At 74.6% G+C, this 53,691-nt stretch carries 36 protein-coding genes and 2 pseudogenes; 10 read left to right on the top strand and 28 right to left on the bottom strand.

Annotated elements, in window-relative coordinates; translation table 11 throughout:
* From ACH4PU_RS14030 to ACH4PU_RS13985, 10 genes and pseudogenes are all read right to left on the bottom strand, one after another.
* Window positions 1–1,026, bottom strand: a pseudogene (locus ACH4PU_RS14030) (ABC transporter ATP-binding protein); the annotation flags it as partial.
* Window positions 1,019–2,698: an ABC transporter ATP-binding protein gene (locus ACH4PU_RS14025; protein ID WP_398271030.1), complete on the bottom strand. Its 1,680-nt coding sequence runs from the start codon at window positions 2,696–2,698 to the stop codon at window positions 1,019–1,021. The gene ACH4PU_RS14025 and the pseudogene ACH4PU_RS14030, both read right to left, overlap by 8 nt.
* Window positions 2,699–2,994: 296 nt before the next feature.
* A complete protein-coding gene (locus ACH4PU_RS14020) occupies window positions 2,995–3,111 on the bottom strand; it encodes a SapB/AmfS family lanthipeptide (protein WP_185942012.1) in 117 nt (38 codons plus the stop codon).
* A gap of 65 nt (window positions 3,112–3,176) precedes the next feature.
* Complete coding sequence (gene lanKC, locus ACH4PU_RS14015; RefSeq protein WP_398271026.1) at window positions 3,177–5,798, bottom strand: class III lanthionine synthetase LanKC; 2,622 nt, start codon at window positions 5,796–5,798, stop codon at window positions 3,177–3,179.
* A 153-nt stretch (window positions 5,799–5,951) separates the two neighbouring features.
* Window positions 5,952–7,301: an aldehyde dehydrogenase family protein gene (locus ACH4PU_RS14010; RefSeq protein WP_398271023.1), complete on the bottom strand. Its 1,350-nt coding sequence runs from the start codon at window positions 7,299–7,301 to the stop codon at window positions 5,952–5,954.
* Between the two features lie 161 nt (window positions 7,302–7,462).
* Window positions 7,463–8,281 carry a DUF3050 domain-containing protein gene (locus ACH4PU_RS14005; protein WP_398271021.1) on the bottom strand — a complete coding sequence of 273 codons (819 nt, stop codon included), beginning with the start codon at window positions 8,279–8,281 and terminating at the stop codon, window positions 7,463–7,465.
* 40 nt (window positions 8,282–8,321) lie between these two features.
* The gene (locus tag ACH4PU_RS14000) at window positions 8,322–8,882 is read right to left on the bottom strand and encodes a cupin domain-containing protein (RefSeq protein WP_398271018.1); all 561 of its coding nucleotides are present in this window, start codon (window positions 8,880–8,882) and stop codon (window positions 8,322–8,324) included.
* A gap of 2 nt (window positions 8,883–8,884) precedes the next feature.
* Complete coding sequence (locus ACH4PU_RS13995; RefSeq protein ID WP_398271015.1) at window positions 8,885–9,142, bottom strand: ferredoxin family protein; 258 nt, start codon at window positions 9,140–9,142, stop codon at window positions 8,885–8,887.
* Complete coding sequence (locus ACH4PU_RS13990; RefSeq protein ID WP_398271012.1) at window positions 9,139–9,447, bottom strand: Rieske (2Fe-2S) protein; 309 nt, start codon at window positions 9,445–9,447, stop codon at window positions 9,139–9,141. Before ACH4PU_RS13990 ends, ACH4PU_RS13995 begins: the two co-directional genes overlap by 4 nt.
* A gap of 11 nt (window positions 9,448–9,458) precedes the next feature.
* Complete coding sequence (locus ACH4PU_RS13985; protein ID WP_398271009.1) at window positions 9,459–11,360, bottom strand: hypothetical protein; 1,902 nt, start codon at window positions 11,358–11,360, stop codon at window positions 9,459–9,461.
* A gap of 636 nt (window positions 11,361–11,996) precedes the next feature.
* On the opposite strand from ACH4PU_RS13985, the gene ACH4PU_RS13980 reads away from it, so the two are divergent.
* Window positions 11,997–13,256, top strand: coding sequence for an ATP-grasp domain-containing protein (locus ACH4PU_RS13980; protein WP_398271006.1), 1,260 nt, complete (start codon window positions 11,997–11,999; stop codon window positions 13,254–13,256).
* Window positions 13,257–13,490: 234 nt separating this feature from the next.
* On the opposite strand, the gene ACH4PU_RS13975 is transcribed toward ACH4PU_RS13980, so the two are convergent.
* Entirely contained in the window at window positions 13,491–14,447 is a 957-nt protein-coding gene (locus ACH4PU_RS13975; RefSeq protein WP_398271003.1) for a D-2-hydroxyacid dehydrogenase family protein, read from the bottom strand.
* A 104-nt stretch (window positions 14,448–14,551) separates the two neighbouring features.
* Complete coding sequence (locus ACH4PU_RS13970; RefSeq protein WP_398271000.1) at window positions 14,552–16,129, bottom strand: M48 family metalloprotease; 1,578 nt, start codon at window positions 16,127–16,129, stop codon at window positions 14,552–14,554.
* Between the two features lie 361 nt (window positions 16,130–16,490).
* Here ACH4PU_RS13970 and ACH4PU_RS13965 point away from each other — a divergent pair, with 361 nt between their 5' ends.
* The 3 genes from ACH4PU_RS13965 to ACH4PU_RS13955 all read left to right on the top strand — a co-directional run bounded on the left by ACH4PU_RS13965 (window position 16,491) and on the right by ACH4PU_RS13955 (window position 20,260).
* Window positions 16,491–17,141: a DUF4360 domain-containing protein gene (locus ACH4PU_RS13965; RefSeq protein WP_398270997.1), complete on the top strand. Its 651-nt coding sequence runs from the start codon at window positions 16,491–16,493 to the stop codon at window positions 17,139–17,141.
* Window positions 17,142–17,406: 265 nt separating this feature from the next.
* Complete coding sequence (locus tag ACH4PU_RS13960; protein ID WP_398270994.1) at window positions 17,407–18,015, top strand: ATP-binding protein; 609 nt, start codon at window positions 17,407–17,409, stop codon at window positions 18,013–18,015.
* Between the two features lie 175 nt (window positions 18,016–18,190).
* Window positions 18,191–20,260 carry a SpoIIE family protein phosphatase gene (locus ACH4PU_RS13955; protein ID WP_398270992.1) on the top strand — a complete coding sequence of 690 codons (2,070 nt, stop codon included), beginning with the start codon at window positions 18,191–18,193 and terminating at the stop codon, window positions 20,258–20,260.
* Between the two features lie 22 nt (window positions 20,261–20,282).
* On the opposite strand, the gene ACH4PU_RS13950 is transcribed toward ACH4PU_RS13955, so the two are convergent.
* From ACH4PU_RS13950 to ACH4PU_RS13915, 8 genes are all read right to left on the bottom strand, one after another.
* A complete protein-coding gene (locus tag ACH4PU_RS13950) occupies window positions 20,283–20,738 on the bottom strand; it encodes a helix-turn-helix domain-containing protein (protein ID WP_398270989.1) in 456 nt (151 codons plus the stop codon).
* A 288-nt stretch (window positions 20,739–21,026) separates the two neighbouring features.
* Window positions 21,027–22,571, bottom strand: a complete 1,545-nt coding sequence (locus ACH4PU_RS13945; RefSeq protein ID WP_398270986.1) for a 4-hydroxyphenylacetate 3-hydroxylase family protein — start codon at window positions 22,569–22,571, stop codon at window positions 21,027–21,029.
* A gap of 166 nt (window positions 22,572–22,737) precedes the next feature.
* On the bottom strand, window positions 22,738–23,508 hold the full coding sequence (locus ACH4PU_RS13940; protein ID WP_398270983.1) for an SDR family NAD(P)-dependent oxidoreductase: 771 nt from the start codon (window positions 23,506–23,508) through the stop codon (window positions 22,738–22,740).
* Window positions 23,478–24,770: a styrene monooxygenase/indole monooxygenase family protein gene (locus tag ACH4PU_RS13935; RefSeq protein ID WP_398270980.1), complete on the bottom strand. Its 1,293-nt coding sequence runs from the start codon at window positions 24,768–24,770 to the stop codon at window positions 23,478–23,480. The genes ACH4PU_RS13940 and ACH4PU_RS13935 overlap by 31 nt, the downstream gene beginning before the upstream one ends.
* A complete protein-coding gene (locus ACH4PU_RS13930; protein WP_398270977.1) occupies window positions 24,767–25,891 on the bottom strand; it encodes an AMP-binding protein in 1,125 nt (374 codons plus the stop codon). Before ACH4PU_RS13930 ends, ACH4PU_RS13935 begins: the two co-directional genes overlap by 4 nt.
* Complete coding sequence (locus ACH4PU_RS13925; RefSeq protein WP_398270975.1) at window positions 25,891–28,371, bottom strand: beta-ketoacyl synthase N-terminal-like domain-containing protein; 2,481 nt, start codon at window positions 28,369–28,371, stop codon at window positions 25,891–25,893. Before ACH4PU_RS13925 ends, ACH4PU_RS13930 begins: the two co-directional genes overlap by 1 nt.
* Window positions 28,368–28,739: an acyl carrier protein gene (locus tag ACH4PU_RS13920; RefSeq protein ID WP_398270972.1), complete on the bottom strand. Its 372-nt coding sequence runs from the start codon at window positions 28,737–28,739 to the stop codon at window positions 28,368–28,370. The genes ACH4PU_RS13925 and ACH4PU_RS13920 overlap by 4 nt, the downstream gene beginning before the upstream one ends.
* Window positions 28,729–30,414 carry an aromatic amino acid lyase gene (locus ACH4PU_RS13915; RefSeq protein ID WP_398270969.1) on the bottom strand — a complete coding sequence of 562 codons (1,686 nt, stop codon included), beginning with the start codon at window positions 30,412–30,414 and terminating at the stop codon, window positions 28,729–28,731. Before ACH4PU_RS13915 ends, ACH4PU_RS13920 begins: the two co-directional genes overlap by 11 nt.
* 314 nt (window positions 30,415–30,728) lie before the next feature.
* Between ACH4PU_RS13915 and ACH4PU_RS13910 the strand changes: the two genes are divergently transcribed.
* Window positions 30,729–32,753, top strand: a complete 2,025-nt coding sequence (locus tag ACH4PU_RS13910; RefSeq protein ID WP_398270966.1) for a hypothetical protein — start codon at window positions 30,729–30,731, stop codon at window positions 32,751–32,753.
* 211 nt (window positions 32,754–32,964) lie between these two features.
* On the opposite strand, the gene ACH4PU_RS13905 is transcribed toward ACH4PU_RS13910, so the two are convergent.
* Complete coding sequence (locus ACH4PU_RS13905) at window positions 32,965–33,534, bottom strand: flavin reductase family protein (RefSeq protein WP_398270963.1); 570 nt, start codon at window positions 33,532–33,534, stop codon at window positions 32,965–32,967.
* Window positions 33,535–33,962: 428 nt separating this feature from the next.
* On the opposite strand from ACH4PU_RS13905, the gene ACH4PU_RS13900 reads away from it, so the two are divergent.
* Together ACH4PU_RS13900 and ACH4PU_RS13895 are read left to right on the top strand one after the other, a co-directional pair.
* The gene (locus ACH4PU_RS13900) at window positions 33,963–35,432 is read left to right on the top strand and encodes an MFS transporter (protein WP_398270961.1); all 1,470 of its coding nucleotides are present in this window, start codon (window positions 33,963–33,965) and stop codon (window positions 35,430–35,432) included.
* Between the two features lie 291 nt (window positions 35,433–35,723).
* A complete protein-coding gene (locus ACH4PU_RS13895; RefSeq protein WP_398270958.1) occupies window positions 35,724–35,948 on the top strand; it encodes a hypothetical protein in 225 nt (74 codons plus the stop codon).
* A gap of 108 nt (window positions 35,949–36,056) precedes the next feature.
* Here ACH4PU_RS13895 and ACH4PU_RS13890 read toward each other — a convergent pair whose 3' ends face one another.
* A complete protein-coding gene (locus tag ACH4PU_RS13890; RefSeq protein ID WP_398270955.1) occupies window positions 36,057–37,442 on the bottom strand; it encodes a nitrate/nitrite transporter in 1,386 nt (461 codons plus the stop codon).
* A gap of 266 nt (window positions 37,443–37,708) precedes the next feature.
* Here ACH4PU_RS13890 and ACH4PU_RS13885 point away from each other — a divergent pair, with 266 nt between their 5' ends.
* Window positions 37,709–39,001: an FAD-dependent oxidoreductase gene (locus ACH4PU_RS13885; RefSeq protein ID WP_398270952.1), complete on the top strand. Its 1,293-nt coding sequence runs from the start codon at window positions 37,709–37,711 to the stop codon at window positions 38,999–39,001.
* 36 nt (window positions 39,002–39,037) lie between these two features.
* Here ACH4PU_RS13885 and ACH4PU_RS13880 read toward each other — a convergent pair whose 3' ends face one another.
* The 3 genes from ACH4PU_RS13880 to ACH4PU_RS13870 all read right to left on the bottom strand — a co-directional run bounded on the left by ACH4PU_RS13880 (window position 39,038) and on the right by ACH4PU_RS13870 (window position 46,728).
* A complete protein-coding gene (locus ACH4PU_RS13880; protein ID WP_398270949.1) occupies window positions 39,038–41,593 on the bottom strand; it encodes a SpoIIE family protein phosphatase in 2,556 nt (851 codons plus the stop codon).
* Window positions 41,594–41,658: 65 nt separating this feature from the next.
* Window positions 41,659–45,960 carry a HAMP domain-containing protein gene (locus ACH4PU_RS13875; protein WP_398270946.1) on the bottom strand — a complete coding sequence of 1,434 codons (4,302 nt, stop codon included), beginning with the start codon at window positions 45,958–45,960 and terminating at the stop codon, window positions 41,659–41,661.
* Between the two features lie 231 nt (window positions 45,961–46,191).
* On the bottom strand, window positions 46,192–46,728 hold the full coding sequence (locus ACH4PU_RS13870) for a hemerythrin domain-containing protein (RefSeq protein ID WP_398270943.1): 537 nt from the start codon (window positions 46,726–46,728) through the stop codon (window positions 46,192–46,194).
* A 227-nt stretch (window positions 46,729–46,955) separates the two neighbouring features.
* Between ACH4PU_RS13870 and ACH4PU_RS13865 the strand changes: the two genes are divergently transcribed.
* On the top strand, window positions 46,956–48,587 hold the full coding sequence (locus ACH4PU_RS13865) for a cytochrome bc complex cytochrome b subunit (protein WP_398270940.1): 1,632 nt from the start codon (window positions 46,956–46,958) through the stop codon (window positions 48,585–48,587).
* A gap of 12 nt (window positions 48,588–48,599) precedes the next feature.
* Here the strand turns inward: ACH4PU_RS13865 and ACH4PU_RS13860 are convergent, their stop codons facing one another.
* Window positions 48,600–48,989, bottom strand: coding sequence for a cytochrome c oxidase subunit 4 (locus ACH4PU_RS13860; protein WP_398270937.1), 390 nt, complete (start codon window positions 48,987–48,989; stop codon window positions 48,600–48,602).
* Window positions 48,986–50,698, bottom strand: a complete 1,713-nt coding sequence (gene ctaD, locus ACH4PU_RS13855; protein WP_398270934.1) for a cytochrome c oxidase subunit I — start codon at window positions 50,696–50,698, stop codon at window positions 48,986–48,988. Before ctaD ends, ACH4PU_RS13860 begins: the two co-directional genes overlap by 4 nt.
* Before the next feature lie 256 nt (window positions 50,699–50,954).
* Between ctaD and ACH4PU_RS13850 the strand changes: the two genes are divergently transcribed.
* The gene (locus ACH4PU_RS13850) at window positions 50,955–52,742 is read left to right on the top strand and encodes a glycoside hydrolase family 15 protein (RefSeq protein ID WP_398270931.1); all 1,788 of its coding nucleotides are present in this window, start codon (window positions 50,955–50,957) and stop codon (window positions 52,740–52,742) included.
* Between the two features lie 23 nt (window positions 52,743–52,765).
* Here ACH4PU_RS13850 and ACH4PU_RS13845 read toward each other — a convergent pair.
* Window positions 52,766–52,965: pseudogene (locus ACH4PU_RS13845) on the bottom strand (thiamine pyrophosphate-requiring protein); the annotation flags it as partial.
* Window positions 52,966–53,691: the final 726 nt, after the last annotated feature.

The raw sequence follows: 53,691 nt of genomic DNA, 5'->3' as shown, positions 1-53,691 counted from the left end.
GGGTGCGTCCGGTGGCTCGTCCGTCGAGCGGTGGAGGAGGGGCCCGCCGGACGACCCTCCAGACGCTCCAGACGCTCTGGAACCACCGGCCCCCGTCGTCAACCGCCGTATGACGACCGCGAGTCGCGCCCCGCTCGCGCCCAGCCCGTGCACGAGTTCCTGGACCGCCGGGAGGAGGGACTGGGTCACGTAGGCCAGCGCGCCGACGAAGGCGCCGGGGGTGGTGCCGTGGTCCAGGAGCCAGGGGGCCAGGACCAGGAGCAGGATCACCGGGAGGCGGCCCGCGAGGGTCAGGGCGGCGACGCGGACGAGAGACCAGCGGGCCAGGGCGCGGGCCGCGTCGCGTTCGGCGTCGACGAGGGCGCCGGTCGCGGCGGCGACGCGCCGCTCCGCGCCGCCCGCCGTGATGTCCCGCAGCCCGCGCGCCACGTCGCCGAGGGAGCGCGCTAGCGCCTCGTCCGCCACCAGCACAGCCTCTTGGCGGCGGGCCAGGACCCGTAGCGTCACCAGGAACAGCAGCAGCCCCAGGAGCAGCGGCGGCACCACGGCCAGCAGCAGGGCGGGCGCCAGGGCGCACAGCCCGGCCAGCGCGCCGCCGGCCGTGAAGACGAACGAACGGGAGACCATCACCAGCCCGGCGAACGTGTCGCGGGCGATCTCCACCTGGTGGGTGAGGCGGGAGACCGCCGCGCCGTCGCCGTCCACGAGGGCCCGGCCGACCACGCGCCGGACGAGGCCGTCGCGCAGCGGCTCCACCAGGTCGGCGGTGGCCCGGTAGGTGCGCCCGGTGCCGTACGCCCCGGCGAGGACGGCGAGCGCCGCCAGGCCGAGCCAGCCGAGGCCTGTGGCCGCCCGGCCGGCGAGGAACCCCCGGTCCAGGGCCCGGGCCAGCGCGAAGCCCAGGGCGAAGGTGTGCCCCGCCTCCAGCACCGACCAGCAGGCCAGCCGGGCCAGGGCACCCCGCCGGGCGGCGAGGAACCGCAGCCCCTGCCGGGCGGTCGACGGCGTACGGCCCGGCTCAGGCACCGAACACCGCCCGGTACTCGGGCAGCCGCCACAGCTCCGCGTGCGGCCCGGCCGCCCGCACCCGGCCGTCGTCGAGCCAGACGACGCGGTCCGCGCGGGCGGCCGTCGACGCGCGGTGGGCGACGATCAGCCGGGTGCGGGCGGCGACGTCGTGCAGCAGCGCGCGGCCGACCTCGCGTTCGGTGGGGGAGTCCAGGCTGGAGGTGGCGTCGTCGAGCACGAGGACGCGTTCCGCGTGCGCGAACGCCCGGGCCAGGCCCAGGCGTTGGGCCTCGCCGCCGGACAGGGGGGCCGCCGCGCACGGCGTCGCGTACCCCTCCGGCAGCCGGCGGACGAAGCCGTCCGCGCAGGCCGCGCGGGCCGCGGCGGTGACCGCCTCGTGCCCCGGATCGGCCGCGCCGAACGCGATCGTGCCGCCGATCGTGCCCCCGAGGAGGGCCGGCCGCTCGAAGGCGTAGCCGACGGAGTGCCGCAGCGCGTCGTGGCTCAGTTCCGGCAGCGGGACGCCGTCCAGCGCGACCGTCCCGGCGTCCGGGTCGGCGAGCCGGCCGGCGAGCGCGGCCAGCACCGACTTGCCGGTGCCGGACCGGCCCACGACGGCCACCGAAGTGCCGCCCGGGACGGTGAGATCGACGTCGCACAGGACGATCCGGTCGCCGCGTACGGCGGTGACGCCGCGCAGTTCCAGGGTGCCGTCACCGGGCGGCGCCGCCCGGGGCCCGTACGCCGGGGCGGGGACGGCCAGCACCTCGGCCAGCCGGCGGGCGGCGGCCCGGGCGCGTACCAGCCCGCTCAACTGCCCGACGAGCATGCCCACTCCGGTGGCCAGCACCGCGTACCGGGAGGCGGCCAGTACGTCGCCCACGCTGATCCTCCCCTGGGACAGCCGCAGGCCGGCGACGGCGAGGACGGCGATCTGGAGCAGCGGCACGAGGGTGACGGCCCGGGCGGCGGCCCGGCCCTGGACGCGCCAGACCCGGTGCCCCTGCCGCGACAGTCCGCTCAACGGCCGCAGGACCCGGGCGCGTTCGCGGCCGGCCGTGCCCGCGGCGGCGATGGTCCTCGCCCCCGTCAGGGCCTCGGCCAGCCGCCCCGCGATGTCGCCCTGGAGCCGCTGGTAGCGGGCGGCGCAGTCGGTGGAGGCGCGGGCGAACGCGCGCAGCAGGAGGACGAGCAGGGGCGCGCCCGCCAGGAACGCGGCGGCGAGCCAGGGGTCGATGAGGGCCAGGGCGACGACGGCGCCCAGCGGTGCGGCCAGCGACGCCACGGCCGCGGCGAGCGCGCCGGGCGCGGCGCCCGCGTCGGCGGTGTTGCCGACGAGTCGGGTCACCAGGTCTCCGGGCGGGGCGTCGGCGGTGGCGCGTGGGCCGGTGGCCAGGATGTGGCGGAGGAGACGGTGGCGCAGCCAGGCGGTGGAGCGGGCGGCGGTGGTGCCCGTCAGGAGGTCGGCCAGGGCGTCGAGGGCGGCGGGTACGGCCAGGAGCGCGGCGCACAGCGCCACTTGGCGGGTGGCCGTGGCGTCGCGAGCCAGCAGGAGGTCCACGGCGTGGCCGAGGGTGGCGGGGAGGAGGAGGGCGGCTCCCGCCGAGGTGAGGGAGAGCAGGGTGAGGGTGGCGGCTCGGGTCGCGCCGTGCCGCGTGGTGGCCAGCAGGAGCCGGTCGCCGGGCGTCATGGGATCACCGTCTTCGCGGTCGGGGTGGGTGGGGGCCCCGGTCCCGCCCTTTCACCGTTTCTTGCGGGGGCGAGCCCCCGCACCCCCGAAGCACGCTGCGCGCGCTGTCCTCAAACTCCCCCAGAGGGGGCACCCCCAACGGGCTGACCCAGCCCGTCCGGCGTTTGAGGACAAAGGGTCTGGGGCGCAACCCCAAGAAACGGTGAAAGGGCGGGACCGGGGCACCCCCACCATGACGGCCGGACCCCGGCCGGCCCCCGCTGAGGAGGACCGGCCGGGGTCTCAGACCCGTCGCGTCACAGACAGACGAGAACGCTCGCCGCGCTGACGCAGGAGAGCAGGCTCACCGTGCTCTGCCCGCCGCCGCCGTGCAGCTCGTCGGACTCCATGTTCTGCAGGTCGAGAAGCGCCATGATCATGTCCTTTCTCGGGGACTGTCGGTGCTGTGCTACGGCCCCGCCGAGCGGCGGTGCCGGGTTCAGGGGCCCGTGACCGGGCGGTCGCCCGGGAGGGGCGGGAGGAACGGCAGGTGGGCCGGGCGGTCGCCGAGGGCGGCGGTCAGGGCCAGCAGGCAGCCGGCCGTTCCGGTGGCGAGGTCCATGGAGAGCCGCATCATCTGGTGGCCGGGGAAGGCGAGTTCGCCCCGGTAGCCCATGGCGTACCAGTTCAGGGCGTCCACCTGCGCGGCCACCAGCCCGGGGGTGGCGCCGGGGGCGGTGGTGCGGGCGAGGTGCAGGATCATGCCGGCACGGCCCTGGAACAGGCCCGGCTGGGCGTAGAAGCGGGCCCGGGCCGCGGCCAGGATGCCGTCTCGGGCGGCGGCCAGGGCCGGATCGGGTTCCCCGCCGGTCGCCGCGAGGAAGTCGTCGAGGACCATCCCGATGCCCGCGCTCCCGTCCCCGACGTACGGCATGGTCCGCCGGCCCTCGTCGACCTCCAGCGTTCCGTTGCCGGTGGTGACGCAGCGGGCGAGATCCGCGCGGAGTGCCCGGCCGGCCAGGTCCAGCAGGTCGGGCGCGCCCGTCCGGTCGTACAGCCGGAGGAAGAGGAGGGCGGGGCCGGTCGCGCCGCGCAGCAGTCCGGCGCGGCGGCCGCCCGCCGCCTCGCCGGAGGCGTCGGCGGTGAGGCGGTCGGCGAGGATCTGGGCGGCCCGCAGGGCGTGGTCGCGCAGGGCGGTGTTCCCGGTGGTGCCGGCGAGGTGGTCGAGGAGGAGTCCGAGTCCGGACAGGCCGCCGCTCAGATCGGCGGAGAGCTGGGGCCAGTTCTCGCGCAGGACCGCCTCGGTGAGGTCGAGGGCGCGCCCGGTGTGGCCGAGCCGGTCGAGGACGAGGGCGGCGCCGGCGACGCCGTCGTACAGGCCGAGCGGGGTGCCGGGCGGCAGCGGGTCGGTGTGGTCGAGGAGCCACTGTTCGCCCGCCTCGTAGCGGGGCGCGCCCGCTTCTGCGAGGGCGTACAGCACTCCGGCCGCGCCGTGGGCCAGGCCGAGTCCGCCGCCGTCGCCGAACTGGGCGATGTCGCCCGGGAAGAGGCGGTCGTCGCGCTCGGGCGTGGCGGAGGCGAGGAGCGCGCGGACCATGGAGTCGCGGCTCGCGGGCCAGTCGGCCGGGCGGGGCGGCCGGGCCGGGGAGCGTGGCGCCGGGGTGGCCGCCGTGTCCCGGGTGATCTCCGCGACCGCCTCGTCCAGGAACTCCCGCGGCACGCCCGGGAACTGGGCGGTGATCACCTCGGCGAGATGCACGGCGTGCTCGCGGTCGATGACGAAGAGCGTGGTGACCGGCAGGAACAGGGCCAGCCGCAGGCACGCCAGCGCGTATCGGTCGACGTCCCGGCCCCGGCGGTCCGGCGGTGCGAAGAAGCCGGGGTGGGCGACGACCTGCCGGCCGTGCTCGCTCGCCGGTGCGGCGGCCTCGAAGTCGATGAGGGTGACCGACCGTTCGTCGGGCGCCACCATGATGTTGAACATATGCAGGTCGTTGAAGACGACCCCGCGTGCGTGGAGGGCCTCGACGGCCTCCTCCACCGCCCGGTGGATCCGCAGCGCCCACGCGGTGTACGCGGCGACGGCGGCCGGGTCCGGCTCGGCGGAGAGCAGCGGATGGCGTTCGGCGAAGAAGGAGTTGAGCGGTCTGCCCTCGACGAAGTCCATCACCAGGAAGCTGTGCTCGCCGAGCGTGAACCAGTCGCGCAGCCCGGGCGCGGCGTCCAGGCCCGCGAGCCGCTCCAGCGCGTCGCGCTCGCGCTCCAGCCGGGCGACGGCGTCCGCCCCGTCGTTGGCGAGCCCGGCGTGCGGCCGGCCCTCCTTGAGGACGACCTTCCGCCCGTCGCGGGTGTCGGTGCCGCGGTAGACGCCGCCGCCGTTGGAGAAGTGCAGCGCCTTCTCGATGCGGTACGGCAGGTCGGCCACCGTGGTGGCGTTGCGGGCCGACAGGTGGGGTGCGAGGAACGCCGGGAGGGTGACCCAGGACGGCACCCGGAACGCCGGGTCCCGCGAGTCCGGGACGAGCCGGCCCGTGCCGTCCTCGATCGCCGGGACGAGCGTGCCGCGCTCGTCGACGCAGAAGCGGCGGGCGAACGCGCCGTACCGGACGTAGAGCGGGCCCGCGTTCCAGCGGAGGTCGGTGAGGATGTACGGCCCGGGCCGGCCGCCGAGGACCGCGTCCAGCTCCTCCAGCGTCGTGCGCAGCTGTTCCTCGTCCGCCGGGTAGACGGTGACGAACTTGCCGCTGTGGTCGCGGCCCGCGTACTTGGTGTTGCGCAGGTGCAGCAGGTGCGGCCCGGGGACGAACTTGAACGGGATGCCCCGGGGCACGCAGTAGTCCCAGACGTCGGCCGCCGTCTTGTCCGCCGTGCCGGCGGTCGCGGAGACGTGGATCTTCCAGCCCTGGAGCGGCTGCCCGGGGAGCGGCCCGCCGTCCGGGCCCGCCGGGAAGAGGTTCAGCCAGTCGCCGCTGCGGGCGGTGGCCCAGCCGTCCGGCACCGGCCGCCGGGCGGTCTCGAACAGGCCGTCCTCCGTGGCGGTTCCGGCGAGGGCGGGCAGACGGTCCGGGGTCTCGTAGAAGTGCCGGTCGGCCAGGCTGTAGACCTCGTACCGCTTGTCCATGCGATCCCCCTCGGCACCTCGGCTGCGATGCGTCGAGATTTCCACGCCGGGGGGAGCCGGACCAGTCACACGTGTCACCAACGGGCCGTGCGAAACGCATGGTGGAGGATGTCATTCCAGGGGGAGGATGTCATTCCAGGGTCGTTCCAGGATTTACTCCAAGGCCACGGTCACGGTCTTCGGCCGCTGGTACTCGGCCAGCGCCAGCACGCTCAGATCGGTGCCCTGACCGGACTGCCGCCGTCCGCCGTGCGGGAGTTCGGCCGTCTGCTCCAGGTGGCAGTTGACCCACACCTCGCCCGCGTCCAGCGCGCCCGCCAGCCGCAGCACGACGTGCACCGACGCGCCCCACACGCTCGCCGCGAGCGCGTGCGGCATGCCGTTGGCGGTGCGCACCAGCGCCTCCTCGTCCGGCACGGCCTGGACGGTGAGCACCGGGCCGAACACCTCCTCGCACACGGCCGGATCGTCGTCCGGCAGGCCGGCGAGGACCGTCGCCGGCCGCCAATAGCCGTCCCGCTCGCCCTCGGCGGGCGCGACGGGCCCCACGTGCCGGACGCCGGCCCGGCTCGCCGCCAGCAGTCCGTCGAACCGCTTGAGCTGCTCGGGGTTGTTCAGCGGCCCGAAGTCCGCCCCCGCCCGCCGGGCGGCCAGCGCCCCGGCCAGCCCGGCCACCGTCCGCTCGTAGCAGGAGCGCGGGGTGAGCACCCGGGCCGGGGCCGCGCAGGACTGGCCCGCGTTGTACACACAGGCGTCGGCCAGCCGCTCCCAGGTGTACGCGGGGGCGTCCGGCAGCACCAACGCCGGGCAGTTGCCGCCCAGTTCGAGGCTGACCCGGCGCACCCCGGCGCGGGCCGCCACGTCCAGCCCGCCCGCCCGGCTGCCGGTGAACGCGATGGCGTCCACGCCCTCGTGCCCCACGAGCAGCCGGCCGGTCTCCCGGCCGCCGGGCAGCGCGGTCAGCACGCCCGGCCCCAGCTCCTCGTGGGCGTGCCGGGCGGCCAGCAGGGCGCTGTCCGGCGTCGTCTCCGCCGGCTTGACGACGACCGTGTTGCCGGCCGCCAGCGCCGGGGCGAACCGCCAGACCGCCATCAGCAGCGGGTAGTTCCACGGCACCACCGCCGCGACCACACCCAGTGGCTCCCAGCGGACCCAGCTCTCCCGGCCCGGCAGCCGGTGGCCCCCGGCCGGGGCGAGGTCCGCGCGGGCCGCGCCGGCGTAGAAGCGGATGAGGTCGGCGCACTGCGCCACTTCGGCGGCTGCGTCGGCGAACGGCTTGCCCGTGCCCGCTCGTTCGGCCGCCGCGTATTCGCCGGCCGCGTCCTCCATTCGCGTCGCGAACCGGAGCAGTCGGCGGGCGCGTTCCCTGGCCGTCAGGCCGGACCAGCCGGGGAGGGCTCGGCGCGCGGCGGCCACGGCGGCTTCGGCGGACTCGGCCGTGCCGGGGCCGCCGGACGCGGCCGGGTGGGGGCGGGGGTGGCCGGTGCGGGGGTCGGTGAGCACTCGGGTCTCCTTGTCCGTGCGGGCCGGGGGCGGCGCGGGGTCCGTTGGAGTCGCCCCGGTCCCGCCCTTTCACCGTTTCTCGCGGGGGCCAGCCCCCGCACCCCGAAACCGCGCTCCGCGCGGTTGTCCTCAGACGCCGGACGGGCTGACGGGCGCTGTCCTCAAACGCCGGACGGGCCGGGGGGACACGCCGCCACGATCGCGTCGGTGATCGCCGTCCACAGGTCGGCCCGCGCGTGCAGGGCCGAACGCACCGCGTCCGCGCACCGCTTCCACTTCCCCGCGTCGTCCCCGCACACATCGACGAGCATGTGCATCGCCATCGGCGTGTGCTCGTCCGCGTCGACCTCGATGTGCCGCTCCAGGTAGTCCCGGAACCGGGCCAGCCGCCCGTCCGCGTCCTCGATGCGCACCACCTGCTCGAACATCTCCGGGATCAAATCCTCGCGCCCGAACGCGAACACCGCCGCCTGGCAGTGCACGGGCGCCGTCTCCAGCACCGTCCAGGTGCCCTCGACGAACCGGGCCGACGGCTCCGGCACCCGCGCCGTGCGCAGCGCCTCGGACACCGGCGTGCCGGACCGCAGCTCCCGGACGAACGCGTCGACGGGCCCGATGTCCGCGCCCACGTCGTCCATCGCGGCCCGGTAGAGCTCGAAGTGGCTGATGAAGCCGTCGCCGTACGCGTCGCTCTCCTCCACGAGCGTGATCTCGTTGATCAGCCGGCGGCTGGCCACCGGGCCGCGCGGCACCCAGGGCACCTCCACACAGGTCAGCTGCCGCTGCAGACTGGTGAGGAGGGACATGAAGTCCCAGACGGCGAACACGTGGTGCTCCATGAAGATCCGCGCCGCCTCCGGGGTGGTGACGCTGTGGTACATCGGGTGGGCGAGGACGCCCTTGCGGGCGGGTTCGATCTCCGCCCTGAGCGCGGTCAGTCCCGGGTGGGTGACCTGGGTGTGGTAACGGGAGGTGGCCATGGACGGCTCCTGGGGCCGGGAGAGGTGTCGGGTGGTCCGGTCAGCGCCGGGTCGGGTCCGGGACCGCGCAGTCGTGGCAGGGGCAGTGCGCGCACCCCACGTCGTGCAGGTAGGCGGGCAGCTGGGACTTCATGTCGCAGATGAGGCAATGCAGGTTGCCGATCTCGCTCAGCACCTCCTCGTAGACCACGACCTCCATCCGCCGCTCGGACTCCACCGGCATGTGCGGGGCGCCGATGGCCAGCAGCACATGGTCCGAGATCGCGCCGACGGCGTGCGACACGGCCCCCTCGACCAGGTAGATCTGGCCCGCCTCGGTGGGGTGGACGCGCCCGTTGTAGGTGATGGTGCCGAGACCGCCCAGGACCACCAGGACGTGATGGCCGGGGTGGGTGTGCGGCGGGAAGCCGGCCCCGGCCGGCAGCCGGATGACGTCCGCCCCGAGCGCGCCGTTGCTCACCAGCCCGAGACCGGTGGCGTCCGCGCCGTGCATGTGCACCGGCCGCTCGCCGTGCGGGATGTGCAGCGAGGTGGCCAGGTCGCCGATCTGCGCGTTGGCCCACCGGATGATGGACAGGTCGTCGGCATCGGAACGCGCCATCGTCACGCCTCCGCCCGTTCGGTGAAGTAGTCGGCGTTGACGGCCGTGAAGTGCGTCCACTCTTCCGGCAGTTCCTCTTCACGGAAGATCGCGTCCACCGGGCAGACGGTGGCGCACAGGTCGCAGTCGACGCAGCGGGCGGGGTCGATGTAGAACTGCGGCGCCTCCGCCTCCGCGCCCTCGATGCAGTCGACGGGACAGACGTCCACGCAGGCGCCGTCCTTGACGTCGATACACGGCTCGGTGATCACGTACGTCACGTGCTTCCCTCCTCCTCCGGATTCGCCGTGCCGTCCGCCGGCACGGGCCGGACGGCCAGGTCGGCGCAGTGCGGACCGCGCACCCGGTGGCCGGTGCGCAGGTCGAAGGTGGCCCCGTGCCAGGGGCACTCCAGGAACGTGCCGGTCACCAGCCCGGCCGCGAGCGGCGCGCCGCGGTGCGGGCAGCGCGCCGGGACCCGGACCGTCCGGTCGCCCAGGCGCACCACACACCCCTTGCCGTCCGGCAGCGCCTCGACCACCGCCGGGGCCGCCTCGTCGCGGCCCGCCGCCGTCTCGCCCCTCACCCGTTCCGCCCTCACAGGTCGAGGTCCTTGACCTTGTCGGTCCACTTGTCGTCGAAGGACAGGCCCCTGCGGTACGCCGCGTCGGCCAGCCCCTTCGCCCACCGCGCGTAGCGGTGGCCGAGCACCATGTCCCGCGGCCGGAACCGGTTCTCCCGGCTGTACGCCGACCGGTTCAGCCGGACGTCCGCCAGCCCGTTCCAGTCGCGGTCGCGGTACCGGACGGTGATGGGGAGCCGGCAGGCCAGCCGGATGCCCGCGGCCGCGTGCCCGCCGTGGAACGCGTCCTCCGCGACGGCGATGTCCGGCAGGTTGAACCCCTGGGGCGAGAACCGCATGACCGGCGCGTAGTTCTGCGCCTTCTTCACCGCGTTGTAGCGCATCCGCTGGGCGATGACGTTGTACATCAGCACCCGGCCGTTGGCGATGCCGAAGTCCTCCGGGCGGAAGCCGGTGCGGAAGCCCGTGTAGCAGAACAGGTCCGTGAACTCCATCGTCCACGGCTCGTCCAGCTTCCGGCCCACCGGCACCGTGAACACCGCCAGGTCCACCGGCAGGTCCTCGGCGTCCGCCGCCCAGTGCGCCACCGCCTGCAGCGCCCGCGTCGGCGAACTCCCCGCCTCCAGCGCCCGTTCCAGGAAGGCGTCCCACTCCTCGGCCGATCCCGCGCGGCCGGTGAACTCCGCGCCCGTCTCGGCGTACAGCCGCTCCGGCAGCCCGTCGGGGACGCGCGCGCTGCGCCGGTACACGGACAGCGGCAGCAGGAACTCGCGGCGCTCCCAGTTGCTGCCGTCGAAGTGCAGGCACCGCTCGTACCGCTCCTCGACGCGGGTGCGCAGCCCGCCCAGCCGGCGGGCCGCCGCCAGGACGTCGGGGGCGGTCGCGTCCGGCGGCTCCGCCTCGTCCAGCAGCCGGGCGTAGCCGCGGGACTTGCGCAGCAGGAACAGGGAGAGGGAGGCGAACGACAGCAGCGACTGGTTGAGCTCCTGGAGCACGAACCCGGCCTCCTGCCAGCACCGCAGCAGCGTCGCCAGCACCAGCCGCGTACCGCTCCACTCGGCCGGCGGCAGGGCGCGGCAGGCGGCGATCTCGGCGGCGACGGCACGGTTGTCGAGTTCCGTCTCGCCGGCGTGCAGCCGGACCCGCTCGACGGACGTGATCCGGCGCTCGAACCCGGCCAGCAGCTCCTCCCGTTCCGCCGCGGACAGGGCCTCCCAGTCCCGGCGGGCCCGGTCCGGCAGGTTGTCCAGGGCGGCGGGCGGGCCGAGCCACAGGGCGGCGTGCCCGCCCGCCGGCCCGGGACCGGCCTCCGGGTCTGCGGTGACCACCCGGAGACCGAGCGTCCGCCCGGCCGCCACGGCCGCCCTTACGTCGTCCACCACGACCAGCGGCGCGTCCAGCCGGACGGCCGCGGTGAGCGACCGCAGCCCGCCCGTCTCGTCCGCCGTGACGACCACCGTCTCCCCGGGGAGACCGGTCGCGGCACCGGCCCGCGCGAGGGCGTCGGGGAGGGCGGCGTGCAGCGGGGCGAGCCGGCCGGTCATCCGCTCCAGCGCCTCGTCCACGGCGGCGCCGCGCCCGAGGGCCAGACAGAACAGGTGCCACCAGACCAGCGAGGCCCGCGCGTATGGCACCTTGAAGTGGTACCAGAGCCGCTGGAAACGCGAGAATTCCCCGGCCGGAATTCCGTGCGCGGCGAGATCGAGCGGCCGCCCGGCCCCGGAACGGTCGTCGACGATTTTCTCCAGGACGGCGGCGTCCACGACGCGCGCCGCCACCAGGCCGGCCACCACGACGAGATCACCGTCATCGCCCAGCATGTCCAGGCGTTCGGCCAGATCCATTTCGATTTCCGCCAGCACGGACAGATCCGCGCCGGTGAAATCCGGGTGGGAGAGCAGGGGATCCGGTGCCATACGGGCGCCTCCAGAGCGGGAATCCACGGAGTGGACGGCATGGTGGGAGGGCGGTGCGGAGGAGAGGCACGGCAGTCGGCCGTTCCGCCGCGTCCGGAGATTTTCCGGAAAGCGCGGGAACGGCCGGCGCGAAGGCGGCGGCGAGAGGCACGCGCCTTCGGGAAGCATGACGTCCACGACGCTAGGGAGGGCCGTTCCGGTTGTCAATCGGCCGCGTCTGGCCGGAAGGCGTTCCCCGCCATGGGGCAGCTGGGACGGGCCGCCACCAGCGCCGCGCGGTGGTCGGAAAATCCCTTCTCCCGGCTCTTGCGGAACTCTTTCCGGAGTGACTCCGGGAATGCGCGCACATGCTCCACGAAGACTGGTTGCATGCTGAATATGCAAATGGCATGGGAGGGCTGCGGCGTTCGGCGGCCAGTCCGCCGGGCGCCTTTTCCCGACCCTGGCCGAAAGGACGTCGGCCGTTCCCCGGCGGCGGCCCGTACATCGTCCGCCGGTACGACACCCGTCCGGCTACCCTTCCCGAACCACGGCGAACCGCTACGCTTCGTCAGGAATCCCTGCAATCCGATCAGTCGGCCGATCAGTCGCCAGAGGAAGTGAGCCGGTCGTATGGCAGATGTGACGCTCCTCGTCATGGGAAACACCGGAATGCCGGCCTGGGGCCAGGACCAGATCCGGCGGCTGAGCGAACAGGCCCGGCGGCGCGGCGTCACCCTGGTGGGCGCCGACACCCCCGAGAACCTGCGGTCCGCCACCGCCCGGGACCTCGCCCACGTCGACGAGGTGGTCGCCCTCGACGTCCACCACCCCGAGGCCTGCCGGGCCTGGGCCGCCACCCGCCCGCCCGTCGACGCCGTCCTCACCGTCCGCGAACTGTCGGTGCTGCCGACCGCCGTCATCGCCCAGGAGCTCGGCCTCGCGGGCAACGACCCCGACGCGGTGCGGTGCGTCCGCACCAAGGACCTGTGCCGGCAACGGCTCCGCGAGGCGGGCTTCCCGCAGCCCCGCACCGCCGTCTGCGCCGGCGTCGCCGAAGCGGAGCGCTTCCTGGCGGAGACCGGCCCCGGCCCCTGGGTCGTCAAACCGCGCGACGGCCTCGCCAGCATCGGCGTCTCCCTCATCGACGGGCCGGAGCAACTGCCGGAGGCCGTACGGAAGTTCCGCCTCCCGTCGGCGGCCATGAGTCCGCTGCCGGCCTCCCCCTACTTCCTCGTCGAGACCTTCGTCGCCGGTGACGAGTACTCGGCCGAGGGCATCGTGCTCGGCGGCGAACCGCAGGTGCTCGCCCTGACCCGGAAGGCCGTCACCGACGGCTTCATCTCCACCAGCCAGCAGCAGCCCGCCGGCCTCGACCCGGCGACGGACCGCCTCGCCCGCGACACGGTGGCCCGCGGCCTCAAGGCCGTCGGCATCACCCGCGGCGTCTTCCACGTCGAACTCTGGGTGACCGCCACCGGCGTCGTCCTCGGCGAGTTCCACTGCCGCGGCGGCGGCGACTTCATCCACGCCCTCGTCGAGCACACCCGCCCCGGCCTGGAGCTGTACGGCACCCTCGTCGACGACCTGCTCGGCCGGACGCCCCCGCCGCTCCCCGCACCGGGCCGGGCCGCCCGCGTCGACTTCCTCTTCGCCCCGCCCGGCCGGCTCCGCGCCGTCCGCGGCTGGGACGAACTCGCCGCGCACCCCGCCGTCCTCGCCGCCGACCTCCGGGTCCGGCCCGGCGACGTCATCCCCCCGGAGAAGGACTCCTTCACCCGCTCCGGGGTCTTCGTCACCGGCGCCGACACGCCTGCGGAACGGGACGAGACCGCCACGCGGCTGGCCGGGCGGGTCGTCTTCGACATCGAGGCGGACGAGGAGGGGGCGGCCTTGACCTTGGCGGCCGAGGCCTGAACGGTTGAGAGCCCCGGTCCCGCCCTTTCACCGTTTCTTGCGGGGGCGCTGTCCCGCACCCCCGAAGCGCGCTGCGCACGCTGTCCTCAAACGCCGGACGGGCTGAATCTCAGCCCCTCCGGCGTTTGAGGACAACCGCGCGCAGCGCGGTTTCAGGGGGGCCGGGGGCTTGCCCCCGGGAATCGGCGAAGGGGCGGGACCGGGGCACAGCTCCCCGCAGGGACCGCCGACGCGTCAGGCCAGCCGCCGCACCGGCTCGCCCGCCAGGAAGGCGGCGATGTCCTCCACGGCCTGGGTGAAGTACCCGTCGTAGTTGCGCCGCGTGACGTACCCCAGGTGCGGGGTGGCCAGCAGCCGGGGGAGGGTGCGGAAGGGATGGTCGGCGGGGAGCGGCTCCTCGTCGAAGACGTCGACCCCCGCCCCGGCGATCCGGCCGGCGCGCAGGGCGCGGGCCAGCGCGTCCTGGTCCACGATGGCGGCCCGCGAGGTGTTGACGAGGTAGGCCGTCGGCCGCATCAGCCGGAGTTCCGCCTCGCCGACCAGCCCGCGGGTCCGCTCGCCCAGCACCAGGTGGACGGAGACGAAGTCGCTGTCCGAGAAGAGCTCTTCCCTGGTGACCCGGACGGCGTCCGCGGCGGCGGCCCGCTCGTCGGTGAGGTTCGGGCTCCAGGCCGCCACCTCCATGCCGAACGCCCGACCGATCCGCGCCATCCGGCTGCCGGTCTTGCCCAGCCCCAGCAGCCCCAGCCGGCGGCCGTGCAGGTCCGCCCCGACGGTGCTCTGCCAGGGGCCGCCGTCGCGCAGCGCCGTGTTCTCCGGGACCAGGCCGCGGGCCAGCCCCAGGAGCAGTGCCCAGGTCAGCTCGACGGGCGGTTCGGGGTTGCTGTCCGTTCCGCAGACGGTGACGCCGTGCCGGGCCGCCGCGGCGAGGTCGACGGACGCGTTCCGCATGCCGGAGGTGATCAGCAGCCGCAGCTTCGGCAGCCGGGCGAACAACTCGGCCGGGAACGGGGTGCGTTCCCGCATGATGACGACGATCTCGCTGTCGGCCAGCTCCTCGGCGAGCCGGTCGTGCCCCGCGACGTGCTCGCGCAGGACCCGTACGTCGACGGCGTCGCCGAGGGCCGACCAGTCGGCCGTGGAGAGGGCGACGCCCTGGTAGTCGTCGAGCACGGTGCAGCGGAGCGTCATCATGTCGTCCTTCGGTGCGGTGAACGGCCGAAACGGCTGGTGGGACGGTGACACTCTGCCAGGGGCCCGCGGCCGCCCGCCGGGGCCCCTGTCCCGCGGGACGTTCAGGCCGCGGGCAGCAGCGAGCGCAGCGGCCGGGTGTCCGGGACCTCGGCGGCCACCGCCTCCACCGCGGCCGGCACCAGCTCCCCGTAGCCCTCGGGCAGGCGCAGCCGGGCCGCGTCCGACCAGGACAGCTCCCAGCCGGCCCAGCCCGCGTCGACGAGCTCCAGCACCACGAGCGCGTGCAGGCCGCGCAGCAGTTCGGCCCGCGCGTCGGGCCCTCCGTCCTCGCCGGCCAGCCGGGCGGCGACGTGCCACAGGAGGCCGCCGTCGGCCGCGTCGAGCAGGGCGCGCAGCGAGCCGTCGCCGCCGGTGTACGCGGCGGTGGCGGCGCGCAGCCGTTCCACCTCGGCCGCCCGGTGGGCGCGGATCCCGAAGTGCACGAGCTCCGGCCACGAGGCGCGGCGCAGCCGCAGCACCTCGGGCGCCAGCGTCGCCTCCTCCAGCCGGACCAGGAGCCGCTCCGGGGCGTCGAGGAGCTCCAGGGACCACCGCGCGGGCCCACCCGTGGCGCGGCCGTCGTCGGGCAACGCCTCGATCAGCGCGACGCGTTCGGCCATCGGCGGGTGCGCGTCGTAGGGCGACGGCTCGTCCTGGGGCAGCTCGCGGGTCAGCCGCTCGAACTCCGCGTACCGGCCCGGCGCCGCGAGCAGGTGCCCGAGACCGCCGTAGAACTGCCCCTCGGGCGGCAGCAGTCCGGCCGGGAGTCCCAGCGTGGCGTAGCCGTCGAGGTAGAAGTCGTGCAGGGCGGCGAGGGCGGCGGTGCGCCGCAGCGCGGACGCGGCGGCGTCCCGGCCCGCGACGCGCACCGCCACCCGGTCGGCGGCGAGTTCCTGCCGCCGGCCGTCGCTGCGGGTGGCCCGCAGATAGAACTTGGCGTAACCGACGAAGAGGCGCGCCATCAGGCGGTAGCTCCGGCCGGCGCCCGTGGTGCCGGTCTCCTTGGGCTTCCGGCCCTTGAGGGCCCGCTTCTCGGCCGTCGCCCGCTGTTTCGTGAGCTCCTTCTCCACCCGTTTCTCGGATTGCCGCCGGAAGGCCGTCACCGTCCGGGCGAGCGCGTGCCGGCCGCGCAGGGTGATGGCGGAGATCCGGGTGTCGGCATTGCAGTAGTGACCGAATTCATGGCCGAGTACGGCACGCAGCTGACTCTCCGTCAGGCCGGTCATCAGCGGTATACCGATGTAGAGCCGGCGGCGTCCCGGAACGAGGCCCAGGAAGCGGGAGTTCTCGGAGACCGCCGCGTTCACCCCGCCGATGAGGAGGATCTCGTCGGGTGCCCGGGTCCCGGCCGTGGCGGCCACCTCGCGGACGGCCGCCCACAGCCGGGGCTGCTCCGCCTCGGTGACGGGCAGGCCGTCCTCGCCGTCGTCCCCCGGCGTGCGGAGGTGCAGCATGCCCCGGATCAGCGGGACGGTCAGCAGCAGGGGCAGGGCGATGAGCTTCACCGTCGCGGGGTGTGCGCCGAGCGACCAGTACACGAACACCCCGGTGCCGACCAGGACGCAGAGCACCGCGAGGCAGAACAGATAGAAACCGAAAAGGAGAACGAGCGCGCGGAACGCGCGAAGAGAAACGCCCATCGGGCAGTGGCCCTCACCCGGGTAAGAGAAATGAACGGTGGTGAAAGGCCGTCATTATGTCGTACGCGCGTTTGGGGCGGCAAATGTTTTGCGGGGAGTGGGCCGATCGGGGAGCCGGGTGGGAGTAGAGGCGGAACATTGAATTCCGAAATGGTCACGGAGTGCGGAGCGGGGCGCCTCCGGCGGGAGACCTAGCCAACCCCGGTGGGGCTCCCTATCATTCGAACGCTCCTCGTCCCAGCGGGCCGTGAAGATTGTCATGGGCATGCTTTGACGACGCTCCTGACCGGTTCTCTTCCGGCCCGGTCCCCCCGTCCCCTCGGGCCGCCCGCGCCGCCCGAAGGCAACCGATTGGAGCACCATGCCCGCAGGTCTGGTCACCGCCGGCGCGATCGCCACGCTGCTCGCCTCGGCGTTCGGCACCCAGCAGCCCTCGGTCATCACCAACCCGCCGCCGGACAAGATCGTCATCGAGATCGCGACGGTCAACGGCTCCGGCTGTCCGGCCGGTACGGCCGCCATCGCGGTGTCGCCCGACAACACCGCCTTCACCGTCACCTACAGCGACTACCTGGCCCAGGTCGGCGTGGGCTCCAAGCCGACCGACTTCCGCAAGAACTGCCAGCTCAACCTGATCGTGCACGTACCGCAGGGCTTCACCTACGCCATCGCCAGCGCCGACTACCGCGGCTACGCCAAGCTGGAGCCCGGGGCGACCGGCACCGAGAAGGCGTCGTACTACTTCCAGGGCTCCTCGCAGACGACGCCCAGCTCCCACACCTTCAGAGGCGCCTACGGCGACAACTGGCAGACCACCGACTCCGTCCCGGTGGGCTCCCTGGTGTGGGCGCCCTGCGGCGAGCGGCGCAACTTCAACATCAACACGGAACTCCGCGTCAACGCCGGCACGTCCGACCCCTCCAAGACCAACAGCTTCATGACCATGGACTCGACGGACGGCAGCATCAACACGATCTACCACCTGGCGTGGAAGGAGTGCCCGAGCAGGTAGCGGAAACGGCGGCCGGGACGGGCGCGCGCCCGTCCCGGCCCCACCGTCCGTCGACCGTGGGGAGTGCGGATCACATCCCGTGTTCACCATGACTTTAGGCCCCGTTAAGCGCCCGTCACCTGCGGACATAGCGCTCCGCAGGGGCACCGTGACCCAGAGGGTATAGACCTCTGGCGGAAATCACGCCAGTGTGGGGAAGACCACCGCGAAGCCCGCGGCCCCCCACGGCCCGCCTTCGCGTCCCCCCTCGATCGCACAGAGCCTCATGTCTGCTTCCAGCCGTGACACCCTGAGCCCCGCGCCCCCGGCGGACGCCCTCCTCGGCACCCCGGACGCGGTCGTCCCCCCGCCGGCCACACCGTGGCGCGGCCCGTGGGACCGCGGTCTCCCGGGCGGACCGTCCGCCACCGCCGCCGACCCGCGGCCCCGGGCCGCCGTCCCGTACCGCCCGGCGCACGCGATCTCGCTCCCCGCCTCCCCCCGCTCCGTCGCCGCCGCCCGCGCCTTCTCCCGGCGCCTGCTGGCCGAGTGGGGACTGGACGCGCTGACGGACGACACCGCCCTCCTGCTCTCCGAGCTGGTCACCAACGCGATCGTGCACGTCCCCGAGGGCACCGGCGACGTCGAGCTGTCCCTCTCCCGCACCCCCGCCCACCTGGTCGCCCGGGTCACCGACCGCGGCGGCGCCCTGCCGCGCTGCTCGCTCGCCGCGAAGGACAGCGAGAACGGCCGCGGCATGTGGCTCGTCGAGCAGATCGCCGACCGCTGGGGGCACCACACCTCCCCGGCGGGCAAGACCGTGTGGTTCGCCCTGCCGCTCCCGGACGGCCCCCGTGCCGCCGGAGGCCCGTCCGGCGGCCCCGCGGACGCCTGACCCCGCCGCCCCTCCGCGAGCGCCCGGCTGCGCGCCGCGCGGGATCCGAGGGACGATGGAGACCGCGGCGCGGCGGACGGCGGCGCGAGCGGCGGTACCGGGCCGGGCGCGACCCCCACGGACACCGGCACCCCGAGGCCGCCCCCACCGCGCGCGGGCGCAAGGAGGACCTCGCATGGGCACCACCGACGGATTCCGGACCGGCCCCGGCCGGACCCGGCCCGCCTGGGACGAGGCGGGCGGCCTCCTCGACGTGCTCAGCGTGGCCGCCGTCGTCCTCGACCGCGAGGGCCGGATCATCCTGTGGAGCCCGCAGGCCCAGGACCTGTTCGGCTGGACCCCGGCCGAGGCGCTCGGCCAGTACGCCGCCCGGCTGCTGGTCGCCGAGGAGGACCTCGCCGTCGTCCTCGACCTGTTCGACCGGGTGATGGGCGAGGGCGAGAGCTGGGCCGGCGTCTTCCCCGTCCGGCACAAGGACGGCGGCCCCCGCCTGGTCGAGCTGCGCAACGTCCGGCTGGAGGGTCGGCACGGCGCCATGTACGCCCTCGGCATCGCCACGGACCGGGAGGTGCTGCGCGACCTCGAACGCGATCTGGCGCTCTCGCTGCGCCTGGTGGCCCAGTCCCCGATCGGCCTCGCTGTCCTCGACACCGAGCTGCGCTACGTGATGGTCAACCCCGCCCTGGAGCGCATCCACGGCTTCTCCGCCGAGCACCACCTGGGGCGCCGGATCGGCGAGGTGCTGCCGTTCGTCGACATCGAGGGGAGCGAGGCCACCATGCGCCGGGTGCTGGCCACCGGCGAGCCGGAGCTGGACCGGTTCGTGGCGGGCGGCATCGGCGGGGGCGAGGACGACCGGGCCCGGCTGGTCTCCTACTACCGGCTGGAGGACGCGGGCGGGCACATCCTCGGCGTCGCCGCGTCCGTCGTCGACGTCACCGACCGCTACCGCGCCGACCTGGCCGCCGCCGAGGCCCGGCGCCGGCTGGCCCTGATCGCCGACGCCTCCGTGCTCATCGGCACCACCCTCGACCTCGACCAGACCGCCCACGAGCTGGCCGGGGTCGTCGTCCCGGCGCTGGCCGACGTCGCCGCCGTGGACGTGCTGGACGCCGCCCTGGAGGGCAACCGCGCGCCCGCGGGCCGGGCGACCGCGATCCGGGCGCTGGCCGTCGCCTCGGCCGGCACGGCGGGCGCCGTCGACGCGGCCCGGGCCGCCGACCCGACCGGCGAGCTCGCCCACTACCCGGCCGACCGGCTGGTCGCCGAGTGCGTGGCCACCGGCCGCCCGGTCCACCTGCCCCGCGTCGGCACCCGCGACCTGCCGCGCATCGCCCGCGACCGGACCGCCGCGGCCGCCCTGGCCCGGGCCGGCCTCCACTCGTACATCGCGGTGCCGCTGATCGCCCGCGGCGAGGTGCTCGGCGCCCTGGACCTGAAACGCACCGACAACCCCGTCCCGTTCACCGACGACGACGTGGTGCTGGCGGGCGAACTGGCCGCCCGCGCCGCCGTCTGCATCGACAACGCCCGCTGGTACCAGCGGGAGCGCGCCGCCGTGCTCAGCCTCCAGCGCACCCTGCTGCCCCAGCGCCCGCCCAGCCCGCCGGGCCTGGAGGTCGCGTACCGCTACCAGCCGGCCGGCACGGCCGGGCAGGTGGGCGGCGACTGGTTCGACGTCGTCCCGCAGGACGGCGGCAAGAGCGCCCTGGTCGTCGGCGACGTCATGGGCAGCGGCATCACCGCGGCCGCCGCCATGGGCCAGCTCCGCACCGCCGCCCGGACCCTCTCCGGCCTCGGCCTCGACCCGGCCCAGGTGCTCCGCCACCTCGACCGCGCCGCCACCGGTCTGGACCAGCAGATCGCCACCTGCGTCTACGCGGTGTACGACCCCGAGGGCGGCCGGTGCTGCGTGGCCAACGCCGGGCACCTCCCGCCCGTCCTGCTCCGCGACGGGGGCCCGCCCGTCCTGCTCGACCTGCCCACCGGCGCCCCGCTGGGCGTGGGCGGCGTGCCCTTCGAGAGCGTGACCGTGGACCTCGCCCCGGGCGACCGGCTCGTCCTGTACACGGACGGCCTGGTGGAGACCCGCGACGAGGCCCTGGACGTCCGCCTCGCCGAGCTCGTCCGCGTCCTCGACGCGCCCAGGACCGGCCTGGAGGAGACCTGCGACCTGCTGCTGTCGGTGTTCCGCCAGGGGAGCGACGACGATGTGGCGCTGCTGATCGCGGAGGTCGGAGGCTGAGCGGACGCCGTCCGACGGGAGGTCAGGCGCCCCCGCCGGCCTTCTCCCCGGCGGGCAGATCCCGTAAGACGCACCGGGCACGCGTGGCGGTGTCGAGGATGTCGCTCAGCATGCGGGACAGCTGGTCCACCCGCACCGGCGGGGCCTCCGACCCGGGCCCGCCGCCCGCGAGTTCGCTGTTGACCTGCCGGAAGACCTGCTCGTCGAGGAAGTAGGCGGGCCGTGGGATGCCCAGGCTGTCGCTGACCTTGAGCAGGGTCTCCAGGGTGAGGTTGGAGCCGTCCGCCGACTCGGCCTGGGAGAGCGTCCGTTTGGAGACCCCGGCGCGTTCCGCCAGCCCGGCGAGGGTGAACGGGCCGTCGGGGTGGTGGTGGCGCACGTACCGCAGGCGCCGGGCGACGTCCGCCTTGGCCGCGGTGATCCGCGCCTCCAGGGACGGGTGTTCCCCGCCCCCCGCGGGCGCTCCCCCCTGCTGCATCGTCCACCCTCTCGCGCACGCTCCGACCCGAGGACTCTAACCGGCCGGGGAACGGCCCAGCCATGGAAGTACCCAGGAGACAAAGCCGCGTTCTGTGGATGATTGCCGGATTTGTCGAGAGTGGAGACGGAGGGAAGACGGATATGGACCGACTTTGGGTGCAATACATTGCGACTTGGGGCAGCAAGTTGCCATGGCCGGATCCGGATGACTAACGTCCGCGATGACACGGACGGCGACCGCTCAAAGCCACGGGGGTGCTTTGAGGGCGGTCGCCGTCCCTGTCCCTCACTCGTCTCTCAGATACGGCACCGTCCAGCCCTCGGTGTCGTACTCGGACAGGCACCGGTCCACGAAACCGCACAGCTCGTCCCGGAGCCCGGTGCGCTCCGCGAACTGGTAGGTCTCGAAGCGGGTCACCTCCGGGTTGGCCGCGTGCAGGCTCTCGTAGAGCTCGTGCCGGCTCGCGAACTCGCTGCCCACGCCGTCCCACACCAGCTTCATCAGCTTGGCGCGCTCCTCGGCGCCGCCCCCGTCCGCGCCCCGCACGTAGACGTCCAGGAGCGGCCGGAGACCCGGGGCGCGGAAGTCCGCCGGGTGGGACACGGTACTGATGAGAGGGCCGGCGACCAGCCGCTGGATGAGCTGCCGGACCGTCCGGTACGCGGTCGGGGCCAGCACCCGGTAGGCGAGGCAGGGCGCCAGCGGAGGATGCACGCGGCCCCGCGCCCACGGCTCGGACCGCTCGGTCATGGCCGTCACCAGCGCGTGCACGGTGTGCCGCCACGCCAGCGCCTCGCCGACGCCCGACCGCACGCCCGGGTGGACGTCGCTGCCGTTGCTGCGGACGGCCTTCAGCAGCAGCCCGCACAGGAAGTCCAGCTTCACCGACATCCGGACGGCGCTGTGGAACAGGAACCGCGGCAGGAACCCGCTCCCGTGGGCGAACGCCCCGGCCCGCTCGACGTCGCGGTGGATCAGCACGTTCGGCCAGGGCACCACCGCGCGGTCGAAGACCAGCAGGGCGTCGTTCTCGTCGAACCGGCTGGACAGCGGATGGTCGAACGGGCTGTCCGACCGGCCGTCCCGGATCTCGTACCCCGCCCGGCAGACGACCTTGAGCCCCGGGGTGTGCAACGGCGCGACGAACGACACCGCGTGCGCCGGGTCGTCCGGCCGCGGACCGGTGTGACTCACGAACGCGTACTGGGTCAGGGCCGCCCCGGTGGCAACCCCCTTCGCCCCGCTCACCACGATCCCGTCGTCCGTCTCCGCCACCACCCGGACGCGGATCCCGGCGCCGTCCTCCGCATGGCGGCTCACGGGAGGGTCGACCAGGGCATGGCTCAGGAACAGCACCCGGTTCTGCGCCCGCGCGTACCAGGCCGAGGCGTTGGCCGCGAACGGGCCGTAGAAATCCGGGTCGGCGCCCAGCGTGGCCATGAACGACGCCTTGTAGTCCGGCGTCCGGCCCATCCAGCCGTACGTCATCCGCTGCCACACCGCGATGGCGTCCCGCGCGGCCCGCAGATCCGCCGTCCCGCGCGGCGCCCGGAAGAACGGGTGGGTGACCGTGCCGCCCGCGTCGCTGTCCACGGTGAGCACCCCGCGCAGCGCCGGGTCGTGGAGGGCGTCGTAGAGCCGGGCCAGCGTCCGGGCGCTGTTGCGGAACGCCGGGTGGGCGGTGACGTCCGCGACGCGCTCGCCGTAGATCCACACCTCGCGGCCGTCCCGCAGGCTCTCCAGGTACTCCGCGCCGGTCGGCGGCCGTTCGACGGCGCGGCCGCCGTCCGGGCGCGGCGGGGCGGGGGAGCCGACGTGCTGGTCGGGCATGGGCGGTGCCTCCTGCCGGTCGTCTGTCGGTCGTTGTCGTTCCCGCGTCTCCGTGCCCGCGCCGCGTCCCCTCGTCCGCCCGGTGGAGGACCCGCGCACGGCGCCCGGCGGGGAGGCACCGGCAGCGGTGCCCCGGTCGTCCGCGCGGCCCCGGCCGCGCCCGGTGTCAGCCCGCCATCGCGCTGACACCCCCGTCGACGACGACGTCCGCGCCGTTCACGTACGCCGCCGCGTCCGACGCGAGGAACGCCGCCAGCGCGGCCACCTCCTCCGGCTGGCCCACCCGCCCGGCCGGGATCCGCCGCAGCAGGCCGGGCACCCCGCCGCCCGGGTCGTCGATGTGCGGAGCCGTCGCACGGGTCCGGATCAGCCCGGGGCTGATGGAGTTGACCCGGATCCCGTGCGCCGCGCCCGCCCCGCACAGGTGCCGCGTCAGCGCGAGCACACCCCCCTTCGCCGCGCCGTGCGCCGCCTGCTGGACGAAGAGGGCGCCGCGCGAGCCGGACACCGACGCGACGTTGAGGACGACCCCGCCGCCCCGCGCGACCAGATGCGGCCACGCGGCCCGGGTGCACAGGTAGACGAGGTCGAGCTCGTTGCGGATGGTGTGCTCCCAGTCGTCCGGGCCGAGCCGGTCGAACGGCGCGTTCCGCAGCGACGACGCGTTGTTGCACAGGACGTCGAACGGGCCGAACGCGTCCAGGGCGAAGCCGGTCCACGCCTCGGCGCCCTCCCGCGTCGCGAGGTCGACCGGCGCGAGCGACACCATCTCCCCGCCCGCCTCCTTCACCAGCCGGACCGTCTCCTCCGCCGTCCGGGGATCGCGCCCGCACCCGACGACGCGGGCGCCCTCCCGGGCGAACTCCACGGCCATTGCCCGGCCGATGCCCGAACTGGTCCCGCTGATCAGGACGGTCTTGCCGTCAAGCCGGCCCATGGCGGTGTCCTCCGTTCGCCGGGTGCTCGGGAAACCGGCGCCGCGGACCGTCCGCGGACGCCGTCGAGGAAGGCGGCGGTCCGCTCGGGGGTGGCGATGCTGTGCCACATGGCCGGCGGATCGTCGAAGTTGGCGGCGAAGGCCGCGGCCACCGCCGGGTCCGCGGCCGCCGCCCGGAACAGCTCCAGCAGCTGCGGGGTGGGCGGCCGCACGAACGCGGCGGTCCACTGCGCCACGCTCTCCGCGTACGGCCGCATCCGCTCCTCCGCGGCCCGGCAGAACGCCTCGCCGAACGGCGGCCCGGCGGCCACCGCCTCGGCGAACTCCAGGGCGCAGTACGAGGCCAGGTTGGCGCCCTGCGCGGTGATCGGGTCGTTGACGCACCACGCGTCCCCCAGCGCGAACGCCCACGTGTCGTCGGCCAGCGCCCGCCACGCCCGGCGCACCACCGGCACCACCCCGCCCTGGACCAGGTCGCCCGGCCCGTTCAGCCGGAACTCCCGCCCGTCGATCCGCTCGCGCAGCCCGGGCACGTGGCGGCGGAGCGCGTCGAGCACGACGGCGTGGAAGCGGTCCGGGTCCTGGGCGTACGGGGTGCGGCAGACGGGTTCGAGCGGGCCGCCGGGGACGGCCTCCAGGCCGAGGACGTCGACGCGGCCGTCCGCGCAGACGAACGGCATCCGCAGCACCTCGCCCACCTCGGGCACGGCATGGAACTCGATGCTCCGGGGGACGGCCTCCGTGATGCCCCGGTACAGCCCGCCGCACAGCACCCGCTGCGGGGCGTCGAACGGGGAGCGCCGGGGGTCCCGGGGGAACAGCTCGCCGGCCGCCCTGCCCCCGGCGACGACGACCAGGTCGTACCCGTCCGCGAGCCCGCGGACCGTCCGCGCGGTGAGCTCGGTGACGACGTGCCGGCCGCCCCGCGCCACGTACTCCTCGACCAGCGCGGGCAGGTAGAGCCGGAAGTCGACCATGCTGTAGGCGGGATGGGGGTCGGCGCGGAAGCGCAATGGCTCCGGGCCGTGGACGGTGACCGTCCGGGTCTCGGCCAGGGTGTCCGGCGCGGTCCAGAAGTCGACGCCCAGCAGGGCCTCGCGGCGGCGGGTGCTCCCCGAGCGGGCCACGAAGTTCAGCGCCCGGCCGCGCCGGACGTCCTCCGGGGCGCGCGCCCCGAACAGCGTCGCCTCCACGCCCAGTTGACGCAGCCGCAGGGCGAGGTGGAGACCGGCGACGCCGTCCCCGGCGATGGCGATCCTCATGGGCCCACCACCCGCCGGGCGGCCGGGCCCCGGAGCTTGCCGGTGGCGCCGCGGTCGATGCGGTCCACGATGGTGATCCGCCCGACGGTGACGCCGAGTTCGCGCAGCACCTCGGTGGTCCGCCGGGGGACCAGGCACGGCTCGCCGGGGGCGGCGACGAGCAGTTCGACGTGCTCGCCGCGGAGCGGGTCGGCGACGGGCACACAGGCGAGGTCGGCACAGGCCAGGGCGGCGCGCAGCCGCTCCTCCAGCACGTCGAGGTCGATCCGGCGGCCGTTGACCTTGATCAGCCGGGAGCGGCGGCCGTGGAACCGGAAGGTGCGGTCGTCCAGCCGCCGGACGTGGTCGTCGGTGGTCCACCGGGGCAGTGGCCGGCCGTCCGGGGCGAGGGCGAGCCGGGGGCCCGAGACGGTGAGCCGGCCGGCGGGCCCGGGGGCGAAGCGGACGTCGTCCATCAGCGTCCAGGGCTCCGACGCCCCCGCCGCCGGCGTCCGGAGCGACGGCCCGGTCCGCTGCCGGTGGGCGATGGCTCCGGTCTCCGTCGACCCGAACACCTCCACCAGCCGCACCCGTCCGGGGCCGGTCGCCGCGGCGAACTCCCCGGCCGTCGCCGGGAGCGTCGCCGTGCTGTGCAGGACGGTGACGTGCTCGCGCCGGCCCAGCACCGACGGGTCGCGGAGCAGGACGGGGAAGGCCCACGGGATGGCGGCCACCAGCCACCGGCCCGCGTCGAGGGCGGGCGCCGGCAGGCCGTACCGCGGCCAGTAGCAGAGGGGGACGCCGAGCGCGGCGGGCAGCAGCACGGTGGCGACCAGGCCGTAGAGATGGGCCGGGGGAGCGAAGGACAGCACCGCCCGGGGGCGGTCGGCGCGGACCAGCCCGGCCAGCAGGTGCGCCTCCGTCCACAGCTGCCACCTGCTGTGATGCCAGCGGACGGCGGGACCCGTGCTGCCGGAGGTGCACACCTCGACGAGGTCCGGCACCACCTCCGCCACCAGCCGCGCGGCCGCCCCCGCCGCCAGCCCGTCCCAGCGGACGACCGACGGACCCGGCAGCCGGTCCGGCGCGGCCAGCACCTCGGTGAGGAACTCGCGCGGCGACGGCTCCGGATAGCACTCCATCACCGCTCCCCACCGGCCGGGCCCACCACCGCGGCCGCGTACGTGCCGCCCCACGCGGCGGCGGTCACCAGGGCGCGGCGCGGCCCGGCCGCCCGCTCGTCCGAGAGGAACGCGCGGGCGCCGGGCAGCGGATCGGGCGGCTCCGTCGCGTACGGCAGCCGGCCGCCGCCGCAGCCGTGGAGCGCGGCGACGAGGGACAGCAGCGGGCCGGCCGCCTGGCAGTGCCCGACCGCCCCCGCGAGGGCGGTCAGCCGGGTGCCGGCCGGCTTCAGGCAGGAGGCGACGGCGGCGAGTTCGGCCTCGTCCAGGGCCGGTACGCCGTGGGCGCACCCGTAGACGTCCACGTCCTCCGTGCCCCGCGCGCGGGCCCGGTGCGGGGCGGGGCCGTGCAGGGCCTCCTCCAGCGCCCGGGACCAGGTCTCGGCGCACAGCGGCGCGCCGGGCACCCGTCCGGGACCCGACGTCACCGCGTGCCCGAGCAGCGCGCCGAGCGCGTCCGCGCCCCGGGCCCGGGCGTGGCCGGCCGCCTCCAGCACCACGGCCGCCGCCGCCGGCGCGACCGGGCCCGGGGCCGGCGTCCGCGCGTACGGCCGGGACGGGCCGGGGCCGCGCAGCCCGTAGGCGCCGAACGCCCGCGCGAGCGTGCCGGTGACCTCGTCGGCCGCCACGACGACGACGGCGTCGGCCTGGCCCGCGCGGATCAGGTCGGCCGCGTGGCCCAGGGCGACCAGCCCGGAGGCGTCGCCGGTGGAGGCGGCCGAGAGCGGGCCGCCCAGGCCCAGTTCCAAGGTGGCGTAGCCGGCTGTCACGCTGGTGACGATGTTCGGCGCGTGCACGGCGCTGACGTACTCCGGACCTTCGCGGCGGACGGTCTCGTTGAGCCGCTCCACGGTCCCGATCGGGCCGGCGGCGGTGGCGAGGACGACGCCGACGCGCGCGCCGTCCCGCAGCCCCGCGTCGTCCCAGGCCATGCGCGCGGCGGCCACCGTCAGCGCGCCCAGGGCGTCGACCCGCGACCGGTGGCCCGGGGCGAGGTGGCCGGCCAGGTCCTCCGGTACGCGGAGCGTGCCGCCCGGGGCGGGGCCGCGCAGGGCGGTGAGGAACGCGCGCCGCCCGAGCCCCAGCGGCGAGACGACGCCGGCGCCGGTGAACACGAGCTCCGTGCCGGGCGGTGCCGGGTTTGCGCCGCCGTCCCGGGACAGGACCAGCGAGCAGCAGGCGCCGCCGAACGCGATCGAGTTGGACAGGGCGACCCGGACGTCGGCCCGTCGGGCGGTGCGCGGGACGACGTCCCAGGCCGGTGTCGGGTCCGCGTTGGCGGTCGGCGGGAGGAGCCCGTCCCGCAGCGCCAGCGCGGTCAGCACCGCCTCGACGACGCCGCAGGCTCCCAGCGTGTGCCCGACCTGCGGCTTGGAACTGCTCATCGGCGGCGGGTGCGGGCCGGTGAACACCGCCCGCATGGCGCTGAGTTCGGCCGTGTCGTTGGCCGGCGTCCCGGTGCCGTGGCCGTTGACGTAGCCGACCGCGTCCGGGCCGAGACCCGCCCGGCCCAGCGCGCCGAGCATCGCGTTCCGCAGCCCGGCGCCGTCCGGCGGCGGCGCGGTGATGTGGTGGGCGTCGCTGGTCAGCCCGTAGCCGAGCAGACAGGCGAGGACCGGCACCCCGCGCGCCCGCGCCGACCCCTCCGACTCCAGCACCAGGAACGCCACCGCCTCCCCGAGGCTCAGCCCGCCGCTGCGGGCGTAGGGCGCGCACGGCGCGGAGTCGATCGACTTCCAGCTGGCGAACGTGGCGACGGTGGTGACGTTCAGCGCCTCGTACCCGCCCACCAGCATCACCGTGGCCCGTCCGGCGGCGACCGCGTCGTACGCGTACCCGACGGCGTTGGCGCCGGCGACGCACCCGGTGGCGAAGACCGCCTTCGGCCCCCGGGCGCCGACGGCCGCCCCGAGCTCGTCGGCCACGGTGTGCGCCGGGTGCGCGGCGGGACCGGTGGCCGCCCGGTAGCGCTTCCAGAGTTCCTCGGAGCCGGCGTTGGTCCCGAGGGCGAGGCCGATCTCGTACGGGTCGAGGGCGTCGGGGGTGAGCGCGGCGTGCCGCAGGGCGCCGAGACCGGCTTCACGGATGAGGAGGGCGGCGTCGCGGGGTTCGGTGGGGGTGGAAGGCTCGGTACGGCCTGTGGTCTCGGGGCTCTCGGCGCCCCCGGGCGGCGTGACGGCGCGGGTGCTCTCAGCGCTTGCCGGGCCCGAGGCGCCCGCCGGGGAGCCTCCCGTCCCCGGGGTCTCCGGCGCTCCCGGCCGCGACGACGCCGGGAGCCGTGCCGCCACCACGTCCGCCAGGTCCGAGCACCGCCCGAGAGCCGAGTCGCCGGCGCACACGGCCCGCCAGACCTCCTCCGTCCCGACGCCCAGCCCGGTGGCCAGGTACACCCCGGTGACGGCGACGCGCGGCGCTGCGGCGGGCCGTTCGGCGGGGCTCATACGGCACCGCCTCCGGCCGCCCGCCGCGCCTCCGCCGGGGCGCGGGCGGCCGCGGGGTTCCCGGCGGGCCCGTCGGCGGGCTCCGTGACGAGGGCCACGATGGCGCGGATGGTCCGCAGCCGGTCCGGTTCGACGGGCCGGGGCGGGAGTCCCAGGACCCGCTCCACCCGGGTGAGGACTTCCAGTTGGGCCAGGCTGTCGTAGATCGCGTCCGGCAGTTCGTCCAGCGGCCGGTCGCGGGGCCACTCGGCCGCCGACGTGCCGAGGACCGCCCCGACGGTCGCGCGGACGACGGACTCGGCGGCGCGCGGTTCCTTCACGCGCGGTGCGTCGGCGCGCGGTTCCGTGGCGCGCGGTTCATCGGGCATGGGACCTCCCCTGCTGTGCGGGCAGCCCGTCGGCCGCCTCGGCGTCGGCTGCCGCGAGCGGTGCGGTGAGCCGTCCGGACCGGATCAGGCCGACGAGACCGGCCAGGTCGGTGTCGAGCCGCCGGTCCCGGTCGACGAACGGGGCCACCGTCCGCACCAGGTCGCGGGCGGCCCGTGTGGCGGGGGCCATCCGGTCGCAGCCCCGCAGGTCCACCGCCTGGCACAGCGCGGCCAGGGCGATCGCGGCGATGTTCTGGACCAGTTCGACGGCCCGCAGGGCGTCGCGGGCCGCGATGGAGGCCATGCTCACCTTGTCCTGGTTGTGGGACTCGGTCGAGCGGGAGAACGCCGTCGCCGGCGCGCTGTTCTTCAGCGCCTCGGCCGCCAGGGAGGAGCAGGCGATCTGCGCGGCCTTGAAGCCGTGGTGGATGCCGGCGTCGGCGTCCGTGTCGTCCGTCGGGCGGACCAGGTTCGCGGTCAGGCCCTGGTTGCTCTTCTCGTCGACCACCAGCGCCACCTGCCGGTCCAGCAGGTCGCCGACGCTCGCCACGGCCAGTTTGAGGGCGTCCATCGCCTGTCCGACGTGGCCGCCGTAGAAGTTGCCGCCGTGGTGGACCTCCCCGGCCACCGGGTCGAACAGGGGGTTGTCGTTGGTGGAGTTGATCTCGGTGTCGAGCCAGTCGGTGACCCAGTCCAGCGTGTCGTTGAGCACCCCGGTCACCTGTGGCGCGCAGCGCACGGAGTAGCGATCCTGCAGTCCGGTGCGCAGCATCTGGTAACCGGCGCCGTCGAGCCGGGGGTTGGCGCCGACCCGCTCCTGGTGCTCGACGGTCAGCTTGGAGCCCGCCAGCAGACGGCGGATCCGCGCCGCGCTGGCCCGCTGCCCCGGATGCGGCTTGTGCGTGTGCAGGAACGGTTCGAACGGGCCGCTGCTGGCCTGGACGGCCTCCGCCGTCAACGCCGTGCACAGGTCCGCGACGACGGCCAGCTCGCGCGCCGCGCGGACGGCCGCGACCGCGTAACCGCTCATGAACGACGTGCCGTTGATCAGCGCCAGCCCCTCCTTCGGCGCCAGCTCCACCGGGGTGAGCCCGGCCCGGCGCAGCGCCGCGGCGGCGGACCGGGGCTCGCCCCGGTGCAGCACCCGGCCGTTGCCGGTCAGCATGTCGGCCAGGTACGCCAGCGGGACGAGGTCGCCGCTCGCGCCCACCGAACCCCGCTCCGGGATCAGCGGCAGGATGTCCTCGCGCAGGCAGTCCGCCAGCAGCTCCACCAGCCCGACCCGCACCCCGGAGTAGCCGCGGGCCAGGCAGTTGGCCCGGATCAGCATGGTCGCCCGGGTCACGTCGGCCGGCGCCGGGTCGCCGCTCCCGGCCAAGTGGCCCGAGATGAGATTGCGTTGGAGGGCGGCGGCCTTCGCCGGCCCGATGTGCCGCCCGCAGCTGTCGCCGAAGCCGGTGGTCACCCCGTACACGGGCTGCCCGGAGGCGACGAGCCCGTCCTTGACCCGCTGGGCGGCGGCCATCCGCGCCCCGGCGGCGGGGTCGAGCCGGATCTCCCGTCCCTCGGGGCGGCGCGCGAAGTCCGCGACCTCGTCGGCGCGCAGAGCGTCGGATCCCAATACCAGGGCCGCGCCGGTCGTTCCGGCCCGCGGCGGATTCTGTGTAGGCGTCAACGGCATTACGGAGACCCCCTCGATCCTGGTTTCCCTCCGGATCGTAGGCGGATTTCACCGCCGCGGGTGAGGGGCCGGGAGGAAGGAGAACCCGAACGTGGCATCCGTACGCCAATACGATGACGGATTCCCGCCCGAATTGCGGCGTCATTCGACCGGAATTCCGCGCCGTCCTGGGATAAATGACGTCGGAATTCATGGGATGAACCGCCGATCGCGCAACGGCCGATCGCGCAACGGCCGACGCGGCTACCGGCCGCCGCGCGCACGGCCCCGCGGCCCGTACGGCCGAACGACGTGAGGGAGCACCGCAGATGCCACAGGATCCCCCCGCCCCCTCCGGACTCCTCCGCCCCGCCCGGCGGCACGTCCTCGGTCTCGGCGCCACCCTGAGCGGGTTCTTCGTCCTCCGCGGCGCCTCGGCCACCGGGGCCGGCCAACACCCGGAAGCCCCGGCCGCCCTCACCGTGCGCACCGGCGATACCGTCACCCTCGCCCGCACCACCCGCCTCCGCCGCCTCACCGTCGAGCCCGACGGCGTCCTCGCCGCCCCGGAGGGCAAGGACCTGACCCTCACCGTGGACGGGATCGAGACCGGTACCGTACTGACCGCCGACGACCGGCTCCGGATCGCTCCGGGGACCTACCGCGGCGACGTGGCCGTCACCGTGACCGAGCGGCACACCGTCCGCCACCACGGCCTCACCTTCCCCTTCCGGCAGGCCCTGTACGTCGACGCCGCCGGCCCGGACCCCGCCCGTTCGGTCTCCGCCGCGCGGCGCGGCGGCAGGACCGGCCGGTCGGCGGCCGAGGGCCTGACCGTCGTCTCCACCGGTGGGGTCTTCAACGGCGTCCACGTCGACGGCGGTTCGTACCTGCTCCGTGGCCCGCGCGTCGACCTCACCGGCGACGGCCGCTGCGACTTCGTCGGCTACGGTGCCGCCCTCACGGCCAGCGGCCCCGGGACCCGCCTGGTGGTGGACGAAGCCCGGATCACCTGCCACGGCGTGGTGCGCGCCGCGCTGGTCGCCACCGGCGGCGCCACGGTCGTCGTCCGGAACTCCCTGCTCCGCACGCGCGACGGCACGCTGCCGGCCGGCTACCGGCCCACCGTCGACCCCCGCCACATGAGGGCCGCGCCCTGGCTCCTCGGCATCACCGGCAACGCCCGTACCACCAACCTCAGTGGCAGGGGCACTACCGTCGCCTACCTCGCCTCCACCCTCATCTCGGAGGGCTGGGGCGTCCTGTCCTCCGAGAGCGGCAGCGCCGGCAGTCGGCTCACGGCGGTCAACTGCCAGGTGACGGCGGCCCACAGCGGCTACGGCTCCTACGCCTGCGACGGCGTCACCCAGCACCTCCTGGGCTGCGACCTCGACGTCGCCGATTACGTGGCCGTCATCCGCGACGGTTCCGTGCACTACGGCGACAGCACCCGGGAAGCGGTACGGAGACTCGCCGCCGACTGGAGGCTGGGCCTGGCGGAGACGGACCTGGCCGCGCTGACCCCGCGCCGCACCACCATCCGCTCCCGCCGCTTCGGCGTGCTGTGGCACGGCCGCGCCCGCCTCCGCGTCGACGGCGGTACCGTGCTCGACACCGTCGGCCCGGTGCTCCTCGGCAAGGGGCAGCCCGCGCGGATCACCGTCGACGGCTCCCGCGGCGCGCGCCTGCGGTCCGCCGGCGGCGTCCTGATGCAGCTCATGGACGACGACGACCCGGGCCCACGCGGCGCTGCGGAGCCTCAGGAGATCGCCGACCGCGTCCACCGCGACCCGCCCGGCCCACCCGTCCGCGCCGAGGGCTTCGACACCACCGCCCCCCATCGCACCGACGTCACGGCCGAGTTCACCGACGCCGATCTGACCGGGGACCTCCTCAACGGCACCCGCGGCGGCACCCGCCGGCTGCCCGGCCTCAACCTGCACCTCACCCTGGTCCGTACCCGCCTCGCGGGCCGCGTCACCGCCACCACCGCCCGGCACCGGATCGCCGCCGTCGACGCGTCCCACCTCCGGGAGCTGGGCGTCGTCACCAACACGGCGTCCCCGGTGGTCAACAACGGCGTGGTCCTCACCCTCGGACCGGGCAGCCGGTGGACGCCCACCGGCACCTGCCACCTGTCGGCCCTCCGCCTGGACCGCACCGCTCGGCTGGCCGCTCCGCCCGGCACGAGACTGGAGGTCACCGTCGACGGCCGTCCAGCCGTCCCCGCGCCCGGCGGCGCGTGGACCGGCGCCGTCGCCGTCCGCGTCCGGCCGGCCGGGCCGCGCTCGGAACCGACGGCCGACGGCTCACGACCGGCGCCGCACCCGCGGCGTCCCCCCGGCGCGCCATGACCGTACGACGGCCCCCCGCTCGGTGGCGCGCGCCGCGCGAGGCGTGGAAGACCTGCTCCACGCCGCTGAACCGGCGCAGGGTGGCGGGCAGGGCGTGCCGGTCGGCGTCGAGGGCCGCCTTCCCGGAGGCCGCGAACGCCGGTTCGGCGGCGGTGAAGGCATCCCACGCGACCATCGGCTCACTCCCTTCACGTGCGGAAGCCCACTCCCCTCACGTGCGGAACGGCCCGGTCCGCGCGGCCCCGCCCGGCGCCGGCGCCTCATCGGCCGGAGCGCCGCCGATCCGGTGGAACCGGCCCAGGTAGCTGAGCAGCGGACGCGCCGACGGCTTCACCCTGCACGCGGTCACCCATCCGATCGTGAGGAGGTGGTCGCCGTTCGGCACCTGGCCCTCCGTCCGGCACTCGAACACGCAGGCAGCGTCCGCGAGGATCGGATGGCCGCCGTTCGGCGCGGGGTGCCAGCCGATCCCGTGGAACTCGTCGCCCGCGCCGAAGCGTTCGGACGAGGCGAACCAGCGGGCGAGCGGCGCCTGGTGCTCCTGGAGCAGGTTGACGACGAACCCGCCGGAGTCGGCGATCGCACCGGTGAGCCGGCTGCCCCGGCGCAGGCACACGGACAGCAGCTCGGGATCCATGGAAACGGAGGTGACCGATCCGGCGGTCATCCCGGCCGGCCCGGCCCGTGTGAGGACCGTCAGCACCGCGACGGCCGTCGGCAGGTGCCGCATCGCCGCCCGGAAATCCCGCTCCGCCAGTCCGGTACCCGCCGTGTGTTCCATCGGTCCGTCCTCACTCCGGCCCGCGCGGGTGGGACCCCGGGCGGGCGGGTCGACAAGGCGACCAGCACACCTCGACCATACGCCAGGACGTTACGACGATTATCGCCGTCGCGGGGAATCCCTTCCAACGAGGTATGGAGGAGCGAAAGTCGGTCGGACGATCCGTTTATGGGCTGTGCGGACCATGGGATTTGGGGCGACTTCACCCGCTCGGAACGGCGGCTCGTTTACGCTGGAATGCGCGGCGATTTCCGCGCGCCGCTGCCCATTCCGCGTGTTCTTTTCGCCTTCCGGGCCGGCTTTCTGCCGGATCGTCGGTCCCTTCGGACGGTCGGCCTGTAGGACGACGAAAAGCGTCCGGCCCCCGCCCCCGGCCGGACCGACCGGTCCGCGTACGCCCGCCCGCGCCCCCGGGAGAGGCCACCGCCATGCCGCACCCGCACCGCACCGCCCCCGCGCCGCGCCGCCGCTGGTGGATCCTGGGCGTCCTGAGCACGGCCCAGCTGCTGGTGGTGCTCGACGGCACTGTCATGAACATCGCGCTGCCCTCGGCCCAGGCCGGCCTCGGCTTCTCCGACGGCGGCCGGCAGTGGATCGTCACCGCCTACGCGCTCGCCTTCGGCAGCCTCCTGCCGCTCGGCGGCCGGATCGCCGACCTTTTCGGGCGGCGGGCCGCCTTCCTCACCGGACTGGCCGGGTTCGCCGGTACCTCCGCCCTCGCGGGCGTGGCCGGCGGCTTCGGCGTCCTCGTCGCGGCCCGCGCCGGGCAGGGCCTCTCCAGCGCCCTGCTGGCCCCGGCCGCCCTCTCGCTCGTCGGCATCACCTTCACCGAGCCGGGGGAGCGCGCGACGGCGTTCGGCGTCTGGGGCGCGGCGGCCGGCGCGGGCGGCGCGGTGGGCATGCCGCTCGGCGGCGTCCTCACGCAGTACCTGGGCTGGCGCTGGGCCATGTACGCCAACACCGTCGTCGCCGGCCTGGCGCTGGCCGCCGGGGCGCTGCTCCTCGCCCGGGACCGGCACCCCCGCACCTCCCGGCTCGACGTCCCCGGCACCCTGCTCGTCGGAACCGGCCTGTTCTGCCTGGTCTACGGCTTCGCCGCGACCGGGAATCACCCGTGGTCCGCCGTCGCCACCTGGGGGTTCCTCGCCGCCGCCGGCGTCCTCCTCACGGCCTTCGCCTGGTGGCAGACCCGGGCGCGGCACCCGCTGCTGCCGCCGCGCGTCGTCCTGGACCGCGACCGGGCCGCCTCCCTGATCGCCCTCCTCCAGACCAGCTCGGCGGTCTTCGGCGTCTTCCTCTTCGGCACCTACTACCTCCAGCGCTCCCTGGGGTACGGCCCGGCCGCGACCGGGCTCGCCTACCTCCCGATGATCGCCGCGCTCATCGCGACGTCGCCCCTGGCCACCCGCGTCCTCCTGCCGCGCCTCGGGCCCCGGACGGTGATCGCGGCCGGTGCGGCCCTGGCCGCCTCCGGCCTCCTCCTGCTGGGTTCCCTCGGCCTCGACAGCCCGTACCCGACCGCCGTCCTCCCGGCGCTCGTACTCGCCGGCGCCGGACTCGGCACGATCATCACGGCCACCACCAGCCTGGCCACCCTCGGGGTGGCACCGGCCGACTCCGGGGCGGCCTCGGCGACCGTCAACGCCATGCAGTACGCGGGCGGTTCGATCGGCGTCGCCCTGCTCACCACCGTCTCCACGGCCACCGCCGCCGCCCGCCTCGCCGGACGGGCCGGCCCGGACGCGGCCGCCCGCGCCCAGGCCGACCTCGCCGGCTACCATGCCGCCTTCCGCTGTCTGGCCGCCGCCTTCGCCGTCTGCCTCCTCGTCGCCGTCCCGCTCTACCGCCGCTCACCGGCGGCCCGCCGCACGGACACGGCGCCGGAACGGGCGGGCTGACCGACGGCGTCGCCCCCGTCGCGGCCGAGGCGGGCGTCCGCCTCGGGCACCTCCGGCACTCCTTCCCGACCCGGCCGATTTCGTCAGGGCCGTCCTTGAACGGGCGCTGGAGCGGCTGACCAGCCCCGCCGCCCCCGACCGCACCGGGCCGGCCGAGGCCGTGGCCGTCGTCCCGGCCGAGCAGGACGACCCCACCTCGTCCGGCTGTTCGTCGAGGCCTGGGCCCTCGCCGCGCGGGACGAGGCCATCGCGGAGGCGGTCCGCGCCATCTACGGCCGCTCCGCGGACCACGTGGCCGCCTCCGTGCGCGACCTCCGGCCGGAGCGGTCCGCCGAGCACTGCCGGGGGCGCGCGGAGACTTTCGCGGCACTGGTCGAGCACTGCCGGGGGCGCGCGGAGACTTTCGCGGCACTGGTCGAGGGCGCGTCCCCCCTCCGCTCGGGCAGCGCGGGCCACCGCTCGGCGGCGGCGGACACGTACCTCGTCGAGGCGGTGGTACGGCCGCCGCGGGACTGAGGCGGCCGGCGGGAGCCGGCTCCGGACGGCGGCGGCACGGTGCCGGCGCGGCGCGGATCACCGGGTCCGCGGGTGCCGGCCGAGCCCACGGCCGTCGGCCGCCCGCGGTCAGACCGGAACGCGCACCGGCTCGACACCGCCGCGGGCCCCGCCGATCCCGCCGGCCAGGACCGTGCGCCCGCGCCCGCCGCCCCGCCCCGCGGCGCGCGGCCGGAGCCGCAGGATGCGGGAGACGCCGAGCGCCTGGACGACGAAGACCGAGGAGAAGGCGATCCGGTAGTCGTCGCCGGTGGCGTCCAGCAGCAGGCCGACCGCCAGCAGCGTCGCCATCGACGCGATGAACCCGCCCATGTTGACGATGCCCGACGCGGTGCCCTGCCGCTCCGGCGGATTCGCGGGACGGGCGCAGTCGAAGCCGGTCACCGACGCCGGGCCGCACGCGCCGAGCACCAGGCAGAGCGCCGCCAGCAGCCACACCGGCGCGTGCGCCCCCGGCCAGCCGAGCACGGCCGCCCACACCAGGGCGGTCGCGGCCACCGTGCCGAGCGCCAGCGCCGTCCGGGCGGCGGGACGGCGGGAGACCACCTGCCCGTACACCGGCCCGACCGCCATGGCGGACACCGCGGACAGGGCGAGCAGCCCGCCGGCCGCCTCCCGGGTCAGGCCCTGCGCCTGGACGAGGAAGGGGAGCCCCCACAGCAGCATGAAGACCGTCGCCGGGAACTGGGCCGTGAAGTGCACCCACATGCCTAGCCGGGTGCCCGGCTCCCGCCAGGCGGCGGCGATCTGCCGCCGGACGTACGCGGCCCCCGCGGCCGGTACGGGCGGCGGGGTGTGCCCCTCCGGGTGGTCCCGGAGGAACAGCAGGGTGAGGACGAGCACCAGGGCACCGGCCGCCGCGCTGCCCGCGAAGGTCACGGTCCAGCCGAGACCGTGCAGCGCCCGGGGGATGACGAGCGTGGAGACGAGGTTGCCGACCGTCCCGATCAGGCCCGCCACCTGCGAGATGACCGGCGCCCGGTGGGCGGGGAACCAGCGCGAGCCCAGCCGCAGCACGCTGATGAACGTCATGGCGTCACCGCAGCCGAGCAGCGCGCGCGACGCCAGCGCGGTGCCGTACGTCGGGCTCAGCGCGAAGCCGAGCTGGCCGGCGGTGAACAGCGCGGCGCCGAGGACGAGGACCCGCTTGGGGCCGAGCCGGTCGATCATCAGCCCGACGGGGATCTGCATCCCCGCGTAGATCAGCAGCTGGAGGATCGAGAACGTCGACAGCGCGGACGCGTTGATGTGGAATCGGTCCGCGGCGTCGAGCCCGGCGACCCCGAGGCTGGTCCGGAAGACGATCGCGACGAGGTACACGCACACGCCGACGCCCCACACCAGCGCGGCCCGCCGCCCGCCCGGGGGCGCCTCCGGCACGGTGGGGGAGGGGGAAGCGCAGGGAGACTGGATGCGGGCAGGGCTCGGCAGGGCGGGGGCTGAGGCGGGGGGCATCCGTACAGCTTAAGAGCACCAATAGGAGGATAAGTCCGTTTTGAGCGGTGAATTCGCTCACGTGGTAGCGGTCTCCCGGCGTCCGACCCATGTCCACCCACGTGATGGGTTTGGGCGGATAACGTCAAATAGCGACAAAACCGCGTGACGGTACCCCCGGGCAGGGCAGACTGTTGCGGGGGCTTGGAGCCGTGGATCTGTCGCCGGGGCTCCGGAGCATGTGGGCCCGCGCGCTGTGGGCGGTGCGCCGGCGAGCAGGGGGACGGATGACGCAGTCGATTCCGCGATGGTCGCACGCTTCGGCCGGGCGCGCTCCGGCCCGGGGCCCGGCGGGCCGCCGCGGCCGTACGGTGGTGGTGGTCGGAGCCGGGCCGTACGGCCTGTCGGTTGCGGCGCACCTGCGCGAACGCGGCCTCGCGGTACGGGTGTTCGGCGAGGTGATGGGCAGCTGGCGGCACGCGATGGCGACCGGCATGTACCTGAAGTCCACGCCCGCGGCCACCGACCTGTCGACGCCCCGGGCGGACGGCCGGCTGGCCGACTTCCGGCGCGAGCGCGGGGAACCGGAGCTGACCGAACTCACCCCCATCCCCTGCGAGGTCTTCGTCGCCTACGGGATGTGGTTCGCCGCGAGGTTCGTCGACGACGTCGACCCGCGACGGGTGACGTCCGTCGAACGCGACCCGGGCGGCTTCACCGTCCGGCTCGACGACGGTGAGCCGGTGCCGGCCTCGGCGGTGGTCGTCGCCACCGGCCTGGGCGCGCTCGCCCATGTCCCGCACGAGCTGCGGCGGTTGGCCCCGGAGGGGCCGGGACCCGACGCGCTGCTGTCCCACACCAGCCACCACACCGACCTCTCCCGGTACGCCGGGATGCGGGTCGCCGTCGTCGGCGGCGGACAGTCGGCCCTGGAGAGCGCCGCCCTGCTGCACGAAGCCGGCGCCCGGCCGGCCGTCCTGGTCCGCGCCCCACGGGTGCGCTGGGGCGACACCCCGGTCCTCGAACGGCCGCTCCGCGACCGGCTCGCCCGGCCGGCCTCGCCGCTCGGCACCGGCTGGATCCTGGCCGGGCTGTGCGCCGCACCCCAGGCGGTCGGCCAACTACCGCCGTCCGCCCGCCTGTTGATCCACCGCCGCGCCCTGGGCCCCTCCGGTGGCTGGTGGCTGCGCGACCGCGTCGAGGGCGTCGTCCCCGTCCACACCGGCTGCCGCGTCGAGCGCGCCGACCCCGCGGGGGAGCGGGCGCGTATGACGCTGACGGGCCCGGGAGACGGTCCCCGGGAGCTCGTCGCCGACCATGTGCTGGCCGCCACCGGCTACCGCGTCGACCTCGACGCCCTCTCCTTCCTGCCCCCGCCCCTGCGGCGGGCGGTGATCCGCGTGCCGGGCTCGGGGGCCCCGCGCCTGACCGGCGCCTTCCGGTCGTCCGTCCCCGGCCTGTACTTCACCGGAGCCCTGGCCGCGCCCATGTTCGGCCCGATGCTCCGCTTCGTCGCCGGCACCGAGTTCGCCGCCCGGCGCATCACCCGCCACCTCGCCCGGCAGGCCGCGCGCCCCTGACCCCTCGCGGCCCGCTCACGCCCTGGGGCGGGACGTTCAGCCCACCGGATCCGGCGACCGCAGCCGTACGCCGACGACGCACGTGTCGTCGTCGGTGTCCGAACCGCTGTGGGTGAGCAGCCGGTCCAGCCGCTGCTCCAGCGTGGCACCGCCCAGGGCCGCGGTCGCCACCAGCTGCTCCAGGCTGTCCTCCAGGGAGCGGTCCTTCCGCTCGATCAGCCCGTCCGTGTACAGCAGCAGCACATCGTCCTGTTCGAGCTGGATCTCGCCCTCCTCGTACTCCGTCTCCCCGATGGCGCCCAGCAGCAGCCCCCGCACCAGCGGGACCGTCTCCGCCCGCCCGCCGCGGATCAGCACCGGCGGCAGATGGCCCGCGCGGGCCCACCGCAGCACCCGGGTCTCCGTGTCGTACAGCGCGCAGATCGCGGTGGCGGTCACCTGGTCGGTGAGGTGGTGGGCGACGAGGTTGAGCCAGCCCAGCAGCTGGGCCGGACCGGCGCCGGTGGTCGCCAGGCCGCGCAGCGCGTTGCGCAGCGCCACCATGCCCGTCGCCGCCTCGATGCCGTGCCCGGCCACGTCCCCCACCGACAGCAGCACCCGCTTCGACGGCAGCACGATCGCGTCGTACCAGTCGCCGCCGACGAGGCTGTCGTCCTCCGCCGGGCGGTAGCGCACCGCGATGTCCAGGTCCGGGGCGTCGATCGGACCGTGCGCGGGCGGCATGATGGCCTGCTGGAGCTGCCGGGCCAGCCGGTTGCGCTCCGCCGTCCGCTGCTCGCTGTACGCCAGCTGGTCGCGGGTGGCCGCCAGCGCCACTTCCGTCCAGTGCTGCGCCGAGATGTCCTGGAACGCGCCGCGCACCGCGACCAGCCGGCCGTCGGGGTCGAGGACCGGCTCGGCGACGACGCGGATGTGCCGCGTGATACCGTCCGGCCGCTGGAGCCGGAAGGCCGTCGACGCGGGCCTGCGATGGTGCAGGACGGTCCGCAGGAACCGGCCGATGGCCGCCGTGTCGTCCGGGTGGGCCAGACTGGCGAGCTGCTCCAGCGGGACCGCGGGCGCGGTCGCGGGCAGCCCGTGCAGCGAGAACAGCTGCTCGCTCCAGATGATCCGCCCGGTGGTGAGGTCCTCCTCGAACCCGCCGATCCGGCCCAGCCGCTGGGCGTGCCGCAGCAGATGGGCCAGCCGGGCCGTCTCCCCGGCGAGCCGCCAGATCAGCAGCACCTCCCGGCCGTGCCGGCTGATGCTCACGTCCGCCGTGGTGGGCACCCGCACCTGCCCGACGATCGCCGTGAAGGGCATCCCCTCGGCGCGGAACGGCTCGCCCGTGGCGTGGACGTGCTCCACCTTGGCGAACAGCCCGTTCTCCTCCGCCGCCAGCGGATACGCCTCCAGCAGCAGGGCACCGGCGACCGCGCCGCGCGGCCGGCCGCCCGGATCGGTGAAGCGCGGATTGGCGTGCCGGATCCGGAAGTCCACCAGGCGGCCCCGCTCGTCCGACTCGGCGCGCAGCACCAGCGCCGGGTCGTACAGGCTGTCGGCCAGCTCGACGAGTTCCGGGCCGGGGGCGGCCGGCACCGGCTCCGGACGGCCGGCGGGCAGCGTCTCCAGGGTGTGCGCGACGAGCTCGGCGAGCGCGTCGAACTGCCGCCGCACGGCGGGCATCCGCCGCACCGGCGCGCCCGGCCAGCAGATCTCCAGCACGCCGAGGATCCGCCCCTGCGTCTCGACCGGCACCGCGACCCGGCCGCCGGCCGGCAGCAGCCGGTGGGCCACGGAGGGCAGCCCGGTGGCGGACAGGTCGTCGAACCACAGCTGGTCGCGGGCGGCCAGCGCCCGGCGGGCGGGCGTGGCCACCCCCGGCGGTACGTAGTGCCAGCGCACGGCCTCGTCCGCCGGGATGCCCGCGTACCCCGCCAGGCGCAGGGAACCGCCGGAGCCGGACGCCCATATGGCGACGGCGGTGGCGCCGAGCGGCGTCAGGGCGTGCTCCAGCAGCGCGCGGGCGACGGCCTGGGTGTCCCCGGCGGCGAGCGCGCCGCTCTCGGCGGTCCGCAGCCGCACGGCGACGGACGAACCCTCGCCCGTCGGGTCCTTCACCCCGTCGCCCACCCGGGCGAGGAAGTCCCGCGCCGCGTCGGAGAGCCGGTCCCGCGCCGCCTGGTTGACGATGTCGGCGGCGAGCTCCAGCGGGGGGACGCCGGCGGCCTCGGCCAGCTCGTCCAGCTGCCGGGCGGCCTGGACGGGGCTCAGCCGCAGCCGCTCCATCAGTACGCCCTTGGCCATCTCCAGCAGCGCCCGCCCGTCCGCGGCGGCGTGCGCGCGCAGCACCTCCTCGCGCAGCCGCGCCACGGTGGCGGCGAGCCGGCCGAGGCCGGAGGCGGGCGGATCGTCGCCCTCGACGGACGGGCCCCGGCCGCCGGGTCCGCCCGCGGACGCGCCGAGGAGGCCGGGGAGACCGGAAGCGACCGGGCCGGCGGCGACGGCCGGGGGGCCGGCCGCGCCGGAACGCGGCGCGGGCACCGGGCGGGCCGGAGCGGCGCCGCCGGAGCGACCCTCGCTCAAGGAGGCGTCCTGCCGTTCCTCTTCCACTTACGACGCTCCTCGGTGACGGCACGGACGGCACGGACGGTGGCCGGCGGGCGCCGGGTCCGCGGTCACGGCGCCAGCCTGCGGCGGATGCGGCCGATCAGGTCGTCGGCGTCGACCGGCTTCGTGACGTAGTCGCTCGCCCCCGACGCCATGGTCTTCTCCTCGTCGCCCGGCATCGCCTTGGCCGTCACCGCGATGATCGGCAGGTCCGCGTACGCGGGCATGGCGCGGATGGCGGCCGTGGCCGTGTACCCGTCCATCTCCGGCATCATCACGTCCATCAGCACGATGTCGACCTCGGGATGCCCGGTGAGCGTCTCGATCCCGGCCCGCCCGTTCTCGGCGTGCAGCACGGTCATGCCCTGGAGTTCGAGCATGCCGGTGAGCGCGTAGAGGTTGCGCGCGTCGTCGTCGACGACGAGGGCCGTCCGTCCGGCCAGCACCGGATCCCGCCCCGGCGCTCTCGCGGGGGCCGGGCGCGCCTCCCGGGCCGCGGGCAGCGGCGGCGGGACGTCGCCGGGCCGGTCCACCGACAGGTGCAGCGTGATCCGCTGCCGCAGCTCGTCGAGGCTGGAGAGCAGGTCGAGCGGCCGGCCGGCGAACCGCTCCCGGATCTCCCGCTCGCGCGGGGTGCCGACGCTCCGGCTGTTGTGCGCCAGGACGGGCATGGTGCGCAGCGCCGGGTCGGCGCCCATCGCCTCGACGAACCGCAGCACTTCCTCGTCGGGCATGTCGAGGTCGAGGACGACGCAGTGGCAGACCTCGGTGGCGAGCACGGTCGCCGCTTCCTGCGCGCCGACCGCGCTGATGATGTCGACCGTGTCCGGTACCGTCGCGCCGGCGGCGGGCTCGAGGCCGGCGCGGGCGCTCTCGGCGACCATCGACAGCAGCCCGCGCGGCTGCTGTTCGATGACGAGCAGGCGCCGCTGCCGCGGTACGGCCGGCGCGGACCGCCGATCCGTGTCCGCGGACTCGAGCTGCGGCTCGTCCTCGGCGGAGGAGGGCGTCTGCTCGTGGAAGTCCGGCCGGGCGACCGGCAGGTAGAGGGTGAACGTGCTGCCCTCGCCCAGTGTGCTGTGGGCGGTGATCGAGCCGCCGAGCAGGTACGCGATCTCCCGGCTGATCGACAGGCCGAGCCCGGTCCCGCCGTACTTGCGGCTGGTGGTGCCGTCCGCCTGCTGGAACGCGCCGAAGATGGCCTCCAGCTGGTGCTCGGCGATGCCGATGCCGGTGTCCCGCACCCGGAAGGCGAGCGCCGCGCCGTGCCGCCGTACGGCGGGCGGCAGTTCCTCGCCGGTGACGGGCTCGATGCTCAGCTCCACGTGCCCGGTCTCGGTGAACTTCACCGCGTTGGACAGCAGGTTGCGCAGCACCTGGCGGAGGCGCGAGTCGTCGGTCAGCAGGGCGACGGGCACACCGGGCTCGGTCACCACTTCGAAGCCGAGCCCCTTCTGGCCGGTCATCGGCCGGAAGGTCGACTCCACATAGGCGAGCAGCCGGTGCAGCGGCACCCACTCGGGGGAGATGTCCATCTTCCCCGCCTCGACCTTCGACAGGTCGAGGATGTCGTTGATGAGCTGGAGCAGGTCGGAGCCGGCCGAGTGGATGATCTCAGCGTACTCGACCTGCTTGCCGGTGAGGTTGCCGCTCGGGTTCTGGGACAGCAACTGCGCCAGGATCAGCAGGCTGTTGAGCGGGGTGCGCAGCTCGTGGCTCATGTTGGCCAGGAACTCCGACTTGTACTTGGAGGCGAGCGCGAGCTCCTGCGCGCGGGTCTCCAGTTCCTGGCGGGCCTGTTCGATCTCCAGGTTCTTGGTCTCGATGTCGCGGTTCTGCCGGGCGAGCAGCGCCGCCTTCTCCTCCAGTTCGGCGTTGGAGCGCCGCAACTCCTCCTGACCGACCTGGAGTTCCTCGGAGCGGGCCTGCAGCTCCGCCGTGAGCCGCTGCGATTCGTCCAGCAGTTCATCCGTACGGGCGTTGGCGATGATGGTGTTGACGTTGACGCCGATGGTCTCCCGCAGCTGCTCCAGGAAGTCCCGCTGCACGGGCGTGAAGCGGTGGACGGAGGCCAGCTCGATGACGCCGAGCACCTGGTCCTCGACCACGATCGGCAGCACCACCAGGTGCGACGGCTCGATGAACCCGAACCCGGAGGGCACGGTGACCGATCCGGCGGGCAGGTCGTCCACCGCGATCGTCCGGCGCCCGGCGGCCGCCTGCCCGACGAGCGACTGCCCGAAGGAGAACCGGGGCGCGTCGGTCCCCTCGCCGCCCTCGGGGCGCCCGTACGAGCCGATCATGCGCAGCGACGGACCGGCCTCCGCCTCCTCGGCGAGGTAGAAGCCGCCGTACTGGGCGCCGACGAGCGGGGTCAGCTCGTCCATGATCAGCCGGGCGACGAGGGCGAGGTCGCGATGGCCCTGCATCATCCCGGAGGTGCGGGCCAGGTTGGACTTCAGCCAGTCCTGCTCCTGGTTGGCGCGGGTGGTCTCGCGCAGGGAGCGGACCATCGCGTTGATGTTGTCCTTGAGGTCGGCGACCTCGCCGGACGCCTCGACGGTGATCGACCGGGTCAGGTCGCCCTCCGCGACGGCGCTGGTGACCTCGGCGATCGCCCGCACCTGGCGGGTGAGGTTGCCGGCCAGCTCGTTGACGTTCTCGGTGAGCCGCTTCCAGGTGCCGGAGACGCCCTCGACCTCGGCCTGGCCACCCAGCCGGCCCTCGCTGCCGACCTCGCGGGCCACCCGCGTGACCTCGGCGGCGAACGACGAGAGCTGGTCGACCATCGTGTTGATGGTGGTCTTGAGTTCGAGGATCTCGCCGCGGGCGTCCACGTCGATCTTCCGCGTCAGGTCGCCGTTGGCGACGGCCGTGGTGACCTGAGCGATGTTGCGGACCTGCCCGGTGAGGTTGTTCGCCATCGAGTTGACGTTGTCGGTGAGGTCCTTCCAGGTGCCCGCGACGTTGGGCACCCGCGCCTGGCCGCCGAGCATCCCCTCGGTGCCCACCTCGCGGGCGACCCGGGTCACTTCGTCGGCGAAGGCGGACAGCGTGTCGACCATCCGGTTGATCACGTCGGCGAGCGCGGCGACCTCGCCCTTCGCCTCCACCGTGATCTTCTGCGACAGATCGCCTCGCGCCACCGCCGCCGCGACCTGGGCGATCGAGCGGACCTGCCCGGTGAGGTTGGACGCCATCACATTGACGTTGTCGGTCAGGTCCTTCCAGGTGCCCGAGACCCCGCGCACGGTCGCCTGGCCGCCGAGGTTCCCCTCGGTGCCCACCTCGCGGGCGACGCGGGTCACCTCGTCGGCGAACGAGGAGAGCTGGTCGACCATCGTGTTGATGGTCTCCTTGAGCTCCTGGATCTCCCCGCGCGCCCCGACGTTGATCTTCTGCGACAGATCGCCCTTGGCCACCGCCGTGGTGACCTGCGCGATCGACCGCACCTGCGCCGTGAGGTTGTCGGCCATCACGTTGACCGACTCGGTGAGGTTCTTCCAGGTCCCGGAAATGCCCTCGACGTCGGCCTGGCCGCCCAGCCGCCCCTCCGTGCCGACCTCGCGGGCGACGCGGGTGACCTCGTCGGCGAAGGCGGAGAGCTGGTCGACCATGGCGTTGATGGTGTTCTTGAGGGCGAGGATCTCGCCGCGCGCGTCGACCGTGATCTTCTGCGACAGATCGCCCTTGGCCACGGCCGTGGTGACCTGAGCGATATTGCGGACCTGGGCGGTGAGGTTGCCGGCCATGAAGTTGACCGAGTCGGTCAGATCCCGCCACACCCCGCCCACGCCGGGCACCTGCGCCTGCCCGCCGAGCCGGCCCTCGCTGCCCACCTCGCGGGCGACGCGGGTGACTTCGTCGGCGAAGGCGGAGAGCTGGTCGACCATCGTGTTGACGGTGTTCTTCAGCTCCAGGATCTCACCCTGCGCCGCCACGTCGATCTTCTGCGACAGATCGCCCTTGGCCACCGCGGTGGCCACCTGCGCGATGTCGCGGACCTGCGTGGTGAGGTTGCCCGCCATCGCGTTCACCGAGTCGGTGAGGTCCTTCCAGGTGCCGGAGACCCCCGGCACCCGCGCCTGGCCGCCGAGCCGGCCCTCGCTGCCCACCTCGCGGGCGACCCGGGTCACCTCGGAGGTGAACTGGGAGAGCTGGTCCGTCATGCCGTTGAAGACGGTCGCTATTTCGCCGAGCAGCCCGTCGGCGTCCTCCGGCAGCCGGATGCCGAAGTCGCCGTCGCGTACGGCCGTCAGCCCGGCCAGCAGCTGCCGCAGCTCCGCCTCGCCCACGTCGGGCCCCTCGCCGTCGCCCTGCCTGCAGCCCGGTACCGCGGTCGCCGCCGCGCCGGCCGTGGACTCGCCCATCTCGCCTCTCCCACCCGCCGGCGCGCCAAGGGGCGGCACACGGGACATGGTCTCCCGTGCCGCCCGTTGTCCGCCGTTCACCCGTCGCCCGGCTCGTCGATCCGCTCCATCGCTCCGTACAGCGGCTGTACGGCCGTGGGGAAGGATACTCGGACCGCGTCCTACGCGGTCGGCCGCCGGTTCTTCCTGTGGACGACCCGGCGGCTCCGCCTGTGGAAAAGCGGGCGCCCGCTAACGCCGCTTCCCGGCCGGAGCGGTGCCGAGGACCGCGCGCAACAGGCGGGCGCCCCACGTGCCATGAGGCGGCGGGCTCACCGGCACGGCGGGCGCGCGCCGGTCCGCCCGCACCCGCCCGCCGAGGTCCCGCAGCACGTCCGGCGGGCACCCGGCGCGCAGCCGGGGGAACAGCCGTTCCTCTTCCTCCAGGACGTGCAGGCTCACCTCTTCGACAAGGGACACCAGCGAACGGGTGAACAGCGGGTCCTCCGGGCCCCGGTCCGCCACCTCCCGCAGGATGCCGTCGATCCGTCCGTGGTCCGCGAGCTCCCGCTCCACCCACGCGGAGCCGTCGGCCACGTACCGGCGCACCGCCGGGTGGAGGTGCCGCTCCTCGGCCTCCGCGTGCCGCGTGAGCCGGGCGGTGACGTCGTCGGCGAGGCCCTTGCGCTCGGGACTGCCGGGCGCCGCCGCCCGAATGCCGTCGAACAGCGCGTCGATCGCCCGGTGCTCGGCGGTCAGTTCGCCGATGAGGTCGGGACGTTCCGGCACCTTGCTCCCTCCGGAGGGCGGATGATCCGCCGTTCTCCTTCCCGGCCGCGGGCCCGCTCGATCGGACGGCGCGCCCCAAGGGCCCACTTGGGCCAGCGCGCCCGGCCCCGCTCACCGGCTTGCGGCATACGGAGGGCCCTGGCCTCGCCCGGCCGTGTCGCCCGCCGCGTTCGGGCGGCGGGCCGTCCATGCTCCGGATACCCGGGCGGACGAGCGAGGAGCGGCGTGTGCTGGTGCGGAAGCGGAAGGCGAGGATCGAGGCGCGGGCGCGCGAGGCGGCCGTGATGGGCTACGTGGCGCTCGACCGCCGGGCCCCGGTCTCGGAGGCGGGGCGGCAGCTGCTGCGCAAGGCGTTCCCGGACCACTGGTCCTTCCTCCTCGGCGAGCTCGCGCTGTACTCCTTCGTGGTCCTGGTGCTCACGGGCAGCTACCTGACACTGTTCTTCAGCCCGAGCATGACCGAAGGGGTGTACGACGGCTCGTACGGCCCGCTGCGCGGCCTCCGGGTGTCCGACGCCTACGCCTCGACGCTGCACATCAGCTTCGACGTGCGCGGCGGCCTGCTGATCCGCCAGATGCACCACTGGGCGGCCTTGGTCTTCGTCGCCGCCCTCGGGACGCACCTGCTGCGCGTCTTCTTCACCGGCGCGTTCCGCCGCCCCCGGGAGCTCAACTGGGTCGTCGGCGTCACCCTGTTCCTGCTGGCCTTGCTGGAGGGCTTCTGCGGCTACTCGCTGCCGGACGACCTGCTGTCGGGGACCGGGATGCGGACCGCGTACACGATCGTGACGTCGATCCCCGTCGCCGGGACCTACCTCGGCTTCCTCCTGTGGGGCGGCTCCTACCCCGGGCACTCGATCATCCACCGGCTGTACGCCGTGCACGTGTACTTCGTCCCGCTGGCCCTGATGGCGCTGGTCGGGCTGCACCTGGTGATGGTGGTCTACCTCAAGCACACCCACTGGTCCGGGCGGGGCAGGACCAACCGGAACGTCGTCGGGCAGCCGATGGTCCCGCAGTTCGCCACCAAGTCAGCCGGGCTGTGCCTGATGGTGTCCGGGGTGCTCGCGGTGCTCGGCGGCGTCGCCCAGATCAACCCGGTGTGGGACTTCGGCCCCTACCGTACGGACCAGGTGTCGACCGACGCCCAGCCGGACTGGTACGTCGGCTTCCTGGAGGGCGCGCTGCGGCTGATGCCGCCGTGGGAGAACGCGGTGGCCGGGCACACGGTCATGTGGAACGTCCTCGTCCCGGCGGTGCTGCTGCCCGCCCTGCTGTTCCTGGTGCTCTACCTGTACCCCTTCTTCGAACGGTGGGTCACGGGCGACCTGAGGGAGCACCACGTGTGCGACCGGCCCCGGGACCGCCCGGTGCGGACGGCCCTGGGCGTGGCCGCCCTCGTCTGCTACGCGGTGCTGCTGGCCGCGGGCGGCAACGACGTGACCGCGTCCGTCTTCCGGGTCTCGGTGGAGACCCTGACCTGGATCTTCCGGGTGGCGCTGGTCGCCGGCCCGGTGCTCGCCTTCATGGTGACCAAGCGGGCCTGCCTCGCCCTGCAGGCCCACGACCGGCGGCTGCTGGAGGAGGGCGAGGAATCCGGCGTCGTCGGCCAGAGCGCGTCCGGCGGCCTCACCGAGCGGCACCGGCCGCTCGACGCCGCGCACCGCTACAAGCTGCTGGTACGGGACGTCCCGCCGCCACTGGCCCGCCCAGGGGAGGGAGCGCCCCGGCGGGAGCGGATGCGGGCGGCGCTGAGCGACTGGTTCTACCGCGACCGGGTCGACATGCCGGCGACGGACGAACAGCGCCTGCAGATCACCGGGCGGACCGCGGGGCCCCTGCCCGAGGCGGAGGAGTGACACAGGCGCGATTCAGACCTCCACATCGGTGAACTGGAACACCATCCCGAACACGCCCGCCAGCATGACCCCGCAGCCGATGAGGAACAGCCACAGCCCGAAGACGATCCCGACGCCCATCAGCGCCATGCCGACGGCCGTGACCGGCGGGTAGGCGCTGTGCGGGGGGAAGAAGTCGAGGGTGCCGGCGCGCTCCCGCACCTCCGCCTCGGGCAGGTCCTCCGGACGCCGCCCCTTGCGCCGGTAGTTCATCGCGCAGAAGAACGCGATGACGCTCGACATCAGCAGGGAGACGGTCAGCGCGGCGGTACCCGCGGGCTCCCGCGCCCACCAGGTGTAGAGGGCATCGGTGAAGAGGAAGAACACCGCGACACCGGCGAAGAGAACGGCCTCGGACTTCATGGGCGCTGCTCTCCCAGCGGATCGGGGGTGGGCTCGACGCCCGCGTCGCGGCGGGCCTCGCGCGCCTCCGGGTGGTGCAGGTCGAAGGCGGGCGAGTCGGAGCGGATGCGGGGCAGCGCGTCGAAGTTGTGGCGCGGTGGCGGACAGGACGTCGCCCACTCCAGGGACCGGCCGTACCCCCACGGATCGTCGGTCTCCACCTGCCGCCCGTACCGGGCCGTCTTCCAGACGTTGTAGAGGAACGGCAGCGTCGACCCGCCCAGCAGGAACGCGCCGATCGACGAGACGGTGTTGAGGGTCGTGAAGCCGTCGGCGGCCAGGTAGTCCGCGTAACGGCGGGGCATGCCCGCCTCGCCCAGCCAGTGCTGCACCAGGAACGTGAGCTGGAAGCCGACGAACAGCGTCCAGAAGTGCACCTTCCCCAGCCGCTCGTCCAGCATCCGGCCCGTCAGCTTGGGCCACCAGAAGTAGAAGCCGCCGAACATGGCGAAGACGATCGTCCCGAACAGGACGTAGTGCAGATGGGCGACGACGAAGTACGAGTCCGTGAGGTGGAAGTCGAGCGGCGGCGAGGCGACGATCACCCCGCTCAGCCCGCCCAGCAGGAACGTGACGAGGAAACCGACCGCCCACACCATCGGCGTTTCGAACGAGATGCTGCCCCGCCACATCGTGCCGATCCAGTTGAAGAACTTGATGCCCGTCGGCACCGCGATCAGGAACGACATCAGGGAGAAGAACGGCAGCAGGACCGCGCCCGTGGCGAACATGTGGTGCGCCCACACGACGGCCGAGAGCATCGTGATGGAGATCGTCGCCCCGACCATCCCGACGTAGCCGAAGACGGGCTTCCGGCTGAACACCGGGATGATCTCGGTCACCACGCCGAAGAACGGCAGGGCGACGATGTACACCTCCGGATGCCCGAAGAACCAGAACAGGTGCTGCCACAGCAGCGACCCGCCGGTGGCCGGGTCGTAGACGCGCGCCCCGAACTTCCGGTCCGCCTCCAGGGCGAGCAGCGCCGCCGTCAGCACGGGGAACGCCAGCAGCACCAGGATGGAGGTGAAGAGCACGTTCCAGGTGAAGATCGGCATGCGGAACATCGTCAGCCCCGGCGCCCGGAGGCAGACGATCGTCGCGATGAAGTTCACGGCCCCCAGGGTCGTGCTCAGCCCCGACAGCACCAGCCCCATGGCCCACAGGTCGCCGCCCGCCCCGGGGGAGTGGACGGCACGGCTCAGCGGGGTGTACGCGAACCAGCCGAAGGACGCCGCGCCGCCCGGCACCACCAGGCCGGACACCACGATGAGCCCGCCGAACAGGAACAGCCAGTACGTCAGGGCGTTGAGCCGGGGGAACGCCACGTCCGGGGCGCCGATCTGCAACGGCATGATGGCGTTGGCGAACCCCGTGAACGTCGGCGTCGCGAAGAGCAGCATCATGACGGTGCCGTGGATCGTGAACAGCTGGTTGTACTGCGTGGTGCTGACGATCTGCAGCCCCGGGCGCGCCAGCTCCGCGCGCATCAGCATGGCCAGCACCCCGCCGACCAGGAAGAAGCCGAACGAGGTGACCAGGTACATGTTGCCGATCGTCTTGTGATCGGTGGTGGTCACGTAATCCCTGAGGCGCTTCCCCGTCCGCACGCGGGGGTTCTCGGAGACCGGCACCGGCCGGCCGGACCGCTGGTCGTCCACGTGCGTCATGGGGCCTCCGGGGCACGGGGGAAGTACGCGAGCCGGGCGGAAACCGGCGCCTGCGGTGTAGCCGGGGCGAACGCGTCCGAAACCTCGGCAGTGGCATCCGGCGCCCTCCGCTGCCCGCCGCCGCCCGCCGGCTCCCCGCCGGTTTGCCCCGCGCGCCCGGCGGTTAGGCAATCACCGGCGCTCCGTGCGGCGCCGCACGGCCCGGCGGGCCGCCGCGGTCCCACGAGCGGGGGAGCACGACGGCCGAAGAGTGGCGATGACCGGTACCACACCAGAGAACACCCCCGACGGAGGAAACCTCGCACCCCAGCCGCTGCGCCAGTACGCGCTGCTGGCCGACGGCGAGCGCGGCGTCATCGTGGGCCCCCGCGGCGAGTACGCCTGGATGTGCGCGCCCCGCTGGGACTCGGACGCGGTCTTCTCCACCCTCGTCGGCGGCACGGGCGTCTACCTGGTCACCCCCGTGGGGCGGTGCGTGTGGGGCGGTTACTACGAGGAGGGGACGCTCATCTGGCGCAGCCGCTGGGTGACCGACGACGGCATCGTCGAGTGCCGGGAGGCCCTCGCCTTCCCCGGCGACCCCCACCACGCCGTCCTCCTCCGGCGGATCATGCCCTGCCGGCACCCCGCCCGGCTGTCCGTCGCCCTCGAACCGTGCGCGGCCTTCGGCCGGTACCCGCTGCGCGGCCTCTCCCGCCGCGCCCCCGGAGTGTGGGCCGGACACGCCGGCGACCTCACGGTCCGCTGGTCCGGCCGTCTCCCCGAGCCGCGGCCGGTCGGCGACGGGGGCCGGCGGCTGGTGACGGAGCTGAGGGTGGAGGCCGGGGAGTGCCTCGACCTCGTGCTGGAGATCGGCGACCGGCCGCTGCCCGACCGGCCGCCGGACCCCGTCGCCCTGTGGCGCGCCACCGAGGACGCCTGGCACGCCGCCGTCCCGCCGCTCGACGGCACCGTCGCCCGGACCGACGCCCGCCGCGCGTACACCGTCCTGCGCGGGCTGACCGGTTCGTCCGGCGGCATGGTGGCCTCGGCCACCACCAGCCTCCCCGAACGCGCCGAGGAGGGCCGCAACTACGACTACCGCTACGTGTGGATCCGCGACCAGTGCTACGCGGGCCAGGCCGTCGCCGCCGCCGGGGACACGGCCCTGCTCGACGACGCCGTCCGGTTCGTCACCGCCCGCCTGCACGAGGACGGCCCCCGGATGGCCCCCGCCTACACCATGGACGGGCACGTCATCCCCGACGAACGCGAGCTCGACCTGCCGGGCTACCCCGGCGGGTTCGACCGCGTCGGCAACAAGGTCAGCGGGCAGTTCCAGCTCGACGCCTTCGGCGAGGCCTTGCTCCTGCTGGGCACCGCCGCACGGCACGACCGGCTGGACGCCGACGGCCGGCGCGCCGCCGAGATCGCCGCCGACACCATCGCCCGCCGCCGCGACGAACCCGACGCCGGCGTATGGGAGCTCCGCCCGCGCCGCTGGGCGCACAGCCGGCTGGCGTGCGCGGCGGGCCTGCGGTGCGCCGCCGGCGTCGCCCCCGGCGGGCAGGCGGCCGAGTGGAGCGCCCTCGCCGACCGCCTGGTGGCGGACACCGCCGCCCACTGCCTCCACCCGTCCGGCCGCTGGCAGCGCTCGCCCGAGGACCCCGGCCTGGACGGCGCCCTGCTGCTGCCCCCGCTGCGCGGCGCCGTCCCCGCCGACGACCCCCGCACCCGCGCCACGCTCCGCGCCTACGTCGCCGAACTCACCGAGGACCACTACGCCTACCGCTTCCGCCACGGGCGGCAACCGCTGGAGAAGGCCGAAGGAGCCTTCCTCCTCTGCGGTTTCATCACCGCCCTGGCCGAACACCAGCAGGGCCGCGAGGTGTCCGCCTTCCGCTGGTTCGAACGCAACCGCGCCGCCTGCGGCCCCGCCGGCCTCTACTCGGAGGAGTACGACGTCGCCCAGCACCAGCTCCGCGGCAACCTGCCGCAGGCGTTCGTCCACGCGCTGATGCTGGAGTGCGCGGCGCGGCTCGCGGGGCCTTGGGCGGACGGCTGAGCGTTCACCGGCGCAGAGCGCGGTACCACCACCCGGCAGTACCGCGCCACGTCGGCGAACAGCTGCTCCAGCGCGATCTCCTCCTGGTAACGCGCCCCGAGGCACAGCCGCTTCCGCTGCCCGTGGTCGCGACGACGGGCTGGTGGTCGAGCTTGGCGCCGTAGAGGCCATTGAGCAGGTGGACGGCGCTCCGCTGGGCGGGGGCGCAGAAAACGCTGCCGGTTCGGCAGGAGAGGCGCAGGTGTGACGAGCGTCACTGTCGTTGACGGGTGGGCTCCGGCAAATGGCGCATGTGGTGGAGGTGGTGCGGGCGGTATGCAGGGGAAATGGGTGCGCCGAGGCGCGAAGGGGCTGCCCCTGTGCTTGCTGGTGCAATTTGCTGTTTTTTGCATGGTGCACGTGCAGCGGGCGTGATTCGGGGACCGAAATTCACCCTAAAGGATGACGTTCGTTGGAGTGGGCAGCTTTGTTCTGGAACTGGCATGCGGCCCTGTTGTCGGTATCCCTGCCTGTTGTGCTCGGCCTCGATCGGGTATTTGCGGCAGTGGTGACGGATTCGATCCCGACGGAAAAATTTCGAGCAATCTGCTCGGAGAGCATTGACGCGCGATACGCTCCAACGTCGTTCGCGTGCCGCAGATTTGCATGAACCATTGGCGTTAGAGTCGGCGCGGCGCGCGTTGCGAACGGCCAGCGCTAAGGTGGCCTCGTGACAGTGGCTGCCAAATAGAAGAGGCGGCCACGGGCTAGCCCCCCGTAGCCGCCTCACATGAACCAATTCACGCTGATGAGAGAGGAAATTGGTCATGGGTGAAAGCCGACAGCGCGAAGGAGCGCCCTCGACCTCCGGTTTAAGAGCGTGTCCTATGTGGTGAGGCGTCGTTGTTCACAGCATGGGGCGGGGAACGTGGGACTGGATTGTTCCGGACGGGTTGTGGGAGATCGCGGA

Source organism: Streptomyces sp. NPDC021100, assembly GCF_044333095.1.
In the GTDB taxonomy this organism is placed as follows: domain Bacteria; phylum Actinomycetota; class Actinomycetes; order Streptomycetales; family Streptomycetaceae; genus Streptomyces.
Note: the sequence above shows the minus strand (reverse complement) of the source record. Positions and strands in the feature narration are given on the sequence as shown.

Excerpts from the sequence above, each read along its gene's own strand:
- ACH4PU_RS13945 (WP_398270986.1), bottom strand. The coding sequence starts at position 22,571 with ATGCCCGACCAGCACGTCGGCTCCCCCGCCCCGCCGCGCCCGGACGGC.
- ACH4PU_RS13965 (WP_398270997.1), top strand. The coding sequence starts at position 16,491 with ATGCCCGCAGGTCTGGTCACCGCCGGCGCGATCGCCACGCTGCTCGCC.
- ACH4PU_RS13970 (WP_398271000.1), bottom strand. The coding sequence starts at position 16,129 with ATGGGCGTTTCTCTTCGCGCGTTCCGCGCGCTCGTTCTCCTTTTCGGT.
- ACH4PU_RS13875 (WP_398270946.1), bottom strand. The coding sequence starts at position 45,960 with ATGGGCGAGTCCACGGCCGGCGCGGCGGCGACCGCGGTACCGGGCTGC.
- ACH4PU_RS13910 (WP_398270966.1), top strand. The coding sequence starts at position 30,729 with ATGCCACAGGATCCCCCCGCCCCCTCCGGACTCCTCCGCCCCGCCCGG.
- ACH4PU_RS13905 (WP_398270963.1), bottom strand. The coding sequence starts at position 33,534 with ATGGAACACACGGCGGGTACCGGACTGGCGGAGCGGGATTTCCGGGCG.
- lanKC (WP_398271026.1), bottom strand. The coding sequence starts at position 5,798 with ATGGACAAGCGGTACGAGGTCTACAGCCTGGCCGACCGGCACTTCTAC.
- ACH4PU_RS14000 (WP_398271018.1), bottom strand. The coding sequence starts at position 8,882 with ATGGCGCGTTCCGATGCCGACGACCTGTCCATCATCCGGTGGGCCAAC.
- ACH4PU_RS13850 (WP_398270931.1), top strand. The coding sequence starts at position 50,955 with ATGACCGGTACCACACCAGAGAACACCCCCGACGGAGGAAACCTCGCA.
- ACH4PU_RS13925 (WP_398270975.1), bottom strand. The coding sequence starts at position 28,371 with ATGAGCCCCGCCGAACGGCCCGCCGCAGCGCCGCGCGTCGCCGTCACC.
- ACH4PU_RS13930 (WP_398270977.1), bottom strand. The coding sequence starts at position 25,891 with ATGGAGTGCTATCCGGAGCCGTCGCCGCGCGAGTTCCTCACCGAGGTG.
- ACH4PU_RS13955 (WP_398270992.1), top strand. The coding sequence starts at position 18,191 with ATGGGCACCACCGACGGATTCCGGACCGGCCCCGGCCGGACCCGGCCC.
- ACH4PU_RS13890 (WP_398270955.1), bottom strand. The coding sequence starts at position 37,442 with ATGCCCCCCGCCTCAGCCCCCGCCCTGCCGAGCCCTGCCCGCATCCAG.
- ACH4PU_RS13885 (WP_398270952.1), top strand. The coding sequence starts at position 37,709 with ATGACGCAGTCGATTCCGCGATGGTCGCACGCTTCGGCCGGGCGCGCT.
- ACH4PU_RS13980 (WP_398271006.1), top strand. The coding sequence starts at position 11,997 with ATGGGAAACACCGGAATGCCGGCCTGGGGCCAGGACCAGATCCGGCGG.
- ACH4PU_RS13985 (WP_398271009.1), bottom strand. The coding sequence starts at position 11,360 with ATGGCACCGGATCCCCTGCTCTCCCACCCGGATTTCACCGGCGCGGAT.
- ACH4PU_RS13935 (WP_398270980.1), bottom strand. The coding sequence starts at position 24,770 with ATGAGGATCGCCATCGCCGGGGACGGCGTCGCCGGTCTCCACCTCGCC.
- ACH4PU_RS13920 (WP_398270972.1), bottom strand. The coding sequence starts at position 28,739 with ATGCCCGATGAACCGCGCGCCACGGAACCGCGCGCCGACGCACCGCGC.
- ACH4PU_RS14005 (WP_398271021.1), bottom strand. The coding sequence starts at position 8,281 with ATGGCCACCTCCCGTTACCACACCCAGGTCACCCACCCGGGACTGACC.
- ACH4PU_RS13960 (WP_398270994.1), top strand. The coding sequence starts at position 17,407 with ATGTCTGCTTCCAGCCGTGACACCCTGAGCCCCGCGCCCCCGGCGGAC.
- ctaD (WP_398270934.1), bottom strand. The coding sequence starts at position 50,698 with ATGACGCACGTGGACGACCAGCGGTCCGGCCGGCCGGTGCCGGTCTCC.
- ACH4PU_RS13950 (WP_398270989.1), bottom strand. The coding sequence starts at position 20,738 with ATGCAGCAGGGGGGAGCGCCCGCGGGGGGCGGGGAACACCCGTCCCTG.
- ACH4PU_RS13975 (WP_398271003.1), bottom strand. The coding sequence starts at position 14,447 with ATGACGCTCCGCTGCACCGTGCTCGACGACTACCAGGGCGTCGCCCTC.
- ACH4PU_RS14020 (WP_185942012.1), bottom strand. The coding sequence starts at position 3,111 with ATGGCGCTTCTCGACCTGCAGAACATGGAGTCCGACGAGCTGCACGGC.
- ACH4PU_RS13860 (WP_398270937.1), bottom strand. The coding sequence starts at position 48,989 with ATGAAGTCCGAGGCCGTTCTCTTCGCCGGTGTCGCGGTGTTCTTCCTC.
- ACH4PU_RS13900 (WP_398270961.1), top strand. The coding sequence starts at position 33,963 with ATGCCGCACCCGCACCGCACCGCCCCCGCGCCGCGCCGCCGCTGGTGG.
- ACH4PU_RS14025 (WP_398271030.1), bottom strand. The coding sequence starts at position 2,698 with ATGACGCCCGGCGACCGGCTCCTGCTGGCCACCACGCGGCACGGCGCG.
- ACH4PU_RS13940 (WP_398270983.1), bottom strand. The coding sequence starts at position 23,508 with ATGGGCCGGCTTGACGGCAAGACCGTCCTGATCAGCGGGACCAGTTCG.